48 protein-coding genes (2 of these 48 only partly in view) are annotated in these 57208 nt (G+C 72.7%); 24 read left to right on the top strand and 24 right to left on the bottom strand.

Annotation, left to right across the window (positions count from 1 at the left end):
• Positions 1–1271, bottom strand: the start of a protein-coding gene (locus tag DSC45_RS36820) for an ATP-binding protein (protein WP_162929252.1). Its footprint begins 1465 nt before the window's first position; the window shows 1271 of its 2736 coding nt (coding positions 1–1271); its start codon is at positions 1269–1271; its stop codon lies beyond the left edge, outside the window.
• A 67-nt stretch (positions 1272–1338) separates the two neighbouring features.
• On the opposite strand from DSC45_RS36820, the gene DSC45_RS17230 reads away from it, so the two are divergent.
• A complete protein-coding gene (locus DSC45_RS17230; RefSeq protein ID WP_119291788.1) occupies positions 1339–2556 on the top strand; it encodes a GNAT family N-acetyltransferase in 1218 nt (405 codons plus the stop codon).
• Between the two features lie 90 nt (positions 2557–2646).
• On the opposite strand, the gene DSC45_RS17225 is transcribed toward DSC45_RS17230, so the two are convergent.
• From DSC45_RS17225 to DSC45_RS17210, 4 genes are all read right to left on the bottom strand, one after another.
• Complete coding sequence (locus DSC45_RS17225) at positions 2647–3465, bottom strand: NAD(P)-binding domain-containing protein (RefSeq protein ID WP_119291786.1); 819 nt, start codon at positions 3463–3465, stop codon at positions 2647–2649.
• Between the two features lie 264 nt (positions 3466–3729).
• The gene (locus tag DSC45_RS17220; RefSeq protein WP_119291784.1) at positions 3730–4536 is read right to left on the bottom strand and encodes an SAM-dependent methyltransferase; all 807 of its coding nucleotides are present in this window, start codon (positions 4534–4536) and stop codon (positions 3730–3732) included.
• 87 nt (positions 4537–4623) lie between these two features.
• Positions 4624–4875: a DUF397 domain-containing protein gene (locus DSC45_RS17215; protein ID WP_119291782.1), complete on the bottom strand. Its 252-nt coding sequence runs from the start codon at positions 4873–4875 to the stop codon at positions 4624–4626.
• Positions 4872–5738, bottom strand: coding sequence for a helix-turn-helix domain-containing protein (locus DSC45_RS17210; RefSeq protein WP_119291780.1), 867 nt, complete (start codon positions 5736–5738; stop codon positions 4872–4874). The genes DSC45_RS17215 and DSC45_RS17210 overlap by 4 nt, the downstream gene beginning before the upstream one ends.
• A gap of 371 nt (positions 5739–6109) precedes the next feature.
• Between DSC45_RS17210 and DSC45_RS17205 the strand changes: the two genes are divergently transcribed.
• The 3 genes from DSC45_RS17205 (at position 6110) to DSC45_RS17195 (ending at position 7793) form a co-directional block, all read left to right on the top strand.
• Positions 6110–6514: an ATP-binding protein gene (locus tag DSC45_RS17205; protein WP_240434677.1), complete on the top strand. Its 405-nt coding sequence runs from the start codon at positions 6110–6112 to the stop codon at positions 6512–6514.
• A 111-nt stretch (positions 6515–6625) separates the two neighbouring features.
• Positions 6626–7009 carry a recombinase family protein gene (locus DSC45_RS17200; RefSeq protein WP_240434676.1) on the top strand — a complete coding sequence of 128 codons (384 nt, stop codon included), beginning with the start codon at positions 6626–6628 and terminating at the stop codon, positions 7007–7009.
• A gap of 298 nt (positions 7010–7307) precedes the next feature.
• Entirely contained in the window at positions 7308–7793 is a 486-nt protein-coding gene (locus DSC45_RS17195) for a hypothetical protein (protein WP_119291778.1), read from the top strand.
• Positions 7794–7798: 5 nt separating this feature from the next.
• On the opposite strand, the gene DSC45_RS17190 is transcribed toward DSC45_RS17195, so the two are convergent.
• From DSC45_RS17190 to DSC45_RS17170, 5 genes are all read right to left on the bottom strand, one after another.
• Entirely contained in the window at positions 7799–8812 is a 1014-nt protein-coding gene (locus DSC45_RS17190) for an acyltransferase domain-containing protein (protein ID WP_119291777.1), read from the bottom strand.
• Between the two features lie 52 nt (positions 8813–8864).
• Positions 8865–10679 carry a family 20 glycosylhydrolase gene (locus DSC45_RS17185; RefSeq protein ID WP_119291775.1) on the bottom strand — a complete coding sequence of 605 codons (1815 nt, stop codon included), beginning with the start codon at positions 10677–10679 and terminating at the stop codon, positions 8865–8867.
• A gap of 150 nt (positions 10680–10829) precedes the next feature.
• On the bottom strand, positions 10830–11795 hold the full coding sequence (locus DSC45_RS17180) for a polysaccharide lyase (RefSeq protein ID WP_119291773.1): 966 nt from the start codon (positions 11793–11795) through the stop codon (positions 10830–10832).
• 57 nt (positions 11796–11852) lie between these two features.
• Positions 11853–12947: a dihydrodipicolinate synthase family protein gene (locus DSC45_RS17175; RefSeq protein WP_205571352.1), complete on the bottom strand. Its 1095-nt coding sequence runs from the start codon at positions 12945–12947 to the stop codon at positions 11853–11855.
• The gene (locus DSC45_RS17170) at positions 12947–13981 is read right to left on the bottom strand and encodes an NAD-dependent epimerase/dehydratase family protein (RefSeq protein WP_119291771.1); all 1035 of its coding nucleotides are present in this window, start codon (positions 13979–13981) and stop codon (positions 12947–12949) included. Before DSC45_RS17170 ends, DSC45_RS17175 begins: the two co-directional genes overlap by 1 nt.
• Positions 13982–14105: 124 nt before the next feature.
• Between DSC45_RS17170 and DSC45_RS17165 the strand changes: the two genes are divergently transcribed.
• The 6 genes from DSC45_RS17165 (at position 14106) to DSC45_RS17140 (ending at position 21303) form a co-directional block, all read left to right on the top strand.
• Positions 14106–15269, top strand: a complete 1164-nt coding sequence (locus tag DSC45_RS17165; protein ID WP_119291769.1) for a GntR family transcriptional regulator — start codon at positions 14106–14108, stop codon at positions 15267–15269.
• A gap of 505 nt (positions 15270–15774) precedes the next feature.
• Positions 15775–16800 carry a Gfo/Idh/MocA family protein gene (locus DSC45_RS17160; protein WP_119291767.1) on the top strand — a complete coding sequence of 342 codons (1026 nt, stop codon included), beginning with the start codon at positions 15775–15777 and terminating at the stop codon, positions 16798–16800.
• Positions 16801–16835: 35 nt separating this feature from the next.
• The gene (locus DSC45_RS17155) at positions 16836–17795 is read left to right on the top strand and encodes a sugar phosphate isomerase/epimerase family protein (protein ID WP_119291765.1); all 960 of its coding nucleotides are present in this window, start codon (positions 16836–16838) and stop codon (positions 17793–17795) included.
• A 261-nt stretch (positions 17796–18056) separates the two neighbouring features.
• Positions 18057–19373: an ABC transporter substrate-binding protein gene (locus DSC45_RS17150; RefSeq protein WP_119291763.1), complete on the top strand. Its 1317-nt coding sequence runs from the start codon at positions 18057–18059 to the stop codon at positions 19371–19373.
• Positions 19370–20449 (top strand): carbohydrate ABC transporter permease, encoded by a 1080-nt coding sequence (locus DSC45_RS17145; RefSeq protein WP_119291761.1) that lies wholly within the window; start codon positions 19370–19372, stop codon positions 20447–20449. Before DSC45_RS17150 ends, DSC45_RS17145 begins: the two co-directional genes overlap by 4 nt.
• A complete protein-coding gene (locus DSC45_RS17140) occupies positions 20446–21303 on the top strand; it encodes a carbohydrate ABC transporter permease (protein ID WP_162929250.1) in 858 nt (285 codons plus the stop codon). Before DSC45_RS17145 ends, DSC45_RS17140 begins: the two co-directional genes overlap by 4 nt.
• 163 nt (positions 21304–21466) lie before the next feature.
• Here DSC45_RS17140 and DSC45_RS17135 read toward each other — a convergent pair whose 3' ends face one another.
• Both DSC45_RS17135 and DSC45_RS17130 read right to left on the bottom strand, forming a co-directional pair.
• On the bottom strand, positions 21467–22255 hold the full coding sequence (locus DSC45_RS17135) for a D-Ala-D-Ala carboxypeptidase family metallohydrolase (RefSeq protein WP_119291759.1): 789 nt from the start codon (positions 22253–22255) through the stop codon (positions 21467–21469).
• A gap of 351 nt (positions 22256–22606) precedes the next feature.
• Entirely contained in the window at positions 22607–25204 is a 2598-nt protein-coding gene (locus tag DSC45_RS17130) for an FtsX-like permease family protein (protein ID WP_119291757.1), read from the bottom strand.
• 232 nt (positions 25205–25436) lie between these two features.
• Here DSC45_RS17130 and DSC45_RS17125 point away from each other — a divergent pair, with 232 nt between their 5' ends.
• Together DSC45_RS17125 and DSC45_RS17120 are read left to right on the top strand one after the other, a co-directional pair.
• A complete protein-coding gene (locus DSC45_RS17125; RefSeq protein WP_119291756.1) occupies positions 25437–26633 on the top strand; it encodes a sensor histidine kinase in 1197 nt (398 codons plus the stop codon).
• 74 nt (positions 26634–26707) lie between these two features.
• Complete coding sequence (locus DSC45_RS17120; protein ID WP_119291891.1) at positions 26708–27400, top strand: response regulator; 693 nt, start codon at positions 26708–26710, stop codon at positions 27398–27400.
• Positions 27401–27434: 34 nt separating this feature from the next.
• Here DSC45_RS17120 and DSC45_RS17115 read toward each other — a convergent pair whose 3' ends face one another.
• Positions 27435–29897, bottom strand: coding sequence for a beta-glucosidase (locus tag DSC45_RS17115; RefSeq protein ID WP_119291754.1), 2463 nt, complete (start codon positions 29895–29897; stop codon positions 27435–27437).
• Positions 29898–30051: 154 nt separating this feature from the next.
• Between DSC45_RS17115 and DSC45_RS17110 the strand changes: the two genes are divergently transcribed.
• The gene (locus DSC45_RS17110; protein ID WP_119291753.1) at positions 30052–30666 is read left to right on the top strand and encodes a TetR/AcrR family transcriptional regulator; all 615 of its coding nucleotides are present in this window, start codon (positions 30052–30054) and stop codon (positions 30664–30666) included.
• Positions 30667–30711: 45 nt separating this feature from the next.
• Here DSC45_RS17110 and DSC45_RS17105 read toward each other — a convergent pair whose 3' ends face one another.
• The gene (locus DSC45_RS17105; protein WP_119291889.1) at positions 30712–31479 is read right to left on the bottom strand and encodes a M23 family metallopeptidase; all 768 of its coding nucleotides are present in this window, start codon (positions 31477–31479) and stop codon (positions 30712–30714) included.
• A 316-nt stretch (positions 31480–31795) separates the two neighbouring features.
• Positions 31796–32446, bottom strand: a complete 651-nt coding sequence (locus DSC45_RS17100; protein ID WP_119291751.1) for a phosphotransferase — start codon at positions 32444–32446, stop codon at positions 31796–31798.
• A gap of 169 nt (positions 32447–32615) precedes the next feature.
• Here DSC45_RS17100 and DSC45_RS17095 point away from each other — a divergent pair, with 169 nt between their 5' ends.
• The 6 genes from DSC45_RS17095 to DSC45_RS17070 all read left to right on the top strand — a co-directional run bounded on the left by DSC45_RS17095 (position 32616) and on the right by DSC45_RS17070 (position 41084).
• Entirely contained in the window at positions 32616–35315 is a 2700-nt protein-coding gene (locus tag DSC45_RS17095; protein WP_119291750.1) for a hypothetical protein, read from the top strand.
• A gap of 128 nt (positions 35316–35443) precedes the next feature.
• Positions 35444–35980, top strand: a complete 537-nt coding sequence (locus DSC45_RS17090) for a hypothetical protein (RefSeq protein ID WP_119291748.1) — start codon at positions 35444–35446, stop codon at positions 35978–35980.
• Positions 35977–36702 (top strand): hypothetical protein, encoded by a 726-nt coding sequence (locus DSC45_RS17085; RefSeq protein ID WP_119291746.1) that lies wholly within the window; start codon positions 35977–35979, stop codon positions 36700–36702. Before DSC45_RS17090 ends, DSC45_RS17085 begins: the two co-directional genes overlap by 4 nt.
• Before the next feature lie 159 nt (positions 36703–36861).
• Positions 36862–39522 (top strand): Hsp70 family protein, encoded by a 2661-nt coding sequence (locus DSC45_RS17080; RefSeq protein ID WP_119291744.1) that lies wholly within the window; start codon positions 36862–36864, stop codon positions 39520–39522.
• Positions 39522–39821 (top strand): hypothetical protein, encoded by a 300-nt coding sequence (locus tag DSC45_RS17075; RefSeq protein ID WP_119291742.1) that lies wholly within the window; start codon positions 39522–39524, stop codon positions 39819–39821. The genes DSC45_RS17080 and DSC45_RS17075 overlap by 1 nt, the downstream gene beginning before the upstream one ends.
• Positions 39822–39932: 111 nt before the next feature.
• On the top strand, positions 39933–41084 hold the full coding sequence (locus tag DSC45_RS17070; RefSeq protein WP_119291740.1) for a methyltransferase: 1152 nt from the start codon (positions 39933–39935) through the stop codon (positions 41082–41084).
• Between the two features lie 23 nt (positions 41085–41107).
• On the opposite strand, the gene DSC45_RS17065 is transcribed toward DSC45_RS17070, so the two are convergent.
• The gene (locus DSC45_RS17065; protein ID WP_119291738.1) at positions 41108–41758 is read right to left on the bottom strand and encodes a TetR/AcrR family transcriptional regulator; all 651 of its coding nucleotides are present in this window, start codon (positions 41756–41758) and stop codon (positions 41108–41110) included.
• A gap of 127 nt (positions 41759–41885) precedes the next feature.
• Here DSC45_RS17065 and DSC45_RS17060 point away from each other — a divergent pair, with 127 nt between their 5' ends.
• The gene (locus DSC45_RS17060; RefSeq protein ID WP_119291736.1) at positions 41886–43007 is read left to right on the top strand and encodes a serine hydrolase domain-containing protein; all 1122 of its coding nucleotides are present in this window, start codon (positions 41886–41888) and stop codon (positions 43005–43007) included.
• 22 nt (positions 43008–43029) lie between these two features.
• Here the strand turns inward: DSC45_RS17060 and DSC45_RS17055 are convergent, their stop codons facing one another.
• The 3 genes from DSC45_RS17055 to DSC45_RS17045 all read right to left on the bottom strand — a co-directional run bounded on the left by DSC45_RS17055 (position 43030) and on the right by DSC45_RS17045 (position 46035).
• Positions 43030–44238, bottom strand: coding sequence for a DUF6545 domain-containing protein (locus DSC45_RS17055; protein WP_119291734.1), 1209 nt, complete (start codon positions 44236–44238; stop codon positions 43030–43032).
• A gap of 75 nt (positions 44239–44313) precedes the next feature.
• Positions 44314–45477 (bottom strand): MAB_1171c family putative transporter, encoded by a 1164-nt coding sequence (locus DSC45_RS17050; RefSeq protein ID WP_119291733.1) that lies wholly within the window; start codon positions 45475–45477, stop codon positions 44314–44316.
• A gap of 3 nt (positions 45478–45480) precedes the next feature.
• Complete coding sequence (locus DSC45_RS17045; protein WP_119291731.1) at positions 45481–46035, bottom strand: toxin-antitoxin system, toxin component; 555 nt, start codon at positions 46033–46035, stop codon at positions 45481–45483.
• 246 nt (positions 46036–46281) lie between these two features.
• On the opposite strand from DSC45_RS17045, the gene DSC45_RS17040 reads away from it, so the two are divergent.
• From DSC45_RS17040 to DSC45_RS17030, 3 genes are all read left to right on the top strand, one after another.
• Positions 46282–47313, top strand: coding sequence for a ferric reductase-like transmembrane domain-containing protein (locus DSC45_RS17040; RefSeq protein WP_119291729.1), 1032 nt, complete (start codon positions 46282–46284; stop codon positions 47311–47313).
• Between the two features lie 178 nt (positions 47314–47491).
• Positions 47492–47971: an acetyltransferase gene (locus DSC45_RS17035; RefSeq protein WP_119291727.1), complete on the top strand. Its 480-nt coding sequence runs from the start codon at positions 47492–47494 to the stop codon at positions 47969–47971.
• Complete coding sequence (locus DSC45_RS17030; RefSeq protein ID WP_162929249.1) at positions 47937–49121, top strand: hypothetical protein; 1185 nt, start codon at positions 47937–47939, stop codon at positions 49119–49121. The genes DSC45_RS17035 and DSC45_RS17030 overlap by 35 nt, the downstream gene beginning before the upstream one ends.
• Positions 49122–49187: 66 nt before the next feature.
• Here the strand turns inward: DSC45_RS17030 and DSC45_RS17025 are convergent, their stop codons facing one another.
• A complete protein-coding gene (locus tag DSC45_RS17025; RefSeq protein WP_119291724.1) occupies positions 49188–50132 on the bottom strand; it encodes an aldo/keto reductase in 945 nt (314 codons plus the stop codon).
• An 83-nt stretch (positions 50133–50215) separates the two neighbouring features.
• Between DSC45_RS17025 and DSC45_RS17020 the strand changes: the two genes are divergently transcribed.
• Positions 50216–50824: a TetR/AcrR family transcriptional regulator gene (locus DSC45_RS17020; RefSeq protein ID WP_240434675.1), complete on the top strand. Its 609-nt coding sequence runs from the start codon at positions 50216–50218 to the stop codon at positions 50822–50824.
• Positions 50825–51103: 279 nt separating this feature from the next.
• Here DSC45_RS17020 and DSC45_RS17015 read toward each other — a convergent pair whose 3' ends face one another.
• From DSC45_RS17015 to DSC45_RS17000, 4 genes are all read right to left on the bottom strand, one after another.
• Positions 51104–53239 carry a hypothetical protein gene (locus DSC45_RS17015; protein WP_119291723.1) on the bottom strand — a complete coding sequence of 712 codons (2136 nt, stop codon included), beginning with the start codon at positions 53237–53239 and terminating at the stop codon, positions 51104–51106.
• Positions 53236–54450, bottom strand: a complete 1215-nt coding sequence (locus DSC45_RS17010) for a VWA domain-containing protein (RefSeq protein ID WP_119291721.1) — start codon at positions 54448–54450, stop codon at positions 53236–53238. Before DSC45_RS17010 ends, DSC45_RS17015 begins: the two co-directional genes overlap by 4 nt.
• On the bottom strand, positions 54447–57104 hold the full coding sequence (locus DSC45_RS17005) for a DUF5682 family protein (RefSeq protein WP_119291719.1): 2658 nt from the start codon (positions 57102–57104) through the stop codon (positions 54447–54449). Before DSC45_RS17005 ends, DSC45_RS17010 begins: the two co-directional genes overlap by 4 nt.
• An 89-nt stretch (positions 57105–57193) precedes the next feature.
• Positions 57194–57208, bottom strand: partial view of an ATP-binding protein gene (locus tag DSC45_RS17000; protein ID WP_240434674.1) — the final stretch only. Its footprint extends 1200 nt past the window's final position; only the last 15 of its 1215 coding nucleotides appear in the window; its start codon lies off the right edge, out of view; it ends in the stop codon at positions 57194–57196.

The raw sequence follows: 57208 nt of genomic DNA, 5'->3' as shown, positions 1-57208 counted from the left end.
AGCATGCACGCCTCGGCGATCTCCGTCAGTACGCCGATCCGGTCGGCGCCGAGGTGTACGTCGGGATCCCACAGGTCGAGGACCATGCCGAGCAGGCGGACCTGCTCGGCGTAGGCGTAGGACCTGCGTGCCCGGCCGGCTGCCGCGTACGCGGCCGACAGGGCGAGGCCGCGGTCACCGGCGGCGAGGGCGTGCGCGGCGAGTTCCGCCGGGGCGTCGCGGTCACGCAGGGCCTCGGCGTAGCGCCCGTGCAGGCGGGCACGCTCGCCGGGCAGCAGATCCTCGTACACCGCGTCCCGGATGAGGGCGTGGCGGAACGTGTAGCCGTCGTCGGCGGTGACCAGCAGGCTGCGGTCGACCAGTTCACGCAGCAGGGCGTCGAGATCGGACCCGTCCCGCCCGGCCACCGCGGCCAGCAGGCGGTGGGCGAGGTGGCCGCCCGCCACGGAGGCGAGGCGCAGCAGGTCGTACGCCGCGCCCCGCAGTGACCTCGGGCCGTCGAGGAGCAGGTCGCGCGCGCCGTCAGGGGTTTGCTCGCCGGCGCGGGCGAGTGCCTCGACGAACAGCGGGTTGCCGTCGCTGCGTTCATGGACGCGGCCGACGGATGCGGGCTCCGGTTCGGTGCCGAGAATGGCTGCCAACTGGCGGCCCACGTCGCGGGCGCCGAGCCGGTCGAGGCGCAGCCGGGTGGTGCGCGGTCGGCGGGTGAGCTCGGAGAGGAGCGGTCCGGCCTCGGGAGGGCGGTAGGTGACCATCAGGAGCACACCGGGGCGAGTGAGGTTCCTGGCCAGGAAGCCGAGCAGCTCGCAGGTGGCGGCGTCCGCCCAGTGCAGGTCCTCGATCGTGATGACGAGCGGCCGGCCGGCGGCGACGCGTTCGGTCAGCGTCAGCACCTCCTCGTACAACTGGTGCTTGCCGCCCGCGGAGTCGTCCTCGCTCTCGCCGAGTTCGGGGAACCAACGGGCCAGCCGACGGTAGGGGCCGGGCGTCACGCCGTCGACCCGGATCAGCGCCCGCAGCACCGTCACGATCGGCGCGTACGGCATACCGTCGCGACCCAGCTCCGTGCAGGCGCCACCGACCACGCGCACGCCCGGGTCGAGCGACCGCGTGAATTCGGCGAGCAGCCGCGACTTGCCGATCCCGGCCTCCCCGGCCACCAGCACCACCGCCGGCCCCTCCTCGACGGCGGTGCCCAGAGCCGCCGTGAGCGCCGACAACTCCTCGTCCCGGCCGACGAACACCGGACTGACCACGCGCTGCGCCACCACCGCGCCAGCATATAAATACGGAGATCGCTCGATGCGCCGTGCCTGTTTATCCGGCGACGCTCGCAGCATGACGACGACCTACCCCTTGCGGACCATCGCCGCCCACGAGCTCGACCCATGGGCCCGCATGGTCACCACGACCTACGGCCAGGACTGGCAGCCGGGCGGACTGCGCAACGCCGCCCGCTCACTTGAACCCGATCGCACGATCGCCGCCTACGACGGTCGCGAGATCGTCGGCGGCGCGTCGGTCTACGGCCGCGTCATGACGGTCCCCGGCGGGGTCGCACCCGTCGCCGGCGTGACCCTGGTCGCGGTCCTGCCCACCCACCGGCGCCGCGGCATCCTCACCGCGATGATGCGCAAGCAGCTCACCGACCTGCACGACGCCGGCCGAGAGCCGGTCGCCGCCCTGAACGCCGCCGAAGCCACGATCTACGGCCGTTTCGGGTACGGCGTCGCCAGCCACGTGGCCGAGATCCGGGGCGACAAGCGGTTCATGGCGCTGCGTCCCGGGACCGACCTCGGCGACGGGACGGTCCGCCTGCTCGGCCGGGAGGACGCCAGGCCCCTTCTCGAGAAAGTCTACGAGTGCGTGCGGGGCACCGCGGTCGGCTGGGTCGACCGCACCGAGAAGTTCTGGGAGGCGCGGCTTGCCGAAGGCGAGCGCGACGGAGGTACGGCGCTGCGGTTCGCCGTCCATCTGGAGCGAGGAGGAGAGGCCACCGGCTATGCCGTCTATCGCTCCGAGCCGGGGTCGGTGCGGATCATCGAGGTCGCGGCCGCCTCCAGGCCGTCGTACGCCGCCCTGTGGAGCTTCCTGATCGACCTCGACGCCCACCGGGGCCTCGCGTACGACGGCGCCGTGGACGAGCCGTTGAACCACCTGCTCGCCGATCCGCGCGCGGCTCGCACCACCGTGACCGACAATCTGTGGGTGCGCCTGGTGGACGTCGACCGGGCGCTGACGGCCCGCCGCTACGCGACTCCGCTCGATCTGGTCCTGGAGGTTCAGGACACCTTCTGCCCCTGGAACGCCGGACGTCACCGCCTGTCCGCCGACGGCGACTTCGTCAGCTGCGAACGCACCCGGGCCCCGGCCGACCTGCGCGTGACCTCGGCGGAACTGGGCGCGGCGTATCTGGGCGGCACCACCCTGTCGTCGCTGGCGGCCGCGGGGCGCGTCGAGGAACTGCGGCCGGGCGCGGCCACCGCCGCCTCACTCGCCTTTCGCGGCGAGCGCGCCCCGTTCCACCCTTCGGGCGCGGCCTTTCCCGCCTTCTGACGGCGGCACGGGCACTGCTGTCCGCAGTACGGCAGTGGGCGGAGGCGTAGGCGGAGGCGCGGGCGGGGACGGAGATGAGGGCAGGTCAGGTCAGGCGGGGCTCGACCCGTCGGGTCCGGGGTGGCGGCCCGTGCTCCCGGGTGAGTGGCGGAGGTTGTCGAGGAGGTGGTCCAGGGCGGTGTGCAGAGCCGTGGTGTTGGCCTCGTCGAACCAGGTGGTGCGGATGCGCTCGTTGTTGCCCGCGGGGGTTTCGTGGTCGGAGGCGAGTTGGTGGAGGGTGCGGGTCTCGTCGCCCAGGGCGCGGCCCACGGCTTGGAAGAGCCCGCGGATGTAGCGCTCCGCGTCGGCGGCGGGGATGTCGTGCTCGACGGCCCACGAGGTGAGGGCGGTGAGGTAGGCGTAGTGGGCGGTCAGGGTCCCTGTCAGGGCCGAGAAGACGTCGAACGCCGCCTCGTCCGGGACCGGCAGCGCGCCGCCGAGCTGCTCGAAGAAGGCGTCGACGGCCGGGTGCGCGGGGCACGTCACCGTGACGGAGCGGCGCTCGCGTACGGAAGGCAGGGGGATGGCGCGCACGAGTGGGGCCTCGGTGGCGAGGATGCCGCGCAGGTCGTCGTTCGCGACCCCGGCCATGACGTTGACCACGACCTTGCCCGGGTCCACGCGCAGTCCGTCCAGCGCTTCGTGCCGGTCCTGGCGGCGTACGGCGATGATCACCAACTCGGCCTTGTCCACGACCTGTTGGTTGTCACCGCAGACTTCGATGCCGTCGTGACGCCCGGACAGTTCGGCGGCGGTACGGGCGCCGCGCGGGGAGAGGAACACAGCCGGCGCCGGGCCGTCCGCGGCGCGCAGGCCCTCCACGAGGGCGCGGCCGATCTCGCCCACTCCGATGATGCCGATGCGTTGCATGCTGCCGTTCTCCCCGGGGTGCGGTGACCGTCTGTCGTCGTCCTGCGCAGCTTAGGGCGGGGCACGGCCGGGCGAGGCGGGACAGGGGAGTTGGGGCAGGGGAGTCGGGGCACGGGAGTCGGGGCACGGGAGTCGGGCAGCACACCGCAGAGGTGCGGCGTAAGACGCGCGGTGTCAGACGCGCGGCGTAAGACGCGCCGTGTTCAGACGTGCGGAACGTCCGCGGTGGAGCCACGGACGCCGGCGGATGTCGTGGGACGTCGTTCAGCGCTTGATGGCCACGCCCGCCCACAGGCTGATCTGAGCGTCCGCGAGGTTCGTCCCCTCGGTGTTGCGCCAGCGGTGGCAGCAGATGATGCCGGGTTCGATCAGGTCGAGACCGTCGAAGAAGCGCAGGACGTCGTCGTGCTTGCGGAACTGCACCGGGGAACCGGAGTTGGTGTACGCCTCCGCGACCGCGTTCCACGTCTCGGGGTCGAAGTCCGGCGTGCAGTGGGTCATCGCGAGGGCGCTGCCCGCCGGGAGCGCTTCGAGGAGCCGGGCGACGATGCGGTACGGGTCGTTCGGGTCGGTGACGAAGTGCATGAGCGCGTTGAGGGACAGCGCGATCGGCTGGTCGAAGTCCAGGACCTCCGCGGCCTCCACCTCGTTCATCAGCGCCTCGGGGTCGGTGACGCTGGCCTCGACATAGGCCGTGCGTCCCTGCGACGTGCTGCGCATCAGGCGCTCGGCGTACTTGAGGACCAGCGGGTCGTTGTCGGCGTACACGACGCGGGCCTCGGGCACCACGGACTGGGCGACCTGGTGCAGATTCGGCTCGGTCGGGATGCCGGTGCCGATGTCGAGCCACTGGCGGATGCCGTGCTCCTGCGCCAGCGCACGAGTCGCCCGGTGCATGAACGCCCGGTTCTCGCGGGCGGTCACGTAGAGGCCGGGGTGGGCCTTGGCGGCGACCAGGGCTGCTTCCTTGTCGATCTCGAAGTGGTCCTTGCCGCCGAGGAAGTAGTCGTACATCCGGGCCGAGTGCGCCTTGCTCGTGTCGAGATCCCGGCCAGCCTGCCTGGTGGTCATGTTCTCCCCTTCACCTCTGTGTCATGTCGTTCGGCCCGGGGGCCGGGAACGGGACCGGTGTCGTCGCTCCTTGTGTACCGTGCCGGTTCATCCGGCGGCCAGATGATCGGCCAGGCCTTCTTTGACTCCGCGGACGAACGCGGCGATCTCCTCCGGCTGGTAGATCAGCGCCGGGCCGGCCGGGTCGGTCGACTGCCGTACGGCCACACGGCCGTCCGCGAGGAGTTTCGTCTCGACGCACTGGCCGCCGTTCGGCCCGCTCCAGGGGCGCTCCCAGCCCTGTTCCCCCAGGTCACGCGCGGGCATACCGTTGTAGACGCCCTCGTCGGTGATCGTCATGAGTACTCCTTGCGCATCCGGTTCAAGAGCGCCCTGCTGTCATCGGACGACGTGAGCAGCGCCATGCGGGTGTGCGCCTCGAGATGGGCGACGACATCCGCGCGCTGGTCCAGATAGACGGAGGCGGACAGGAGTTCGCTGTAGACGATGTCGGGCAACTCGGGTTCCTCGAACCGGAAGTACGTGAACGGGGCACACGCCCCGACGTGCGCACCCGCGGCGAACGGCACGATGTCGAGGCTGATGTGCGCGAGTTCGGAGACCTCCAGGAGCCGCTCGATCTGCTCGCGCATCACCTGCGCACTGCCCACCGCCCGGTGCAGGACGGCTTCCTCCATGACCACCCACAGTGTGGGGGCGTCCGGCCGCTCCAGCAGGCTCCGGCGGTGCATCCGCAGTTCGACGCGGCGCTCCAGCTCCTCCTCGCTGCCGTTCGGCAGGCCGCCGCGCAGTACGGCGTGGGCGTAGTCGTGCGTCTGCAGGAGACCGGTGACGTACTGGGGTTCATAGGTACGCAGGGTCTGGGCGCCGGATTCGAGGCTGACGTAGGCGGTGAACCAGCTGGGGACCGCGTCGCGGTACGAGTGCCACCAGCCGGGCTTGTTGGCATGCTCGGCCAGGTCGACGAACTCGTCGATCTCCTGCCGGTCCGCTCCGAAGGTCTCCAGGAGCTTCTCCACATAGAGAGGCTTCAGGGCGACTTCGGCCTTCTCGAGCCGGCGGATCGTCAGGGTCTTGACCCGCAGGGCCCTCGCCGCGTCCTCCAGTGAGACACCGGCGCCCAGGCGCATGTCCTGGAGCCGGCGGCCCAGGATCATCCGCAGGACCGTCGGCGCGCTCGTGCTGGAACGGGCTTCACTCACGCCCAAACCTCCTGAGGGGCCATCAACATCGCCATTCTGACAGTGACTTGATGTTGACGCCATAGTGATACCCGGCTTGCTGAAATTATCAGGGAGTCGGTTGCAGGGTGAGTGCGATCACGCGCATAGTTGCTTTATGAGCGGTCACGTAACAGCTCTGACCCAGGATCCGGCCCGGAGGGGACGCGTGATGCTGATGCCGACATCGGCACCTCGCCGCACGGCGCCTGCCTCGGCGTGCGCCTCTCACCGCTCGAGTTGCAGCCCGCATGCCCGCATCGCGCCCGCTCCCCGGAAGGCACTGGAAGGCGACACCCGTGACTCTGCCCACGCCCTCAGCTCCGCCCCCGCCCCCTGTCTTAGCCGGGCCCGTGCCGCGCAGGGAGTACTGGTTCGGCCTGCCCGCCCTGCGGACCAGCGCGAGATCCGCCCGCGACATCGTGCGCGACCGGCTCCGTGCCTGGCAGGTACCGGGCGACACCTGCTGCGACGCGGTACTCCTCGTCTCCGAACTGACGACGAACGCGGTACTCCACACCGACAGCGGCCACTTCCTGTGCGGACTCACGCTGACCGACGACGAGCGGCGGCTGCGCATCGAGCTCCACGACGACGACCGCACCCCGGTCAACCCGCCCGAGCAGCGCGCCGGACCCGGCGAGGAGGGTGGGCGTGGCCTGTTCCTCGTAGCCCAACTCGCGGACGGCTGGGGCTCGGCGCGCTCGACCCGGGCCGAAGGCAAGGTCGTCTGGGCCGAGTTGGCCGCCTACCCCTGAGTGTCCCGCCGTCGATTTCAGGACACCGACCGCAGTGACCGCACGGCCCCGCCGCGTCTCCTTCGCGCGGCGAGGAACCCCTCCTCCTCGATCCGGCTACCGAAGGCGCCCATGATCCCCCACGGTGAAACCACTTCTCCCCCCGTCGTGCTGTACGTGTGCGCCGACCGCGCCCCACGCGCGCCCGGCACCGCCACGCAGTGCGCCCAGACCGAAGGCCGGACGTTCGCCCAGGAGCGCGGCCTCACGATCGCCGAGGTCGTCACCGACACCTACGGCGAGCCGGATCCGGCTCGGCGCAGCGGATGGCGGCGGGTCCGGCAGCTGGCGCAGACGGGCGACGTCGCCGCGGTGCTGGTCCGCTGGCCCAGCGCCATCGCGCCGGAGTCCGCCCGCGAACTCCGCCACCGCGAGGCCGCCTGGCTCAACGACCACGGCGTGCGGGTGCGGTACACGTGGGGGCCGTTGTCGTCCAAGGGCGCTGAAGCGGGCTGATCCCGGCGAGCTGACTGACGGGAACGGGACGCCACAAGTCGCAGTGATTCGGCTGGAGTTGCCGTGACAGCCCGGCCGTGAGCGTGTGAGCTCCGCCGCCGACGGGCAGATGGCTGCCGTGAGTTGCCTCGGAAGGCTGATACTGCTGGCCGTGGGTGCCGCGCTCCTGTGGGGAGGGTTCCAGTGGTCTCAGGGGCCGTTCGAGGAGCGAGTGCGGTACGAGCGAACTCGGTTGTGTCCTGAGCGGACGGCGAATGCCCCCAGCCCGCAGGACTGTCTTCGGACATCGAGTGGTCGCGTGCTGGAGAAGTCCTCGACGGTGGGGATGCGAAATGTGACGCTGCGCTGGGCTTCGGGTGCGGAGAAGAAGTACACGATCGAGGGCATCGGCGGTTCCTGCTACGAGCGCGCGCGGAACGGCTCGCAGGCGGAGATGGTGACCTGGCGCGGCAAGCTGATGCGGTTCGAGGTGCGGGGCGCGACCTGTCAGGTGACGCCTCAGGAGGACGGTGCCCTGATGCTGACGGTGGCGCCGGGCTGGGCAGGAGCGGGTCTGGTCCTCGCCTGCCTGCTGCTTCCCGCGCCACTCCTCGCGAAGAGTCCCGGCCTGCGGTTCGGCGCGTGGATGGGGCTCGGGGGCCTGGCGTACTTCCCCGTGATCCAGCTCATCACGGGGGAGACGCAGTGGTGGGTCTGGGCGCTGTGCGTGCCGCTGATGCTGATGTGTTCCTTCGCGGTGCTGTTCCCGCCGGACCGGCGTGTGCCGCGGTACGCCGGAATCTGAACCGGTCACGGCAGCCGCGTCCAGCCGGCGGCGCGGTGCCAGTGGTGGCCGGTGTGCAGGTGGGTGAGGACGGCGCGCTGCAGGGTGGTCCGTTGCGGCAGGTGGCCGAGGTCGGTGGTGCCGGACGGGGTGTGGAAGACGAACTGGAGGATGTCGTCGTCGGCGACGGGCAGGTCGCCGTAGCGGGTGAAGCGTTCCTGGAAGTGCAGGATGTTCGACGTCGGGGGCAGGTACGTGGCGAGCTGGCTGTCCAGGAGCCAGGAGTTGCAGGTGGCGAACCGGGGCGGGGGTGTGCCGGGGAAGTGCCGGGCGTGGAAGGCGCGGGCGGCATGCAGTGAGGCGTCGCAGTCGGCCGGGGACAGCGGGCCGTCCTCGGGGATGTGGAGGTCGAGGACGTGCTCGCCGTGCGCGGGGCCGTCGGGGCCGGGAGGCGGACCGCCGGACCGCGCCGTGTCCAGGGTGGTGCGTTCGAACTGCAGGCGCCCGAGGCGGTGCAGCGTGCCGCGGAAGTGCCGCATCGCCCACAGCTGCCGGTCGAATCCGCCGGTGCCGTGCGCGAGGCGGTACGCGGTCATCTTGGCGCCGAGGTCGGCGAACGTGGCCGCGACGGTGTGGTCGGGGACGCCGAGGCGGCGCTGGCCCGCCAGGGCTGTCGGCAGAGCGAGCAGATAGAGGTGGACGTAGAAGTAGCGCCCCGACGCTCCGAGTTCGGCTGGTGCGTCGGGCCAGACCGTGTCGCGCGGCGCGGGTCCGGATGCGTCGAACAGGGTGCGGTGGCAGTGGCTCAGGGCCTCCCACAGGACGGGCGAGCGCTCCGGGTCGGGCAGGGTCGCGAGGACCGGATCGCGGTCCCCGGCCGGTACGGCGAGCAACTCCATGCGGTCGAGGGCCTCTTCGGGTGGTACGGCTTCCGGCGCTGCGCCGTGCCGCCCCGGTTCCGTTCCGTCTCCGGTGGCGTCTCGGCCGGCGAGCGTGGCCAGCCACTTCTCGACGTCCGGGGTCGGGGGTGTGCGCCTCATCGGGGTGCGTCCGTCATCAGCGGGAGGTGAGCCACCGGTGGGGTACGGGTCGTCACCGTGCCGCCGCCCGCAGCAGTTCGTGCCGCAGCGGATCGATGCGGCGCAGGCTGTCCTCGAGGCCGCCGGGGCGTGAGCGCAGCAGCCAGCAGGCGCGCTGTTCGGCGAGGATCGGGTCGAGGCGGCGCAGCAGTCCGCGGGCGGTGCCGGCGTCGATCGCGTCCGCGCCCGGGTCGGACCCGTTCCCGGCCGCCACCCGTGCCCGCAGCACGTCGACCGCGAACTCCGACAGGTCGATCCCGTGCCGCAGTTCGCGTACGGCTACGTCACCGTCGGATGCCGCGGGCTCGCACGCGGCGAGATCGCGGCGGCAGCGGGCGAGCGCGTCCGCGGCCGTGTCCAGCGCGGCGGCCGACGGCAGCTCGGGCAGCGGCAGCGAGGGGTCGGGGAACAGGGCCCGCGCGATGGGGGAGCCGTTCAGGAGCGGCACGCCGAACAGCCGGTACACGCCGCCGAGTTGCTCGAGCGCACGGCCCGCAAGGCCCGCAGGATCGAGCAGGACGTGCTCGTCGAGCACGGATCCGAGGTCGAGGCCCCGATTGGCCTCCAGGCACCAGCTCACCGCACCGCCGAACACGGCCGGGCCGAAGGCGACCGACGGCGCGTCCCACATGCCGTTGTCGCCCCAGGAGGTCAGCAGACAGCCCGACGCGCCATGGGCCAGCCCCGCTTCGGCGGCGTCGAGGATGTTCTCCACGGCGTTGTCGAGGCGGCCGATGACGCTGTTCCAGTTGCCGGCGCCGGGGGCCACCCAGTGTGTGACACCGGCGTCGCCGACGAGCCGGCAGTCGGCGGCGAACCCCTCCTGCAGGCGGTCCAGGTCGGCGCCGCGCTGCTTCCAGGCGGCGGCCTCGGCACTGTCGGCGGCCACCACGTCCGCGGCGTGCTGCGGTGCGTCGTACTGCCAGATGACCGGGATCGCGCCGGCCGGCACCTGGTCGAGGAGTTCGGGGTGGTGGGTGAAGACGTCGGCCCAGAACTGCACCGTGTACCCGGCGTCGAGCCAGGGCTGCAGTACGCGGGAGACGTAGTCGAAGTAGACGGTGCCCAGGCCGACTTGGGCGGCCCGCTCGCGGGACCGGCCGGTGCCGAGCTCGAAGGGTTCGTCGGCGCCGATGTTCAGGCGCCGGGCGCGGACCTGGGCGGTGATCTCGGTGAGCAGGCCCTGGGCGAAGTCGGCGTTGTCCGCCGTCGGGGCGAGCGTGCTCGGCGGGCGGTGGGCGCCGCCGCGCTCGAAACCGTCGGGGTTCTCGGCGCGGTGGGCGTACTCCGGGTGGGCGAGGAAGCGCTCCATGTGCCCGAAGGTGTTCTGGTTCACGACCAGTTCGATGCCGGCGGCGGCGCAGTGTGCGTCGAGCCAATGCAGGTCGTCGGCGGTGAGCGGGGACGCGTCCTGCCAGACCTGCTGATGGTCGCGGAAGGCGTAGGTGTGCTCGGTGTACAGCTCGAACTGGTTGAAGCGGGCGAGGGAGAGGATCTCCACCCAGCGGGCCAGGGTGCGGCGGGTCGGCACGCGGTCGCGACTGATGTCGAGCATGAAGGCGCGGCGCTCGAAGTCGGGGTGGTCGCTGATGTCGTAGCCGACCTCGTGGAAGTCCGGGGAGGCGCGCAGCTGGTCGAGGACGGCCAGGGCGTAGCGCAGACCGGCCGGGTCCCGGTGTTCGACGCTCACTCCGTCCGGCCCGGTGCGCAGGCGGTAACCCTGGGCGGGCAGTGCGGAGTTGACGCTCGCCGTCACCGGTGCGTCGGCGGGGGCGCCGCCGGGGGTGGTGACGAGGGATCGGGGGGCGGGGAACGGGGTGGTGGGCAAGGCGGTTCTCCGTCTACGGGGTGGACCGTGGTGCCGGGAGACGCACGGGGTCGTGGCCTCCCGGCACCTCCGGCCGGGTGGGTGTGCTCAGCCGGATCGGGGCCCTCGGCGGTGGCGTCGGGATCCGTCGGCTCGGTTGGCGCTGTCCGGTCAGGGGCAGCTGTTGTTCAGTTCGCAGATGTCGTCCCGTGAGGTGGACACCTTGATGTCGTCGTACCAGATGTAGCCGTCGTTGGCAGGGGCGAACTCGGAGGTGCCGCCGCCGGCGAAGCTGGAGAAGTACGCCTTGTCGATCTGGTCGTCGTTGGTGACGAACCGCAGTCCGGTCTTCTTGGCCGCGGACTCGCCGTTGTAGAACACCTCGATCTCACCGTCGGGGTTGGCCTCACCACCGGAGACGGTGTTGACCTTGAGGCGCTGGACGACGTTGACCCACTCGCCCTTGGGCCAGTTGATGTCGGCGCCGTCCTTCTGCAGGACGATGTCGTCCCCGTACTCGCCCTCGTGCTCCAGGCTGTAGTAGTACAGGGCCGCCTTGCCGTCGCTCTTGGTCCAGATCGGGCGTGAGGTGAAACCGTTGGTGCCGTCGCACGGCTGCCCGCCGGAACAGGCGTCGCCGCCGGCGAGCCCGATGCCGACCTTGCCCGCGTACTGCGTGGTCCCCCAGCTGAAGTCGTCGCTGAACTTCACCCAGAACGACAGGTAGTACTCACCGGACTTGGGGATGTCGAACGGTGCGAGGGCGCCGGAGTTCTCCGGATCGATCTGGCCCTCGGGGTAGAAGACACGCAGCGATTTGTCGCCACTGTGCGCCGGGGTGTCGCTGTCCACGCGGGTGCGGGTGTCCCAGCCCTGCGGCGAGCCGACGTCCTGCGACAGGTTCCAGCCGTCCTCGGCCCAGTCGGCGATGGAGTACGGGCCGCCGGCGGCCGGGCGCTCGAAGTCGTTCTGCTGTGCTGCGGCGCGCGGCTTCTCGGCGGACGCACGCGGCGCGTCCTGGGCTGCGGAGGGTGGCTCGTCGCTGCGCTCGGCCGTGGCCTGTGGGGCCAGGGTGAGCGTGGCGAGTACGCCGGTCGCGGTGGCGCCCAGGAGCAGCGATTTCGTCTTGGTCCTCATCGTTCCTCGTTCCTTGTGTGGGGATGGTGCGAGGGATGGCGGTTCGGGCAAGTGCCGTCACGGCAGCCAGTGGGGCAGCCCGCTCGTGACGAACGCGTCCTCCTCTCGGAGCCAGGGGAGACCGGTGCCCACGCGCGCGATCTCCTCGGCCTGTCCGGGGGAGAGGTCCTCCGCCGGGTCCAGACACCAGGTGCCGGCCAACAGGCCCTGGCGGCGCAGCACTTCATGCACCCCGGCGATGCAGCCGGCGAAGCCGCCGCGCACGTCGTACACGGCCGCGTTCGCATCGGTGTCCCCGGCGAGCCGGGCCTCGGCGCGCTGCCGGGCATGCGCGTCGCCGGCGCGGGCGGCGTGGACGTCGTCGAGCAGCCGGACCGCGGAGCGGGTCCACACCGCCCAGTGCCCGAGCAGCCCGCCGGCGAAGTGGCGCACGGTCGGGCCCGCGGGTCCGCGTACGTGGTAGGGGGTCAGCAGGTCGGTGACGATGGCGTCGTCGTTGCCGGTGTACAGGGCCACCTCGGCGCCACGGTCGGAGGCGGCGACGCCCTGCACGAGCTCCAGGGTGCGGTACCGGTCGAACGGCGCGGCCTTGACCGCGACGGTCGACTCCTGGTCGGCGAGCCGTCGCCAGTACGAACGGGGCAAGTACCGCCCGCCGACGGCCTCTTGGAGATAGAAGCCGATCACCGGCAGCACCTCGCCGACGGCGGCGCTGCGGTCCAGGAGGGCGTCCAGATCCGCGTCGGGCAGACCGGCGGGCGAGACGAGGACGGCGTCGTAGCCCAGTTCGCGGGCGATACGGGCCTCCGCCACGGCCTGCTGCACGGGGCCGCAGACACCGGCGATCCGGACGAACGGCCGGTCGCCCACGGCTCGGTGCACCTCGTCCGCGGCGAGCTCGAGCACGGTGCGCAGCAGCCCGTGGTCCCGTATCGCGAACTGGGTGGTGTGCACGCCGACGGCGAGGCCTCCGGCGCCGGCCGCCAAGTAGTAACGCGTCAGGGCGCGTTGGCGCCTCTCGTCCAGGGTGCGGTCGGGGTGCAGGGCCAAGGGGTGGGCGGGGATGACGGTGCCGCGCAGCAGGAGCTCGGAGGTGGAGGGGGCGAGAGGCGCGGCTGTACGGGCGCTCACCGAGCCAGGGGTGGCGGGCATCAGAAGCGGCCGTCCCTGCGGTCGAACTTGGTCGGCTTGTCCCAGGTCTCGTTGCCCGCGAGCAGCCAGGCCGCCTGCAGCTCGACGAGGTCGCCGAGGGTGCGGTCCGGATAGCCGAACAGTGCGTGGCAGGCGGTGGCGTCGCTCAACAAGCTGGTGGTGGGCGGCTCGCCGGTGAACTCGGCCTTTACGTCCAGGAGTTCGGCCAGACGTAGCGCGAGGGTCCGGACGCCGGCCGTCTCCGGGCCGGTGAGGTTCAGGACGAACGGAGAGCCGCTGCGCGCGTGTCCGATGCTGCGCAGGACGACCTCGTTGGCGTAGCGCTGCCAGACGACGTTGACGGCGCCGGTGTCCAGGGCGACGGGGCGGCCGGCGAGCAGGGTGCGGGCGAGGTCGGCGAGCACGCCGTAGCGCGGCTCGACCGCGTAGTTGAGCCGGATCAGGGCGACCGGGGTGTCCCGGGTGCGGGCGGCGTGGGTGAGGACGCGCTCGCGGCCGAGACAGGTGACGGCGTAGTCGCCCTCGGGCCGGGGCTCGTCGCTCTCGCGGGAACCGCCGGTGACCGGGGCCGTCATCCCATACACATTGCCGGTGGACAGGGCGACGATCGGGGCGTGCGGCCAGCGGCGGGCGACGTGGTCGGGCAGCACGGTGTTCGTCATCCAGGCCTGCTCGGGAGCGCCTGCCGTGCCGAACTTGGCGCCGACCAGGTGGATCACCGCACCGGCGTCCGGGAGGGACTTCAGGGCGTCCGGATCCGACAGGTCCGCGGCGACGATCTCGACTCCCTGCGCGGCGAGTTGCTCGCCCGCGGCGGCATCCGACCACCGTGACACCGCGAGGACCCGGGTGTCGGTGCGGCCTGCCTCGTCGAGCGCGCGACGGGCCATGGCCGCGATCCCGGAGCCGGTCTTGCCGCCCGCACCGAGTACCAGCACATCGCCCGGCCAGTCACGGGCCTCCGTCACCAGGCCGGGTCCCGGCCGGGCGAGTTCCGCTCGCAGATCGGCGTGCCCGGTCAGCAATTCCGTCATCACTTCTCCCACGCCTCGAATTCATTCCATAAAAGAGAATGAATTCCTGAGTTTCTTGCAACTTCGGCCAGAAAATCATTGCCGAGCGGTTGACGCAAGGGCATGTTTCCAGCAATCTCCAAGCATGAAATCGGCAGAGGAGAAGGATTCATTCCTTCAGGGCCCGAAATACCTGCACGTCGCGAAGCGGCTGCGGGCGAACGTCGAGAACGGCCTGTGGGCCCCCGGAACTCAGCTCCCCGTCGAGCGGGAACTCGCCGACACGCTCGCCGTCAGCGTCAACACTCTGCGGCGTGCGGTCGGTCAACTGGTCGCCGAGGGCATCGTCCAGCGACGTCAGGGCGCCGGCACCTTCGTCGCCCCGGAGCCCGCGCCGCCCGCGGAGCCGGAGAGCGCACCGACGGGCCGCCGGCTCGTGGGCGTACTCGTGCCGTCGACGACGTACTACTATCCGCGCGTCGTCGAGGGCATCCAGCGTGTTCTGCGGGACGCCGGAGTGGGTGTCGTCCTCGCCTCCTCGAAATACGAACTCGACGTGGAACAGGACGAGTTGCAGGCCATGCGCGACAGTGGCGTGCAAGGACTCCTCTTCGTTCCGAACCTGCACCTGATGAGCGACCCGCAGGGATACGTGGACGGGCTGCGCGAACTCCCGCTCCCGTACGTCCTGGTGGAGCGCCGGCCGCCGGCCCCGGAGCCGGACGATCCGACCTCGTGGGTGGGCACCGACCATGCGGGCGGCGTCTGTCTCGCGGTGCGCCACCTGCGCGGACTCGGCCACCGGCGCATCGGCCACCTCGGCAGACTGCGCACCGGCACCGCCGAGCACGTGGCGCGGGGGTTCGACGACGCGGCGGCACTGCTCGGCGTCGACGTGGTGGACGGCGCGGTCGCCCACCGCGAGGTGTGGGGCGCCGCGGAGATCACCGCGTACGTCCGGCACTGCGCCGAGGCGGGCGTCACCGCCGTGTTCTGCCACGGCGACCGGGACGCGGCCGCCCTCGTGGTCGAGGCCCGGCGCCAAGGCCTCGCCGTACCACGCGACTTCGCGGTCGTGGCGTACGACGACGAGGTCGCGGAGGTCGGCGACGTGCCGCTCACCGCGGTCTCGCCGCCGAAGTCCGAGGTGGGCGCACTGGCGGCGCAACTCCTGCTGGGCCTCCTGGACTCGGGCGGCGATGCGCCGAGCCATCGGGTGGAGATCCAGCCCCGGCTCGTGGTCCGCGCCTCGTGCGGCGCGGGACGGGGAGTGGCTTCGTCCTCGCGTACGGCCGCGATTCGGGTCTGACGGTGCGGTCGATGGGGTGGGCCGCCTTGAACGGACGGGCCGGCGGGCCGGGTGGTCCGGGCTGTCCGGGTGGTCCGGCGGGTCGGCGTGAGAGCCCGGCTTTACGCGACGGTCCTTGACGACCGGTTCCACGGGGCGGCCCGGTGACTGCAATCTCCGTCTCCGTCTCCGTCTCCGTCACCATCGCCCCCACCACCCTCAGCGCACCGCCTCCGCCTCTGTCGGACGCTCTGCCGGCACCGCACCCCCTCCGATCGGCGCCCCGTCGATCGGCATCTCCTCGACCGGTCACCCGCCGGTCGGCACCTCTTCCACCCTTCGGCCTTCAGCCGATCGGCACTCCCCGGCCGGCCCTGCACCGGCCCGCACATCCCCGGTCGACTCTGCACCGGCCCCCACTTCTCGGTCGGCGCCCCGCCGGCCCGCACATCCTCGGGCGGCTGCACCGGCCCGCACTTCTTCGGTCGGCCCGCACCGACCCGTACCTCTTCGACAGGAGACATGCATGAGCAGCGCCCCGGTCAACCGCCGGTTCCGCATCGGCCTGATCGGCGCGGGGAGCGTCGGCGCCGCCCACATCCGGGCGGCAGCGGACGCGGACGACTACGAGATCGCCGCGATCTGCGACCCCCGGAGCTCCGCGGCCCGCAAGCTGGCACCCGCCGGGCTGCCCGTCTTCGCCGACCACCGCGCGATGTTCGCGAAAGTGCAGCTGGACGCGGTGGTCGTGGCGGCCCCGCACGCACTGCACACCGCCATGGTCACGGAGGCCGCCGAAGCCGGTCTGCACGTCCTGGTGGAGAAGCCGATGGCGACCACCGTCGAGGACTGCACCAGGATGATCGACGCCTGCGCGAAGGCCGGCACTCTGCTCGCCGTCGCGCACGTGGTCCACTTCGACCCGGTGGCCGAGGAGGCCCGGCGGATCGTCGCCTCGGGTGAGTACGGCCGCCCGGTGCTCGTCACCCACCGCCGTTCCGCCCACTACGACCCGGGCTCGCGACCGTCCTGGTTCTTCGACCGGGAGCTGGCCGGCGGCGGCATCGTCCTCAACGTCGGCACCCACGGACTCGACCGCATCCAGTGGTTCACCGGATCACCGGTCCGCCGCGTCACCGGCGTCGTGCACGGCCGCGAGGGCCTCCAGATCGAGACCGACGCGCTCGCCCTGCTCGAACTCGCCGACGGCACCAGCGCATCCGTCTCCCTGATCAGCCGCGGCGCTCCCTACTACGACGAGACCGAGGTGGTGATGGACTCGGCCACCCTGCGGGTGTCCGGGACCGAAGGCCTCTTCCTGCTCCGCGGCGGCACCTCCACCCGCCTGCGCGGTGCCGACCCCGACCGCCAACAGCACGCATTGCGAGCTCAGTTGGACGGTTTCGTCGCTGCCGTCCGCGGTGAGCCCGGCGCGCATCACGTGGGCGCCGACTACGGCCGGTCGGTGGTCGCCGCCGCGCTGGCCGTGTACGAGTCGGCGGCTGCCGGAGGCGCCCGGATCGACCTGGTCACGGACGGGGTGACCGTATGAATCACCCCCAACCTGGTCACGGACGGGGTGACCGTATGAAGCACCCCGTCAGCCGCCCCACGAACCCCCGCGCGTTCAGCACCCTCGGCTGCCCCGGAGCGGATCTCGACGAGGTGACCCGCCTCGCCGGGGCCGGCCCCACCTCTGGCGTCGAGCTCCGTTGTGCACCAGGGCAGTTGGCCTACCCGGGAATGCCGGACGGAGAGGTCGACGCACTCCGCACCGGCCTGGCCGCGGCGGGCCTGCACCTCGTCTGCCTGGCCTCCTACGTCCAGGTGGCCGCCGACCGCACGGACGTGACCGAGAACCTGGCCGAGCACCTGCGCCTCGCCGCCGGGCTCGGTGCCCCCGCCGTCCGCGTCTTCGGCGGCGGCGCAGACCGGCCGGACGGCCGGCGCGACCGTGCGATCCGGGCCCTGGCCTCGGTCACCGGACTGGCCGGGCAGCTCGGTGTGGACGTACTCCTGGAGACCCACGACGAGTTCCTCACCGGCGCACAGATCGCCGACGTCCTCGAGGCCGTCGGCGCGCCTGAGGCCGGCGCGGTCTGGGACGCGGTCAACCCGTGGCGCGCGGGGGAGGCCCCGGAGCGCACGGCCGCCCTGCTCGCCCCGTGGCTCCGGCACGTACAGCTCAAGGATGTCGGGGCACCCACCGACCTGCGTCCCGTGCTGCCCGGCCAGGGTGTGCTCCCGCTGGCCGACGTGGTCGGGCACCTCCACCGGCTCGGCTACGAGGGCTGGATCAGCCTGGAGTGGGAGCGCGCCTGGTACCCCGAGGCGGCCCCGCTCGATCGGGCGCTCGCCGCCTTCCACCAGGTACTCGACGGCCTCGAGCCACCCGCGGACACCCCGCGCACTGGGTCGTCCCCCGCGGGCGCCGGTCCCACCACGGCCGCCGGCCGACCGGCAGATCCCACCGGTCCGGGCGACCCGATCACCCCGACGCACCCGTCCAGCCCCACCCGTCCGACCGGCCCGACAGCCGGTCCCTGAGATTCGCCGAACTCGCCCGCGAGATACCCAACTCGGCCCCGAGAGCAGCGAACTCACCTCCCGAAGTCCCGAGTCCCCAACTCGCCCCGTAGGGCAGCGAACACACCCCCCCAGGTCCCGAACTTCCCTACGAGAGTCCCCCTTTCGCCCTTGAGATTCCCGACCGTCCTTGAGATTCCCGACCGTCCCTGAGAGTCCCGAAGAGGTTGCCGATGCTCTCCCCGTACTCCGCCCACCCGTCCCGCACCGCCGGCGGCTGTCATGACTAGCCGCCCACCGAGCAGGCGCGGCGTCCTCGCCGCCGGTCTGTGGACCGCCCTCGCCGGCGCCGGTGTGACGTCCTGCGCCGACTCGTCGTCCGGCGGGAACGACCCAGACGGCCCCGTGACCTTCTGGTCCGCGCTGCGCGGCAGCGACACCCTGGTGGCCAAGTGGAACGCCATCCACCCCGACGACCCCATCGCCTACTCGCCGATGACCTCGGGCCTCGCCGGCGGCAACGCCAAGATCTCCAACGCGGCCCGCGCCGGCAACGCCCCGGACATCGTCACCATCGTCGACGCCGACCTGCCGTCCTTCGCCATCGACGGCGTCTGCGCCGACCTCACCGACCTGGTCACCCCGCGCCTGCGCACCCAACTCGGCCCGCAGGCCTGGACGAACGGCAAACTGGACGACCGGGTCTACGGAATCCCCCTGGACCTCGGCCCCATGCTGCTCGCCTACCGCACCGACATCCTCGAGTCCCACCGCATCGAAGTGCCCACCACCTGGGACGAGTTCCGCGAGGCGGCCCGGCAGCTCAAGCGGCAGTCCGGCATCCACCTGACCAGCTTCCATCCCAACGCGTACAACGTGCTGGCCGGGCACACCATGCAGAGCGGCGGACAATGGTTCGCCATCGAGGACGACAGCTGGGTCGTGGACTTCCTCGACTCGCCCACCCGCCGCGTCGCCGACTACTGGCAGGGCCTGATCGACGAGGACCTGCTGCTCGTCGCACCCGGCAGCAGCCAGGAGTGGCTCTCCGCGATGGCCCGCGGCAAGGTGGCGGCCCACCTCGTCGGACCCTGGGGACTCGCGGCCCTGGCCTCATCGGTGCCCGGCACCTCGGGCCGCTGGCGCGTCGCCCCGCTGCCGCAGTGGGACACCGGCCAGCCGGTCCTCGGCACCGACGGCGTCTCCCTGCACGCCATCACCGCCGACAGCCCGCGCAAGGAGCGCGCCATGCGCTTCCTCGACTGGATGTCCACGTCCCCCGAGGCGATCACCGCCCGTCTCTCCGGCGGCCGTTCGAGCCTCTTCCCCGCGGCCGAGGCCCAAGTCGACGCCGCATCAAGGCAGTTCAAGACGGACTTCTACGACGGCCAGGACCTGTACGACCTGGTGACGGAGCAGGCCCGACTGCTGCGCACCGGCTGGACCTGGGGTCCCCGTATGCAAGCCACCGCCACGTCCCTGCACAACGGCCTGGCCCGGCTCTCGTACGGCACGAAGATCACCGAAGCGCTGCGCACGGCTCAGGCCGAGACTCTGCCCGACATGCGCAGCCTGGGCCTGAAGGTGAGGCAGTCATGAGCGCATCCAGCGCATCCAGCGCATCCAGCGCATCCAGCGCATCCAGTGCGTCCGACGCGTCGCGCACCGCCCGCGCATCCCGGACCCCCGACGCATCACGTAAGTCCGCCGCTTCCCGGGCCGCCGGCACTGCGAGCGCTCCCGGCGCCCGCGCCAACCGCCCGCGCCGGCCGCAGCGGCAGGCCGTCGGAGTCCTGCTCGGCCCCTTCACCGTGCTCCTGCTCGCCGTCTTCCTCATCCCGGTGCTCTACGCGATCAGGCTGAGCTTCTTCTCCGAGTCCCACAGCGGCCTCGGCTTCGGAAACGCGCACACCACCTTCGTCGGGCTGCGCAACTACCTGGCCGTGCTCGACGACCCCAGCTTCGTGAGCGGTGTCGTCACCACACTCGTCTACGCACTGGTGTTCATCCCGCTGGTGCTGGCCGGCGCGCTGGTCCTCGCGCTGCTCTTCGACTCGGGCCTGATCCGGGCCCGTCAGCTGAGCCAGACCGTGCTGTTCGTGCCGCACGCCGTGCCCGGCATCATCGCCACCGTCATCTGGCTCTACCTCTACACACCCGGCATCTCGCCCGTACTCGACGTACTGAGCAAGGGCGATATCGAGGTGAACTTCCTCGGCCTGCAGATGCTGATCCCGTCCCTGGTCAACATCGCACTGTGGAGCGGCCTCGGCTACACCGCCGTCATCTTCTTCGCCGCACTGCGCGCCATCCCCCGCGAACTCGTCGAAGCGGCCCAGGTCGACGGCGCCGGCCCGGTTCGCACCGCCCTGACCATCAAGGTGCCCATGATCCGCGGCACGCTCTCCACCGTCGCCATCTTCACCACGATCGCCGCGCTCCAGCTGTTCACCGAGCCGATGCTGCTGAGCCGTGCGACCCCGCTCGTCGGCCCCCGCTACACGCCGAACATGTACATCTTCGACGCCGCCTTCACCCGGAACAATTACGGCCTGGCGTCCGCCGCCTCGGTTCTGCTGCTGATCGTGTGCTGCGCCCTGTCCTACGTCGTGACGCGCGGCACGGCCCGCGCCGGACGCCGTGACACCGCATCGAGGAAGGACCGCCGCTCGTGAGTACCGCCTCCCCCTCAGCACCGCGCCAGTACGGCCGGGTCGTGGCGAACGTCGTGGTCGGCGTCAGTGTGCTGTATGCGCTGCTGCCCCTGCTGTGGCTGCTGCTCGCCTCCACCGTGGACGCCGAGGCCCTCTTCGCCTCGGACTTCTTCGACCTGTCCAACTTCGCGTTCATCGACAACATCCGCGCCCTCCTCGCCCAGGACGACGGCGCGTACCTCACCTGGTACGGCAACAGCCTGCTGTACGCCGTCGGCGGCGCCGCGGTCGGTGCGCTGGTCAGCACCGCCGCCGGGTACGTCTTCGACAAGTTCGAATTCGCGGGCAAGCGGGCGCTGTTCGCCCTCATCCTGATCTCGGTGATGGTGCCGGCCACCGTGCTCGCCCTGCCGCTGTATCTGCTCGCCTCCGACATCGGGCTGGCGAACACGGTGTGGGCGGTCCTGATCCCGGTCCTGTTCAACCCCTTCGGCGTGTACCTGGCGCGGATGTTCTCCGCGTCCTACGTACCGAACGAGGTCCTGGAGGCCGCCCGCGTCGACGGCGCGAACGAACTGCGCAGCTTCTTCTCCGTCGGCCTGCGGATGCTCGCCCCCGGCTACGTGACGATCTTCCTCTTCCAGCTGACCGCGATCTGGAACAACTTCTTCCTGCCGTTGGTGATGCTCAACGACACCTCCCTCTACCCCCTCAGCCTCGGCCTCTACAGCTGGAACTCCACCGCACCCATCAATCCCGACTACTACCCCCTGATGGTCATCGGCTCCCTCCTCGCCCTGCTCCCCCTGGTCATCGCCTTCCTCTTCCTCCAGCGCTACTGGCGCTCGGGCCTCACGGCGGGGAGCGTGAAGTGACGCAGTGAGGGGCGGCGATCGGGCGCTCCCGGCCGTGCGCCACCGGCTCAGGTGGAGGTGATGGAGGGGTACCCCGCTCGGGAGAGCGCCGCGGCGGCACTCGTGAACGGATCGGCGGGGAGGCCGGGTTCGCGAGTGCCGCCGCGGGTCGAGAGGGGGTTGATCACAACCCGCAGGTGGGCGCCGACCAGGACTGGCCGCCGCCGCCCGCGACGTGGGTGTGGTCGTCGTGGCCGGGGTAGCCGGGGCCGAGGATCTCGCCGAAGCCGTGGTTGCGGGCCTGCAGGGCGAGGGCGCAGAAGCCCTGGGAACCGGCCCCCAGGTCGGCGGCGTGACCGTACATGTGGCGGCTGTTGGGGGCGCCGCCCACGTTGTCGTTGCAGGCCTTGCTGCGGAAGCCGCCGTTGACCTGGATCGGCTTGTCGCCCATGGCGTGCCGCATGGCCTGCAGCTTCCACATGGTGACCAGGGCGTTGGACTTCGCGGTGGCCGCGCTGACCTGGCCGCCCGACCAGTCGGAGTTGCAGTTGTTGAGCTCGCCGTAGTCGAAGTTGACCGGTGAGCAGTCGTCGTCCTGCAGCTCGTAGATCTTGGCGAAGGTGGAGTCGCCCGCGACGCCGTCCGCGCCGAGGCCGTACGCCGACTGGAAGCGCTGCACCGCGGCCTTGGTGGCCGGGCCGAACTCGCCGTCCACGGCGATGTCGCCGCCGGACTCCGGATAGCCGGCGACCCGGATCTGCAGCTGCCGCACCGCCTCGCCGGACGAGCCCTCCTGGAGGGCGCCGCTCCAGGTGTAGCAGCCGTCTGCTGCCGCCGAGTTCGAGGCCGCGGGAGCGGCGGCGGGGGTCTGCTCGGGGGACGCGGACGCCGGTACGGCGAAGGCCAGGCCGAAGGTGGCCGCGGCGGACACCAGGAGGGTGGCGGAGCGTCTGGTGGTCGTACGTGAAGTCATGTGGGGGAGACCTTCGCTCGGGTGTGGGGGACGGGCTGCGGTCGGGTGCGCGGGCCGTGGCGCGGTCATCGCCCGGTCCTCGCGGTCAGGCATCGGAGCCTCGCGAGAGGGTCGGGGTTTGTCAATGACGCGCACGTCAACTCAGTACTCGCTGGAGCGAGTTGAGGAGTTGCGTCGGTGACGGCCCGGGGTGGGCGCGACGGACTTCCGGCGGGTCGGCGGCGTGCGCGGTCGTACGTGTGGCGTTTGCGGATGCGGGGCCGCCCCGGCCGGGTACCAGGTGCGGTACTGCCCCGTTCGACCCGCTCGACCTGCTCGACCTGCTCGGCCCGTTCGACCCGTTCGGCCCGCTCAGCCCACGTCCGGCCCCACAGCCCGAAGTACCGGCACACGAGCCGCCGTTCGGCCCGGGAGCACGGCGGCGAGCACGCCGATCGCGGCCGCCGCCGCGCAGAACAACAGCAGCCGTTCCCAGGGCAGTTCGACCGGCGCGCCCTCCTGGCCCGCAACCGCGGCGATCCCGAGCACGGTTCCGGAGACCACCCCGAGTGCGGCGCCGAGGACGGAGATCAGCATCGATTCCAGGCGGAGGATCGCGGCGACCCGGCCGCGTTCGAGGCCGATGGCGCGCAGCAGACCGATCTCACGTACCCGCTCGAAGACCGCCATCGCCATGGTGTTGACCACGCCCAGCGAACCGATCAGGACGGCGACGCTCAGCAGCGCGTACACGATGTCGAGCAGTGGCTCGAACGGCCGCGCGGCCTCCCGCCCCGCCTCCGCGCGGTCCTGGACGAGCAGGGCCGGATTGTCGAGCGTGCGGCGGATGTCGTCGGTGAGCGCCGCGGTGCGGCCCGGCGCGGCGGCCACCAGCAACGAGTCGATACGCGGACCCAGTCCGTCCGGGCCGGCCGCTACCCGCGGCAGGGCGCCGTCCGGCACCAGGGCGGGCCCGACCGCCTCCGGCCCGTCGTAGACCGCGACGACGGGCAGCGCGAACTTCGCGTCCTTGCCCCCGGCGCCCGCCGAACCGGTCCCGTCGACCGCCCCCTCGACCCGCGTCCCCAGCCGCCAGCCGTGCGCCGCCAACTCCTGCCGCGTGACGGCGATCCCGCGGTCGAGCCGGTCGAGGGAGCCCTCGAGGACGGTGAGGCCGGTCGTCCGCTGGACCGTCCGGGGATCGACACCGACGGCCTGGAGATGACCGCCGCCGCGCAGACTCACCAGTGCGGAGACGGCCGGGGTGACGGCCTCCGTGTCCGGCAGGCGCGCGATGCGCTCCGCGGTGCCCTCGCCGATCTCGGCGTAGTCGACGGGCTTGACCTGCAGATCCGACGCCATCGCCTGCCCGGCCTCGCGTTCGGCGGCCCGGCCGAGCGAGGCGGCACCCACCGTCGCCGCACTGACCAGCGCGAGACCGATCATCAAGGTGGCCGCGGTGGCGGCCGTACGGCGCGGATTGCGGCGCGCGTTCAGGACGGCGAGCGTGCCGTGCACGCCCGCGAGGCGGGTCAGCGGCCGGCGGATCAGACGGGTCATGCCGAGGGTGATCACCGGGGTGAGGAGGACGAGCCCCAGCAGCAGTACGGCCCCGGCCACCGTCACCACCCCCGGGTCGTCCGAACCGGACGCCGTCTCGGTGAGCAGCGCGCCGAGTGCGGTGACCGCGGCGCCCACGAGGTTGCGGCGCCGCAGCGAGGCAGGCTCCGGCGGCTCGTCGGTGCGCAGGGCCGCGACCGGCGCCACGGCTGCCGCGCGCCGGGCCGGCACGTACGCGGCGACCAGGGTCGTGACGATGCCCACCGCGAAGGCGGCGGCTGCCGGCAGCGGCGCGGTGAACCGCAGCGGGACGCCCGGCCCGTCCGTGGCGCCGAAGAAGTGCCCGAGCAGCCCGGCCACCCCGAAGCCGAGCAGATGACCGACCGCGGCGGCGACCGCCCCGACCAGCAGGGCCTCGGTCAGGACGAGCCGCAGCACGTACCCGCGGGTCGCGCCCACCACCCGTAGCAGGGCGTGCTCCCGGGCACGCGCCGCACTGAGCATCGTGAACGTGTTGGCGATCAGGAAGGTGGCCACGAGCAGCGCCACGGCACCGAAGCTCAGCAGGATGCCGGTCAGCTTGTCCTGGTCCCCTTGCGCACCCGCGCTGCTCTCCGCGTCGAGCGACTGCCGCGTGACGGCCCGCAGCCCGTCGGGGAGCACCGACTGCACACCCCGGGCGAGCCGCTCCTGTGCGGCGGGGTCCGGTGCCGCGCCCGATCCGCTCGCGGCGAGCGAGTCCCGCGTCGACACGGTGAGATCGGTGTACATGCCGGGCCCCGGCGCGAAGTGCCGCTGCGCGGAGGCGGTGTCGAACAGGGTCAGTGTGCCGCCCGACACCAGATGCGGGTCGTGCGCGGTCACGATGCCGACCAGGCGGGCCGTACGGGCCTGGCCGCCCACCACGATCCGCACCCGGTCGCCGACCCGCTGCCCGGTGCGGGCGGCGGTGTGCTCGTCGAACGCCACCTCACCCGCACTGCGCGGCCCCCGCCCGTCGGCCAGCGGATGACGCGGATCGCGGCCGTCCCGCAGCGGTGCGTAGTTGGCGCCGACCGCCGACTCGCGCGCTCCCACCAGCTCACCGCCGGAACCGACGACGAACGAGGTGCCCTCCGCCGTACCCCGCACCGCCGCCGCTCCCGCCACGGAGCCGACGCGCTCCCGCAGCCGGTCGTCGAGCGGCGGCGGTGCGCCGTCCCCGGAATCCTCGGCGGCCCCGGGGTCCGGCTGGACGGCCACGGCCACATCGGCCCGGGTCCCGTGCTGCGCCTGCGTGAGCGCCGCACGGACGGAATCGGTGTAGAGCAGCGAGCCGGAGGTGCAGGCCACCCCGAGCACGACGGCGAGCGCGGGCAGCAGAAAGCGGAGTCGGTGGGCGGTCAGGGAGCGCACGGCGGTACGGAGCATCGGCAGCTTCCGGGGTCGGAGAGGGGACTCTCGGAGCGAGCACGCACAGGGCGAGCCCCAGGAAGAGGGCTCACGGAGAGCGGACTCACGAAGAGCGGGCAGGGGAATCGTCCGTCGGCAGGCGGGCCCCGCGGATCAGCCGTACTGCCGACCCCGTACGGCCCCGGCCGCCGTCCCGGTCGGCCGAAAGGACGAGGTGGGGCCGCGCGGGCAGCCCGTAACGTGAGGTGGCATGAGCCGTCCGTTCCAGGCCCGCCCCACCCTGCGTCAGGCGCTGTACGCACTCGGGGGAGCCGTCGTCCTCGCCCTGCTGGTCTTCGAGGGAATCCAGACCCACTACCTGCCCACGACCGTGGCCTCCGTGGCCACGGGAGTGCTCTGCGTCGTGGCGCTCCTGGTCCGCCCCGCGCGGCTGCCCGTCGCGGCGACGGTCGCGGTGGGCGCCTCGCTCGCGTTCACCGTCGTCACCATGAACCTCACCCACCGGCCGGAAGCCACTCCGGGCCTGACCGAGGCGTGCGCGCTGCTCCTCGTGGTCACCCGCTGCGCCCGGCACCTGCCGCTGCTGCGGGCGACGGCCCTGGTGGTGTCCGCGGGCTTCGCCGCCGGCTTCCTGCTGCTGCGGACCGAGGCGGCGCAGTGGGTGGACGTGGCCACCTTCGTCGCACCGCTGGTGTTCTTCGGGGACATCCTGGCGCTCGTCCTCGGCCTGTACCTGCGCCAGTCGGACACCCTGCGGGCCCGGCGGCGCACCGCCGACCTGCAGGAGCAACGGCTCGAGTACGCAAGGGAGTTGCACGACTTCGTGGCGCACCACGTGACCGCGATCGTCGCGCAGACCAAGGCCGTACGGTTCGCCACGGCCGGCGGGCACGCGCCGCCGGCCGCGGACCTGGACGCCATGCTGGCCAGCATCGAGGCGTCCGGTTCGGAGGCGATGACCTCGATGCGGAGCATGGTCTCGGTGCTGCGCGAACCGGCCGGGTCCGCCGAGACCCGGCCGGGCGGCACGCTCGCGCCGCTGCGCCCGCTGGTCGCGGACTTCTCCCGGCACGGCCCGACGGCCGAACTCACTCTCGACCCGCGCCTCGCCGACCGCGCGCTCGCCCCGCAGATCACCACCAGCGTGCACCGCCTCGTCCAGGAGTCCCTCACCAACATCCGTAAGCACGGGGTCGCCGTGGGCAAGGTCGTCGTCGACGTACGCCTGAGCCGGGAGCAGCCGGACCGGCTCGAGGCCTTCGTCGCGGACGACGGCCGGGGCGCCGGCCAGAGCTCGTCCCGGGGCGGCGGCTACGGACTGCTCGGCCTCACCGAACGGATCGAGGCGGCCGGCGGCAGCCTCGAAGCCGGCCGCGGCGAGGCGGGCGGCTGGCGGGTGGCGGCCGTACTGCCCCTGGGTGATGCGCGGGTGGAGGCCGGCGCTTGAGCGGTGCGGGGGAGGGCGCCCCGGGCATGCGGCCGGTGTCCGCCGCCCCGCCCGGGCCTGCCACCATGGACGGCATGACGATCCGGGTGCTCATCGCCGACGACCAGGAGATGATCAGGTCCGCGTACCGCATGATCCTCGACTCCCAGCCCGACATCCAGGTCGTCGCGGACGCCGCCGACGGCACCACCGCCGTCGCCCTCGCGCGTGAACTCCGCCCGGACGTCTGCCTGTTGGATATCCGGATGCCCGGACTCGACGGTCTGCAGGCCACCCGGGAACTGGCCGGGCCCGAGGTGCGCGACCCGCTGCACGTGGTGATCGCCACCACCTTCGACCTGGACGAGTACGTCTACCGCGCACTGCGCAACGGCGCCTGCGGATTCCTCCTCAAGGACGGCTCCCCGGCCCTGCTGGCCGAGGCCGTCCGTGCGGCGTCCCAGGGCGCATCCCTGATCTCCCCGTCCGTCACGGTCCGCCTGCTGCAGCACATGACGGGCGGCGGCGCGCACCCCGCCCCGGCCGCCGCGCCCGCCCGGCCCGCCCCGAACCCGCCGCACCCCGCCGACCCGCTCACGGACCGGGAACTCGACGTCGTACGCCGGGTGGCCCGCGGCCGTACCAACGACGAGATCGCCACCGACCTCTACGTCACGCTCTCCACGGTGAAGACCCACCTGGGCAACGTGCAGCGCAAACTGGACGCCCGCAATCGCGTCGAGATCGCCGCCTGGGCGTGGGAGAACGGAGTGTGTGCCGCGCCCTGAACCGGCGCGCGGCACACACTCCCGTCCGAGCCGCTCAGGCGGAGACCGTCTCCGTCAGCCGCCCGTCGGCGCTCGAGCGTCCGGCCGTCAGGACGTACGAACCCGGCTTGTACGCCCAGGAGTTGGCGTCCTCGTCCCACACCTCGAAGGAACGGCGCGGGAGTTCGACGACCACCTCGGCCGTCTCACCCGGACCGGCCGTGACGCCCGCGAACGCGGCGAGCCGGCGGGCCGGACGGGATGCGTCGGGTTCCGAGGGGGCCAGGTACAGCTGGACGACCTCGCGGCCGGTCCTGCTGCCGGTGTTGCGGACGCGGACGGTGGCCGTCGTACCGGTCACTTCGAGCGCCTCGTACGCCCAGTCCGTGTAGCCGAGGCCGTGCCCGAACGGGTACGCGGGCGTGGCGCCGGACCGGTCCCAGGCCCGGTAGCCGATGAACAGGTCCTCGTCGTAGGGGAGTCGGCCGTCGGCGGGGGTCACCTTGGTGACCGGGGCGTCCGCGAGCGAACCCCAGGTGGTGGGCAGCCGCCCGCCCGGCTCCTCGGCGCCGAGCAGGACGTCGGCGAGCGCGTCACCGCCTTCCTGGCCGGGGAACCAGCTGAGCAGTACGGCAGCCACATCGTCCCGCCAGGGCAGCTCCACCGGCGAACCGGAGTTGACGACCACCACGGTGTTCGGGTTGGCGGCGGCCACCGCCTGCACCAACTCGTCCTGGCGGCCCGGGAGTCGGAGGTCGGTGCGGTCGAATCCCTCGGACTCCACGCGCTCGGTGGTGGCGACCACGACGACGGCGACCTCCGCCGTGCGCGCGGCCTCGGCGGCCTCCGCGATCAGTTCGTCGGGGTCGCGCCGCGGTCCGAGGTGCATGAAGCTGAACACCACGGCGGGCAGCGGCGTGGGCACCGACCGGTCGATCGGGTGCATCAGTGAGATCTCGACGGGCTCGCCGGCGGTGAGCGTGGCCGTGCCCCGCTCCGCGGGCGACCCGAAGAACGCCTCGAACGGATCGGACTCGGAGCCCATCGACTGCACACCGTCGTAGAGCACCCGGCCGTCGACGCTCAGGGTGAACGCGCCGAGGCCGCGGGTGCCGAAGCTGTGCTCGCCGCTGTCGCGCGGCGTGAACGTGCCCTTGATCTCGACGCTGTGCAGCGTCTCGTGGGTCACCCCGGCGGGCAGGTCGTCGCCCATCCACTGGACGTGGCCGCTCGGCAGCGGGCCTTCGCCGAGGACGTTGCCCTCGAGGTCGCGGCAGACCGCGTGCAGCTCGAACCCCTTGTCGGCGGCGGCGAGTTCATCACTCGGGTCGGCGCCGACGGCGTACGTCAGGGAGCCCTCGGGCAGCGCGGCGGTCAGTCCGTCGAGCGGGGAGACGACGTGGTCGGGGAAGACGGTGGCGGAGCCGCCGCCGAGCACGCGGGCGTCCCGCGCCGCGGCCCCGATCAGCGCGATCCGGGCACCCGAACTCAACGGAAGAGCACCGGAGTTGTGTACGAGGACGAAGGAGCGGCGGGCGATCTCGCGGGCCAGCGCCTCGCCGTCGACCGCCGCGGGCAGTTCGGTGACGACCGGCTCGGCGCCCGCCAGGATGCCGACCCGGGCGGCCAGCCGCAGGACGTTGCGCACCGCCGTGTCCACCTCGGACTCCTCGACCTCGCCGGCCCGGACGGCTGCGGCGAGCGGTTCGCCGTAGACCGTCCTGGGACCGGGCATGGCCGCGTCCAGGCCGCCCTTGATACTGCCGACCGTCGAGCGGGCGGCCATCCAGTCGGAGACGTTGAATCCGTCGAAGCCCCACTCGCCGCGCAGGACCTCGTTCACCAGGTAGCGGTGCTCGGTCATCGTGGTGCCGTTGACCTGGTTGTAGGCGGTCATGATGCCCCACGGGTGGGCGTTCGCCACGATGGCCTCGAAGGGTGCCAAGTACAGCTCGCGCAGGGCCCGTTCGGAGAGCAGGTTGTCCACCGTGAAGCGGTCGGTCTCGGCGTCGTTGGCCACGAAGTGCTTGACCGTGGTGCCGACTCCGCCGGACTGGACGCCCTGCACATAGCCGCTGCCGACGACCCCGGTCAGGTACGGGTCTTCGCTGTACGCCTCGAAATGCCGGCCACCGAGCGGTGAGCGGTGCAGGTTCACGGTCGGCGCGAGCAGTACATGCACACCCTTGCGGCGGGCCTCCTGGGCGAGCAGTGTGCCGGCCCGGCGGGCCAGGTCCTGGTCCCAGGTGGCGGCGATCGCGGTCGGTGAGGGCAGGGCGATCGACGGGTCGGCTGCGGTCCAGCGCACTCCGCGCACGCCGATCGGGCCGTCGGACATCACCAGGGACTCCAGGCCGATCTCCGGGATCGCCGGCAGTGACCACATGTCCTGACCGCCGAGCAGCCGGGCCTTGGTGTCGAGGTCGAGCTTGCCGAGCGCCGCCTCGACCGCCGCCTCACGGGCCGCGTCCGCGGCCGCGTTCCCGCTCCTGCTGTCGCCGTCCGCCTGGTACGCCATTGCCGGCACCTCCTGATACGGGGTCTGAGTGCCTCCATCCTGCACCCGTTACCTGGCGATCGGTAGGTTTCGTTATATTGGCGTTATATTCGAGCCCTCGAGGCGTCCTCGGCCTGTCGTACGGTGACGGGATGAGCAGCCGTACGGTGACCGCATGAGCGGCAGCAGAACCGCCAGGAGCGAGGAACGCCGCGCCGGCATCCTGCGCGCCGCCCTCGAAGTCATCGCCGAACGCGGCTACCGCGGCGCCAGCCTGGCGGCCGTCGCCGAACGGGTCGGCCTCACCCAGCAGGGGCTGCTGCACCACTTCCCCACCAAGGAGGCGCTGCTCGTCGCCGTCCTCGAGGAACGCGACCAGTGGGACGCCGTCCCCAGCAGCGAATGGCGCCTCGACCTGCTCGGCTCCCTGGTGGAGTACAACGCCATGCGCCCCGGCATCGTGCAGACCTTCTCGGCCCTGCTCGGCGAATCGGTGACCGAGGGCCACCCGGCCCGCGACTTCTTCACCCACCGCTACGACGGCGTGCGGGCCTCCATGGCCCGGGTGCTGCGCGCCGAGTACGGCGACCGGCTGCCCGGCGGGCTGACTCCCGAACGGGCGGCGCCGCTCATGGTGGCGGTGATGGACGGACTGCAGTACCAGTGGCTGCTCGACCCGGACACCGTGGACATGCCGAAGGCTTTCCGCGACTTCCTCGGCCTGCTGGAAGGCGGGGCGCCGGACAGCGGGCCTGCGCAGAGCGGGGCCCCCGGGGGTGGGGACGCGTAACGCGGCGGTCCGTGGTGGCCCTTCGGCACGTCCAGGTCCGGCGCTTCAGAGGAGGCGTACGCCGCGGCGGGCGAGATAGGCGACCGGGTCCACATCGGATCCGTAGCCGCGCTGCGAACGGATCTCCAGGTGCAGATGCGGGCCCGTGGCCCGACCGGTGCTGCCGCTGTCCGCGATACGCGCACCGGCCTTGATCGTCGCGCCGTAGCGGGTGCGGACGCGGCTGAGGTGGCCGTAGACCGCGTAGTGCCCGCCCGCCATGCGGACGGTGACCGCGTTGCCGTAGTCGCCGGACCATCCGGCGAGGACCACGGTGCCGCCGCCCGCCGCGTAGACCGGGGTGCCGGTGGGGACGGCCAGGTCGATGCCCGTGTGGTGGCCCGCGACCCAGTTGCCCTTGATGCCGTAGCGCGCGGAGACGCGGTACTGGCGCCGCAACGGCTTCGCGAACACACCGGGCAGACCGGCACGCTGCGCGTTCGCTCCGTCGTCCGGCAGCCGGGAGTCGGCCGCCTCCAGCGCGTCCTCGAAGTCCTCGTCGTAGCCGACGAAGCACGGTTCGCCGGACTCGGCGGCTGCGCCGGACTCGGTGTGGATGTGGGTGTGGGCGTGGCCGGGTGCCTGCGCCCGGGTGCTTCGGGTGGCGGCGACGGCGCTGGGCGCCGCGGCTATGGACAGGGCCCCGCCGACCAGTGCCGCGGTCACGCCGAGAGCGCCGCGCCGGGTGGTGACCGGCTCCTGCGGGTGTACGTCCGGGTGGTGTGCCGGGCGGACCGACTGACGCTCCGCCGAGTCTTCCGTGGATGAGTTCATGTCCGTCAGGACACCCGCGTCGGCGGCCGATTGCATGCCCGGATGGGCCGATCGGAGGGTGTTCCGGGGCCGTACGGGGCCGGTTGGGGACCCGTATTTCTGCCCGAACGGCGGTCGAACGGCGCACGCATCAGCAGGTGGGAGGGCTGCCCGGGCCGTGGCCACTCGAACAGGAGGAGCCGCAGCGGGATATCGGCGCCGGTTTGAGCCGATCCGGCGTCAGCGGGGCCTGTACGGGCGAGTGCTGTGCGGTGCGGTGCCTTCGGGGGTTCGTGTCGGGTGGTGGGATCGCACCTGGCGTCCGGTGCCGGCGGTCTCAGGCGTGGCGGCGGCGCAGTGCGCGGACGCGGGCGGTCTCGGCCGCCGTGAGGTTGGGGTCCTCGAGCCGGCGCTCCGAGGCGGCGGCCAGGCCGGTCCGCGGGTCGACGCCACAGGTGCCGGCCATGGCGCGCAGCAGCGCGCGGATCATCAGCCGCTCGTGCGGCGGCAGCACCAGGCCGCGCAGGATGACGACGGTCATGGCCACGTCGACCTCGGGGCGGCCGAGGCGGCAGTTGGTCCAGTCGACGATCCTGGGGCCGGCTTCCGTGAGGATGACGTTCTCCGGGTGCAGATCGAGGTGCAGTACCCGCTCGCCGCCGCCGCTCCCCTCGAGCCGGCGGAGTCCGCCCGGATCGGTGAGTGCGTGCAGGTCCCTGTGCAGGCGGCCCAGCATCGCGCCGTACGTCAGAGCTCTCCACGGTCTGCTGTGCAGCGCCTCGCTCATGGTCGGCCCGTACAGCCGCTCCATGACCAGGTCGGCGCCGTCCACCTCGTGCACCAGCGGCACCGGACAGCCCTGCCCGGCCAGCCGCCGAAGCAGCTGCCCCTCGCCGGCTGCCGAGCGCCCGTCCCGGTAGCGGCGCAGGACGCGGTGCGCGTCCAGGGCGTACACATCGGCTTCGCGCCCCTGCCCGATCAGCTCCAACGCTCACTCCCCGGTGGCTGCCGTTTCCCACCCTCGAGCATGGACCACGGCCTGCCGCAGTGCGGGTAGTGGGTGGATCGCCCCGCATCGGGGCAACGTAGCGGTGCCGGCGCTGGCATGCTGAGGCGTACGCGGGGTGGGGCTCATGTCCTGACGGGGGGTTCGGCGGATGACGCAGGATGCGGCGCGGCTACTGGACGATTCCGCGCCCGGCTGGGAGGGGCGGCCGCCCGATCGGCTCAAGTTGCGGCGAGCGCTGCGCGGTTGGGCTCGTGACCCGGACACCGACGGTTTCCCTGTCTGCTGGGAGCGACTGCACTCGGCCCTCGGCTCCGGTCTCTACGGCCAACTCGCGGCAGTACTGAGGGACTTGCTCTCCACCCAGGTGAGTGGGGAGTTCTGCCGCCGGCTTCTGGAGGTCGTGCCGGGGGCGTCGGCGGAGGATCGGCAGGGGCACGAGGAGCTGCTCGTCGTGCTGCGGCCCATGCTCGGGACGCACGGACTGGAGGACCACCCGGCGGCGACGCGTGCGACGAGCTCGACGGGTGGGACGGGTGCGACGGGTGTGACGGGCGGGGTCGAGGCGGTGCCTGCGCCCCGCGGTGGAGTCTCGCGCCGGGGTTCCGTGTCCCGGGTAGTGGCCCCTGGGGGGCGCCGGGAGGCGGGTGATGCCCCCGCCGGACCGTCGCGGTCCGCCCGTACGGGCGGCTATGCGCCGTCGCCGGACCGGGCGGCTCTGGACGACGTGTTCGCGGGTGCGGCACGGCAGTTGGGGGAGCGCAGGGGCGGTGCACTGCTCGTCGCCCGGCGGGCGGTGGAGGGGTTGGCCCACGGCGACCGGGAGGCCGTGGCGCAGGCGCTGCGTGTGGTCCGGGACGACCCCGAGCTCGGGGACAGCGGCGTCGGCAAGGCCGTCCGCCTGGTCGCGGCCGCCGTCGATCCCGGCCACCCGGGGGCCGACACCTGGGCCGTCGAGGGGGCCCGGGAACTTCTGCGGCGGTACGGGCAGCGGTGGCCCGACTACTCGCCGGTCGGGGTGCGTCCGCTGCTCGGGGCGGCTGCTCGTACCGACCCCGGGTTGTTCGGGGAGCTGATGGCGGCGGGGGAGCACGCGGACTGGCAGGACTGGCCGGGGCCCGCCGGTGTCCACGGGCTGTGGACCGCCGTGGCGCGCGGACACCTGAAGGCCGCTCTGGGCGCCGCTTCCGAGGGGGACACTGCGCGGGCCGGGGGTCTGATCGAGGAGGCGGAGGCGGTGTTCGCGCGGCTGCGGGGTGATGACGGGGCGGCGGCGTGGACTGGTCCCGCGGCAGCCGCCGGTGCCGAGGACCCGGCAGCGGATGACGGGGCGCCCGGGCCGTCCGGGGCATCCGAGGCATCCGGGGCATCCGGGTCGTCCGCCCCTTCCCGGCCTTCGGGGGCTTCCGAGCCGTCCGAGGTGGAGCAGCTCGAGCGCTTCGCCGTGCGGTTGCGGGCGCACCTGGCGGAGCAGCTCGCGGGCGAGGCGTACGGCCACCTCGAGCAGGCAGGCGAGACGCGCCCCTGGAGCGCCGAAGCTGTGCGGCTGTGGGCAGGGGCTCCGGGCGGGCACCACCATCACCTGGCGGTCGCGCATCACGCCCGCGCCTACGAACTGGAGGCCGGCGACCGGGCAGGCGACGAGGCGCTCGACGAGTGGCGTGCGGCGCTGCGGCACTGGGCGGAGGTGTACCGGGACGACGCGTTCTGGACCGAGTTGCACCGCGTACTGGAGCGGGCGGCCGGCTCCCCGGTGGCGCGGGACACCGTCGACGCCGTACGCAACCGACTGCCCCGGGACCTCCTCGCCCCGCATCTCACGCTCGCCGTGCGGGCGCAGGCGAGAGATCCGCGCCGCGCCCGCGACCATCTGGCACTCGTCGTCACCTCGGGGTTCCCCGAGCCCGAAGTCGACGCCGTACGACGGGCATTCGCCGCCGATGCCGTGCGTGCCGCCGAGGAGGCGGTGCTGCGCCACGAATACGACACCGCCTCCGCGGCACTGGCGCCCCCGCTGGACGCGGACCCCGCGAACCCCGAACTCCTGCGCGCCCGACTGATCGTGCTGCGGCACCGGACCGAGCAGGAGTGGTTCGCCCGAGGGCCCGGCGATGTTCTGTCGTCGCTGGTGTCCCGGATGGGTGATCTCGCGCAGCGGCTCGGTCCGCAACCGGGCCGGCACGGCCGCGAACTCCTTGCGGAGCTGGCCCGGTTCGAGTTCTGGCGGGCCATGGAACTGCAGGCGCGTTACGCCCGTGCCCCGCACCGGCTCGAGGTCGCCGATCGCGCCGTCGAAGCCGCCGACCGCGCGAACGCCCTCGACCCCGCGCTGCGCAGGACTCCCAAGTACGGGATTCTCGACGACCTGTCGACGGGCGTACTGGCCCGGTCCGCACGCGCGGCGGCGGCCCTGGGACTGCCGGATACGGAGGTGCGCGACCGCATCCGACGGGCCCAGGAGGCAGGCACGCCGGACGTCACGGCGTGCTGCGCGCTTGTCGCCGCACTGCTCGACCTGGACCGGCGGACGCCTGGTGCTGCCGGTTCGCCGGGCCGACGGGTGGAGGACGAACTCGCCCTGGTCCGGCGGGTGGAGGACGAACTCGCGTCGGCCTGGCGCTTGTTGGTGCAGGCCCGCGATGCTGTACAGGGTGGGCCGGGGCCGCCGGGCACGCCTCTCGGCCCCGATGCGGTGAACGGGCCTGCCTGGTCGGGCCGGTCGGAGGAGGACCGGGGGAACCGTGCCGAAGTGGCCCGGCTCGGAGGCGTTCTGTGGGCCCGCTTCGTCACCCGCTCACTGCCGATGCCGCAGCCGGTACCACCGGAATGGACTCCCCACGGGGAGAGTTGACCCCCACGCCGGAACCCGCACCCGCACCTGAACGTGAACCCGCACCCGCACCCGAACGTGAACCCGCACCCGCAAGCACCAGACCGACCCCGCAGCCCCCGGGTTCCGAGTACCGAGGAGTGGAGGACATGCTGTCGCCCGACGAGCACGACAATCCCTGGCAGTGGCAGGACGGCCACAACCCGTACCTCCGCACGCCGTTGCAGATCCTGGGCCTCGCCGCGGGCACGCCTGGGCGCTCTGCCGTACGTTCCGCCGCCCGGCGCAGACGTCTGCGAGCCGAACGCGGCGGCGACCGCTTCCCCTTGTTCGGCCGCCCGGTCGAGGCGGTGGAGGTGAACACGGCCGAGCAGGAACTCATCACCCCCACGGGCCGCCTCCTCGCCGAACTCCGCACCCACCGCCCGCCGGCCGCGTCACGCGAGGCCGATCTTGCCCACCGACTCACGGAACTCACCGCAGAGTTCGAGCACATCGGTCGTACCGCGGAAGCCGGCGCGGACGGTGCCGAGGTTCCCGGCACGGGGCGCGCGACGGAACCGGGCGGGGGCGCTTCGACCGCCCCCGCCGCCGAGGCATGCGTACTCGCCCGCCCCGAGGCCCTGCTCGGCTGGCTCCCGGTCCGACCGGCTCCGGCCGCGCGAAGGACCGGTGAGAGCCGATGAGTTCACCTCGTGACGGCGGCCCGGCGCGGGCACGCTCGCGCCCGCTGCGCGTACGCACCCGCCTCGTCCCGCCCCGGCCGCCGCGCATCACCGAACGGGAGCGCCCCCTGCCGCAGGACGAACCGCCGCTGCCCCAGCGCCTCGTACACCAGCTCCTGGCCGCCGCGGGGCGGGAACGCGAGGCGGCACGCGAGCAGGCCAGGGCACGGTCAGGCGCGGAGCGCGAGCGGTACGCGCGGCTCGCCGCGGATGTGGCCGCCGCCCTCCACGAACTGCGCGGCTGCCTCGCCGCGGACGGCACGCCGGAGGCCGGTTCCGTACCCCTGCGGGCCGTGACCCGCCGTTTCGCGGCGGCGCTCGCGCAGGCCGGTGTCCAGGTGGACGACCCGCGGGGCAGTCCTTACGCCGACGTGGCCAGGCGGGTCGACGTGGGCTACGCCCCACCCGCCTCCGACACCACCGACCTCATCGTGAGCCGCACCGTACGACCGGGAGTACTCCTCCACGACGGCACCCGAGTACACCGGGCCCAGGTCCTCCTCGAAGCCCGACCCCACGACCCGGCCCCCGAACCCCCGCACGCGTCTCCGGACCTCCCGCATTCCCCTCCCGACGTCCCGCGCGCGTCCCCCGAGCCCCCGCACCCGCCTGCCGAGCCGCCGCGCTCGGAAGTCGAGGCCCGCCCGGATCCCAAAGCCCGTCCGGCGATTGAGGACACCTGAGACGTGCACGGAGAAGAATCCGACGCTCGGACGCACACGTAGAAGAATCCGACGCCCCGGACGCACCCCCGTCGACGACCCGACACGTCCGAAAGCCCCCGGCACCGGCACACACCCCCAAGGCGCCCCCGCCAGACCCCGTCGAAAGGAGACCGACCGATGAGCAGCCTCGTCGTCGGGATCGACCTGGGTACCACCAACAGCTGCGTGGCCGTCCCCGCCCAGGCCGCCGTGCCCGACAAGGAGCGCCTGATCGCGGAAGGAAGACTGCGCCCGGTCGGCGACGCACTGGTCGTCGTACCTCCGGACGGATCGCCGACCGTGCCGTCCGCCGTATGGGTCGGCCCGGACGGTGACGTACAGGTCGGACTGCTCGCCAAGCACCGGGCGCGGATGCAGGGCGCGCCGCCCGCGATGTTCTTCAAGCGGAGCATGGGCACGGACCAGCGATTCACCGCGGGGCACGCCGAGTTGACGCCGGTCGAGGCTTCCACCGCGGTGCTCCGGCACCTGCGCGCGATCGCCGAGGACGTGCTCGGCGTCCCCGTCGAACGGGCCGTGGTCACCGTCCCCGCGTTCTTCGAGACCCGCTCGAAGAACGACACCACCAGAGCCGGCGACGCGGCCGGCCTCGAGGTCGTCGAAACCCTCATCGAACCTGTCGCGGCCGCCCTCGCCCACGGCGGAGACCAGGCGTCCGGTGCCGCGTCCGGAGCGGACGCCGCGCACGACGGCCCCCGCACCCTCCTCGTCTACGACCTGGGCGGCGGCACCTTCGACACCTCGGTGGTCACCCGGGACCCGGACGAGGGCTTCGAGCACCGCGCGTTCGGCGGCGACCGCTACCTCGGCGGCTACGACTTCGACCGAGCGGTCGTCTCCTGGATGAACGACCGGCTGCCCGCCTACGACCTCGCCTACGACCCCGACTCGCCCGCCGACGCCCGCAGTTACGCCTCACTCCTCTTCCTCGCCGAGGGCTGCAAGCAGGAGCTGTCACGGATGCCGGTCACCGAGATCGTCAGCCAGTACTGCGAGGACCGCAACGGCATCCCGATGAACCTCCATCTGCCCATGCAGCGCGGCGAGTTCGAGTCCGTCGTACGGCCGCATCTGCAGGCGGCTGCCGACCACTGCGAGCGCACCCTGCGGCAGGCCGGCCTCACACCCGCCGACGTGGACGAGATCGTCATGGTCGGCGGCTCCTCCCGGATCCCCCTCGCCGCCACACTGCTGCGTGAACGCTTCGGCCGCGAGCCGGTGTTGCTCCACCCGGACCTCGCCATCGCGGCTGGCGCGGCGCTGAAGGCCGCCGAGGCCACCGAACGCGGCACCTACCTCGAACTCGACCGGCCGGAGGCCGACGGCGAGATCGCCGACATCTCGGGACGCGTCCTGCCCGGGGAGCTGCTCCCCGACCCCGCCGGAGCGGCCGTACTGCTCGTCTCGGACGACGGCGTGCACCGGGTGGAGGAGACGGCGGGGCCGAACGGTTCGTTCCTCTTCCCGGACGTGCCGCTGACGCCCGGCGCCGAGAACGGCTTCACCGTACGGCTGATGCGGGACGGCCGCGCGATCGAGGCGCGCCGCGTGACGGTGACCGCGGCCACCGCCTCCGCGCCGGTCACCGGCGACGTCCTCGCGCACGACTTCTCCGTCGAACTGGCCGAGGGACTGCACCGCATCGTCGACTCGGGCGTACGCCTGCCGCATCGCACCGGCTTCCGCCTGCAGACCGCCACCCAGGGCTCGTACCTCTCCATCCGGCTCTACGAAGGGCTGATGCACATCGGATCCGTGGAGATCGCCGACGTACCGCGCAGCCTGCCGGTGGGCACCGATGTGGAGGTGTCGGTGACGTTCGAGGCGGGCTGGACGATCGAGGCCGAGGTGGCGATCCCGGCGATCGGCGCGGCCGCGACCGCCGTCATCGACATCCCGTTGCGTCGCATCCCGGCCTGGGACGACCTGCGCCGCGCGCACCGGGACGCCAAACAGGCATGGGCGGAACTGCACGACGGTCCCGGCCCGGGGACACCGAACGACAGCCCAGCGGCGGATGCCGGACCCGAGTCCGGCCGCCGGTCCGCCGACGGCGTGACCGCCCTCAACCGCCTGCTCGGCGAGACCGACGCGCTCCTCACCGAGGGCCAGGACCGAGCGAAGACCCACTACAAGATCATGGAGACCGAGACCCTGCTGCAGGGCCTGGCGCAGCAGCAGATGTGGGACCGGTCCCTCGACCCCTCACCGGCCGACTTCGAGACCGCACTTGCCGAGGCCAGGACCCTGGTCGCCGAACTCGCCCGCACCGACCCCGCCCGCGCCGAGAGCCACCGCTCGGAACTCGTCGACCTGGAGGCCGCGGCCCGTACCGCCCGCGCCGACCGGAACCGCTACGCCTGGCACCAGGCCTGCACCCGTCTCGACAGCCTGCGCCACGGAGCCCGCACGGACCTCGGCGGACCCGAGTCGGCCCGAAGCGCCGACAGCTTCACGGCGGACGAGATCGCCGGCTCGCTGCTCGCGGAACTCGAGCAGTTGCGCCGGTCGGTGCAGGAGGCCGACGAGGACTCCGGCCGGCGTCACCGCGCCGAGGCGGACGCCTTCACGGACCGCATCGGCGATGCGGTCGGCGACGTGGTGCAGCAGGCCGCCCGCGAGGACGACACGGACACCCGCCGCCGCCTGATCGGCATCTACAAGGAACGGATCGAGCCCCTGCACGCCCAGATCGGCCACTGGTTGCGCGGCCTGCGGCAGGCGGAGGGCGTCCAGGTCGTCCTGCCGCGCACCACTCCGCCGGGGCAGGGCAACTGATGCTGAGCTGCCCCCACTGCCGCAGCGCCCTGCCGGGACTGCCCGCCCGCTGCTACGCCTGCCGGGGCGACCTCGGCGCACTCCGGGACCTGCGCACCCTCGCGGACCGGCACTTCAACCAGGCGGTACGGGCGGCCCGTATCCGTGACTGGGGGACCGCCCGCGAACACCTCGCGGTCACCCTCCTCCTGAACCCCACCGACACGGAGGCCCGGTCCCTGCTGGCCAAGGTCCGCCACCACAACCGCTCCGCCCCTCGTCGGAGCGGTTCTCGACGGCGCCCGGGTTTTGGCCGCTGACCGATGCGTGTGCGAACCTCCGGACAGGTGTCGGGGCCCCGGACGAGCCGAGCCCGCTTCTCGTCGAAGCGCTCTTCGTGCCCCAGCAGGTTCGATCACGAGGAGCAAGTCGTGTCCGCGATCCACTGGGACGAAGGCCCCACCCGCCGTTCCGCCCATTGGCAGTCCGAGAGCGGCGCGGCCCCGCCGAAGCGCGTCGTCGTCGCCGACGACCGGACGAAGGCCGACCACGCCTACCGTCAGGCCTGCGAAGGGACGGCCCTGCTCTGGCAGGGCGACTTCCACAACGCCCGGCAACTGCTCCAGGCGATGAGCCGCCGCATCGACCGCAAACGGTCCCGTTCCGGCACCTTGCCGAGCGACGCCTCCCCGAGCGAGGCCTTCCACCTGCACCGACGTGCCGTGAGCCACCGCGTCCGCGTGCTCGGCAAGCTTCTGGTGCTGCTCGACGAGGACTACGTGCTGGGGCTGCGCCGGGCCCCCGACGTCCGCCAGGCCTGCCTCGAGGCCTACGGCCCGGCGCAGGGTCCCACGGTGGTCTCCCTCCGCGAGCTGCAGGGAGTCATCGGCGCCCACCAGTGGCGCACGAAAGGCGTCGACGTACCCGCGCTCGGCGCACACATCCACCCCCACTACGGAGTGTTCGCACCCGTCCGTGGCGAGTACGTCGACCTGGTCGCCCAGGCACCCCTGCCGGCCACGATCCGCGACAGCCCGACCGGAAGCACGGCCTTCGACCTCGGTACGGGCACCGGGGTCCTCGCCGCTGTCCTCGCCGAGCGGGGCGTGGACCGTGTCGTGGCCACGGACATCAGCCCGCGCGCCCTGACCTGCGCCAGGGAGAACATCCACCGGCTGGCACTGACCGACCGCATCGACGTCACGGGCCCCTGCCTGTTCCCCGAGGGCCGCGCCGACCTCGTCGTGTGCAACCCGCCCTGGCTGCCCGGCCGTCCGGCCACCTCCGTCGAGCAGGGCGTCTACGACGCGGACAACTCCATGCTCCACGGCTTCCTCGCCGAACTGTCGGCCCACCTCCGGCCGGGCGGCGAGGGCTGGCTCGTCCTGTCCGACCTGGCAGAGCACCTCGGCCTCAGAACACGCGCCCACCTGCTCGAAGCCATCGCGGCGGCCCACCTCCAGATCGAGGACAAGCTCGACACCCGACCCCGCCACCCCCGCGCCACCGACCCCACCGACCCTCTCCACGCAGCCAGAAGCGCGGAGACGACATCGCTGTGGCGCTTGGTGGCGAGCGGGTGACAGTGATGTAGGGGGTCGCTGATTCAGATCGTGGCCTCGATCTGGGCGAGTTGGGCCGCGAGGATTGCGTGGAAGTCCGTTTCGCGGTCGGCTCCGAGGGGGCGGAGGTCGCGGGCGAAGTGGGCCAGGGCGGGGAATTGGTCGGGGTCGGCGCCGAGGACCGCGACGCGGAAGAGTTCCATGCCCTGGTCGTACTCCTCGGGGGTGATGGTGCTGATCCCGGCCTCGGAGGTGATCAGTGCGGTGAGCAGCACCACGATGCGGTGGTAGTGCGCCGGGATCTTCTCGTCGGGCAGGCCGGACGTGCGCAGGGCCTGCAGCACCTCTTCCATGACCAGGCGGGAGCCGGTGCCGCCGGAGGCGTAGCGCCCCCAGACGGTGGCGAGTTGGGGATGCCGGCCGAAGGCGTCCCGTACGCGCAGGGCGAGGCCGGTGATGCGCTGCTTCCAGTCGCCCTCCGGTCGGTAGCCGTCGACGGCGGCGAGCAGGATCCGGTCGGCGACCGCGCGCAGGAGTTCGGTCTTGCTGCGGAAGTGGCGGTAGAGGCTGGAGGAGTCGGTGCCGAGCGTCGCGGCGAGTCTGCGCACGCTGAACGAATCGGCGTCGCCCGTGCGCAGCAGCTCGGCTGCCGCGTCCAGGATCTCTTCGGTCGACCAGCGCCTTCGGCCTGCCATTTCGTCCCTCTCACCGGGTCTGCGGACGGCCTCAGCCTAACTTATGCACTTGGTGTTGCACGCGGTGCGTGCATAATGGGTTCGTGAGTGGGCCGAGTGCCCGTGTCATGACGAGAGGACCCCTGTCGTGAGCAGTCAACTGGACTCCGCAGTGCTGGAAGCCGCCCTCGAGAACGTCCACCGAGCCGGGATACCGGGCCTGTTCGCCGAGGTGCGTGACGGCGACCGGATCTGGCGGGGCGCCGCCGGTGTCGCCGACGTCGAGGCCGGCCGCCCCGTCACCGCCGACATGCGGCACCGCGTCGGCAGTGTCACCAAGACCTTCACCTCCGCGGCCGTGCTGCAGCAGGCCGAGAGCGGGCGGATCGACCTGGACGCGCCGATCGGCCGCTACCTCCCGAAGCTGGTGCCCGGCGAACGCGGCGAGACGATCACCGTCCGGATGCTGATCAACCACACCAGCGGGCTGGCCGAGTACCTCTCGTACGCCTATCCGTCCCTCAAAGCGTTCCCGGACGTCGCGAACACCTCGGCGCAGAGCATGGACGACCACCGGCACACCCGGTTCGAGGCCGTCGAGCTGATCGAACTCGGCGTCACGGCGCCTCCCGAGAGCGCCCCCGGCGACACCCCGGGCCTGTACTCCAACACCAACTACCTGCTCCTCGGCGAACTCCTGGCCCACGTCACCGGCACCACCGCCGCGGACTGCATCACCCGCAACGTCATCGAGCGTGCGGGACTGCGTGACACCGGCTACCCCAACGGTCCGCACGTCGAGGGCCCGCACTCGCGGCTCTACGAGGCGTGGTTCGGCACGATCGACCCGCCGCGCGACTACAGCGTCTTCGACATGTCCTTCGCGGGACTGCCGGCGGCCGCACTGATCTCCACCGTCGCCGACCTCAACCGCTTCTACCGCCTGCTCCTCGCCGGCGAGATCGTCAGCGCGGCGTCCCTGGAGCAGATGCAGCGCACCGTCCCCGTCGTGTCCCAGGAGAGCCGGACCATCGACTACGGACTGGGCCTGTACCCGACGGACGCCCCGGGCCAGGCCACCTTCTGGGGTCACGGCGGCACGGTCTGGGGCGGCGGCACCCTGTCCATGACCCGCGCCGACGGCGGCCGGCAGCTGTCCGTCGCGATGAACCTGCAGCGCTGGAACGCACTCGACGCGACGGGCCGGCCCCGGCCCCACCCGATCGACGCGGCTCTGGACGCCTTCTACGAGTCAGCGCTGTACGGCTGACCGGTCGCGGTCGCGGCGCCGGTCAGCGCGGCGTCCCGGACCGGCCGGTCGCCCGCTCCGCCGCCGTCCGCTCAGCCGCCTCCGCCCGCGCCCGGGCGACGATCGGCGACGACAGCGCTCTGGCCAGCTCGGCCATCCGGGCCGTGCTGGCGAGCGAGGTGAGCCGGCCGACCTCGGCGGGTGGGTCGGCCTCGTGCGGGGCGGTCACCCGTATCCGTGCGGCGGTGAGCATCGCCGCCTCCGCCACGGCCTCCGGCCGCTGCACCGCGGGGCCGACGCCGGCGGCCCGCGCCTCGGCGTGTGCGGTGCGGCGGACCTCCTGGTCGAAGTACGGCGCGCAGGCGATCACCCCGTCACCGATGAGGACCTCCTGCTGGGCGAGGCGCACGGTGGGCGGGTCCCACCAGCGGACCACCGCCGTGATCGGCGCGCCCAGACCGTCCAACTCCGCGCAGAGCGGCCTGAGTTGACGGCAACGTTGCCATGCCAGGAACGTCTCGCCGATCGCCGGACCGATACGCGGCAGCGCGAACCCGGTGCCCACACAGATCCCCGCGAGCAGTGCCATCGGAGGCGCGAAGGCCGTGGACAGCCAGTCCCAGTCGTGCCCGCTCCAACGGGCCGCCAGCGCCGAGAACTTGGCGGCCAGGAAGACCACGTCGAAGGCGAACCCTCCGACGATCAGGATGAGTCCGACCCGGGCAGGGCCACGCAACTTCCGTATCCACCTGAGACCGACCACGGTCAGCGTGGTGCTCGCCACCGAGTGCCCGATCAGATACAGCAGGATCGTCTCGCGCATGAACGGCGTATTGGCGTAGTACGTGTCCAGGTCGCGGACCCGCTCCACGGGCACATCGGCGAGCGCGAACAGCACCACGATGCCGACGATGACCAGGGCGTACGCACCCACCACCCACTGGACTCTGCGGCGCAGCCGTTCGGGCCTGCCGCCCTGCCAGTACAGCATCAGGACCAGGTACGAGGCGCTGAGCGCCGACATCCCGCTGTAGACCAGCGGACCGGAGAAGTTGCTGATGCCCGTCGCGTCGTTCACCGCACGGACGGTCGGCGGGGCCGCCAGGAAGCAGGCGATCGCGCCGGCCATCAACATCGTGACGCCGGCCGTGACCAGCGGATCGCGCCATTCGCCGTGCAGCGTGGCGAACTTGAGGCCGCAGGCGAGCAGCAGTACGGCCGTCGGTATGTAGAAGACCAGCCCGTTCTCCATGTCAGGGCCTCGGAGCAGGGGCGGTCGCCCGTGCGTCGGGGGAGCGGCTTCCGCGGGCGCGGGTGTGGGTGGAGCTCACAATCGGGCTCTTTCCGTGGGGGTGTTGCGGAATTCCGCCACGACGGGCGACGTGTGCAGGGCGCGAGCGACGCCGATCAGGGCATCGCGCGCGGACGGTGGAGGTGCGGCGGGAGCGGAGGCAGGCAGGGGTGGAGTGCGTTCGACGGCCCGTGCCGCGGCCGCGATCATCGCCGCCTGCCCGATCACCTCGGCCTGCGCCGGACCGTGCCCGTACGCGCTCGCCCTGTCCTGTGCGCGGGTGCGGACCGCGTCGTTCAAGTAGGGCCGCAGCAGGGCGAGTCCGTCCTCGATGCCGGCCTCGCGGCGGACGAGATGGACACGAGGTGTGGAGTACCAGGGGATCGCGGCGGCCAGCGGACGGTCGGCCGCGGCGCTCAACTCGCGCCACAGCGGAGCGAGTCGGCGCCAGGTGTGCAGGGTGCGCCACGTCGCCTCCAGGCGCGGCGCCACCAGCGGCAGCAAGATCCCGGAGGTCACACAGACCGCGGCGAGGCCGACAAAGCCGGGCGCCACGACCGAACTGAGCGCGTCCCAGTCCCGGCCGGACCAACGGGCCGCCACAGCAGCCAGCTTCAGGCCGCTGAAGCTCAGATTCAGCAGCCACCCCACGGTCATCGTGTACAGGCCGGCCCGCAGCCACCCCTGCACCTGCCCGGCCCAGCGCCGGCACAGCACCGTCGACGCCACGGCCGCGGTCATGTGCCCGAGCAGATAGAGCAGCACCATCTGCCCGATCCAGGGCGTACGCGCGTAGTAGGTGTCGAAGTCGGTACGCCGCTCGACGGGTGCGTCACCGAGTGCGAACAGGACGACGAGCGCCGTGACCAGCGCCGCGTAACCGAGCGCCCACCGCCTCGAGACGCGGCGCACGTGATCCTCGGGGCCGCCGCGCCACTGCAGGATGAGCAGGAGGCACGCCGCGCTGTACCCGCTGATGATCACGTACACCAGCGGGCCCGAGAGGTTCGCGATGCCCGTCGCCCCGTTGACGAAGCTGATCGTGGTGGGCGCACCGAAGAGGAAGCTCGCGCCCGCGAGGGCCAGCACCAGGCACACCGAACGGACCAGCGGGTCACGCCACTTGAGGAGCGCGGGCAGCTTGACGGCGAGCGCCGCCCACAGGGCGAGTACGGGCAGGTAGTAGCCCCACGTGCGCACGGATCAGACCTGCGGCCGGCCGTCGCCGAGCGAGGCGCTGATCCGTCCGCCGATCCCCGACCGGTCGTACGGTGCTGCGTCGGTCGCCTCCTGCAAGCGGCTCCGGAACTGCGCCGCCGCGTGCAGCGCGAACGTTTCCGCGTCCTGCTCGCTCGCCTCGTCGAACGCGGTGCGCGCCGCCACCTGCCGTACGGCACTGTGCAGTTCGGAACGGTCGCTGAGGGCCTGTGCCGCGCCGCTCGCGGCCTCGTCGTGATGACCGCAGTCGCCCTTGAGGATGTGCCAGATCTCGTGGCAGATGATGGCCAGTTGGTGGAACGGAGTGGCTCGCGCGTCCACCACGATCACGTCGCGATCCGGCATGTCGAGCCAGAGTCCGGTGGCCGTCCGGTGCGGGAACTCCTCCTCGAGCAACACGATCTGGCGGCCTCTGAGTTCGGACGCGGCGGCCAGGAGCGCCGCGAACAGCTGCTCCGGTGCTGCGGGCGCCGGCAGGTCAAGGCGGGCCCCGAGTCGGGCGATGAGGTCCTTGACCTCCCGCGGCCTGCGCCTGCGCACCGTACTTCCCCCTTCGGTGGGTACCGGAGCGCGCGGCGGCGCCCGCCCGGTACTCCTCGCTCCGGTCCCGGCGCACTATGCCAAACGCGGCCTGTATAGACCACACTTGAAAGATTCGGTGGCGCGAGCCCGGGGAGAGAGGCGAGAATTCCGCCTTTGCGGAACGACGGGTGGCCGGGTTGCCGTGCGCCACCCTGGCCGGTTTGCATAAGCAGCAACTCCCGCCACCTGAGCCACACTTGCCGCATGCCGCCGGACGAGACGCTGCCACCGGGCGAGACCACGCCGCCACCGGACGACACGATCGACGACACCACACCTGCCGCAAGCACGACGACCGCACCTCCGGCGCGCGCCCCCGGTGGCCGCGTCACCCTCCGGGCCGATCTCCGGGCTGCGCTGCCCGACGCGGCGGCCGCTTTCGGTGTGACCGCCGCCGTCTTCGCGTTCCTCTACGCGCGGATGGAGTCCGGGGCCTCGTCGACGGTCACGGTCATGCCCTTCATGGACGACCCGACGACGTACTGGATGTACCTGCTCAGCCAGGCGTTCGGCTGGTCGGGCCTGCTGTGGGCATGGGGCACGGTCATGCTCGGGCTGCTGCTCCCGGGCAGGCACGTGGCGCGGCTGCCCGTGTCCCGGGCGACCCTGGAGCGCTGGCACCGCACCACCAGCCTCACCACGATGGCCCTGATGCTCGCCCACGGCCTGATGTTCATGGCCGAACTCGTGCGCTACGAGAACCAGTTGAGCTGGCTCGCCCGTCTGTGGACCGGCTTCGCGGACTCCTTCGTACCCGGCTGGTACGACTCCGGCACCGGCCAGGTCGCCATCCCGATCGGCCAGGCGGCCCTCTACCTCGCCGTCCCGCTCGGCCTCCTCTTCTACGTCCGCCACCGCATCGGTCCCCGCACCTGGCGCCGACTGCACCGCTTCGTCATCCTCGTCTACGTCCTGAGCGTCTGGCACACACTCCTGTACGGCACGAACGTCTGGTTCGGCGAATGGCCCCGCACCGTCCTGTGGCTGCTCCAGATACCCGTCGCCGTGCTGCTCCTGCTGCGCCTGCTCACACCCGTACGGCGGACCGAACGGCTGGGCGGCGTCAGCGATCCCGGCGCCTCACGAACGGCGTGGGTCCTGCGGGCCGGCGGCCGACTCCTGGTCGCCGCGGTGGTCGTCGCCCTCCTCGCCGTCGTGTTCTCGGGACGTGACGGAGGCCGCGAACGCCCCGCCGAGCCACCGCACATGAGCCCGCATCCGCAGGAGACGGAGTGAGCACGTAGCAGCCCGGCCGCGGGTATCCCGACGTATCGCGGGCATCCCGGCGGATCGGGCACAGTGGTGGACCGGGCACAGTGGTGGTGCTGCCCCGGGTCGGGTGCGGGAGTCAGCATGGAGGGGATCACCCCGGGCCCGCCGAGGTGATCACCGGTCGCGATGGGAAGGATTCGGGATGAACGGCGTCGAACTCCGGCCCTGCGCCGGAGCGGGCGAATGGCCCCGCCTCGTCGAGGTCTGGCGGAGCGCGGTCGAGGCGACCCACGACTTCCTGGCCGCAGGTGACATCACCTACTACGAGCAGCGCATCATCTCCGACTATCTCCCCCAACTCGACGTCACCGTAGCGGTGTCGGGCGACGGTGCGCGGATCGTCGGCTTCTCCGGTCTGGCGGACGGCAAGCTGGAGATGCTCTTCGTCGATGCGCGGCAGCGTGGCGGGGGAGTGGGCAGCGCGCTGCTGCGTGACGCACTGGCGAAGATCCCCGGCCTGCTCGTCGACGTGAACGAACAGAACCCGCAGGCAGTCGAGTTCTACCGCCGCAAGGGCTTCCGTACCATCGGCCGCAGCGCCACCGACGGCGACGGCCGCCCGTTCCCGTTGCTGCATCTTGCGGCCGGTGACAGCGGGGAAGGCGACCGGGATGGCCGGTGAGGCGGAGGAGCGGGGTGGACGGCAGGAGCCGGAACTCCCCGGCAGCGCGGGATGGCTGCGGGATCAACTGCGCGCCATAGAACGTCAGTTGGAGCCGGGGTCGCCGACCGGAACGCTCCGTGAATGGACCGACCCCGTACGGATGGTCCACCCCGAACCCCTCGGCCACCGCTATCTCTTCCTCGTCGCCATCGGCGGCGAGGAGCGCCCCGCGGGCCTGGGCCTCGACGACGCGGTGGACACCTTCACAGCCGCAGGGTGGTCGGCGCACACCTCGCACGGTGACTGGAAGGGCGGCGAGATCTGGGGCACGGCCGGGCACGGCGATCTCCGGGTGAGGATCTACTCAGGCAGCGGCCCGGGAATCCTCACGCTCACCGGTTGGACGCCGGTCCTGTTCACCGAACGCGACCTGCGGCAGCCCCACTTCACACTCAGCACGGTCGGGGGCGTGCTCTGCGCGGAGTGCTACGGCTGGGGCGCGTGCATGGACTGCGAGGGCAGCGGCCGCGGTGGCACCGGTGGCTACGGCCGTTGCTGGTGCTGGGGCGGTCAGGGCGGACCCGGCGCCTGTATCGGATGCGGCGGGTCCGGGGAGATCACCTCCGACGCGGCGCTGTGGAAACGCAAGCAGTACGGCCTGTCCGAGCCCGACGGCCCCGACGCGTTCCGCGAGCCGCCGCTCGAGGAGGGCCACGACTCCAATCTCGGCGCCTTCGCCGATGTCGCCCACCGGACGTGCGCATGCGGAGAGTTCCGCTGTCATTGGCGCAACGCCCTCGAGACGTCGGACGATCGGCTCCTCTCCCGCTTCACCGGCCGGTGCCAGGGCTGTGGCGCAGAGCGCGCGTACGCCTTCGCGCTGCCGTACCGTCGCCTGCCCGCACCGGCTCCGCCGCCCTCACCGCCCGGCTGTCCGCGATGCGCGGGTGTGCCGATCCCGCTGACCGGCGGCCTCCACTTCCCCGGGGCGGCGATGCTGCGCGCACAGGACCTCGGCCTCGTGGCACCCCGCCCCGGTGGCTGCCAGGTCCTGCCCGACGCCCCGAACTGGCGCTGCCCCGGCTGCGGTCACGACTGGCGGGACCCCGACGGGCGCCGCCACGCCCGCGTGGTCGACGCGATCCTCGGCGACCTTCCCGCCAGTTGATACGAACGCGTCGCCCCCCAGCCCGCAGGGCCCCGACCCCGGTCCCCCGTACAGGCCCGTACCCGATCAGCCGAGGGGGACGTCCGCCGAGCGCGAGGGGATGGCGTCCAGCGCGGCGAGGGTCTCCTCGTCGAAGGTGATCGCGCCTGCCGCGACGTTCGCCCGCAGGTGGTCGGCGTCCGCCGTGCCGGGGATGAGCAGTACGTTCGGGGCGTGCCGCAGCAGCCAGGCCAGTGCCACCTGCGAAGGGGTGGCGCCGAGGGACCGTGCCGCGTCGAGCACGGCCGGCTCCTCGGTTGCCTTGGGCAGCCCGGGGAACGCGCCGCCGAGCGGGAAGTACGGCACCCACGCGATGCCTTCGCTGCGGCAGAGGTCGAGCAGATCCTCGTCGTCGCGTGCCACGACACTGTAGGCGTTCTGGACGCAGGTGATACCGGCCGGGATCGCCCGGCGCAGCCCGTCGAGTGTCACACTGCTCAGCCCGATCGCGCCGATCTTGCCCTCCTTGCGCAGGGCGATCATCACGTCGAGCTGGTCGTCGAGGTCGACTACCTGGTCCCCCTCGGCCCGCAGGCCGGGGCCGGTGTCCAGGCGGCGCAGGTTCACGAGGGGGATCCGGTCGGTGCCCAGGCTCGCGAGATTGTCCTCGACGCCGGCCCTGAGCTCGTCGGGCCGCTGCGCGGGCCGGAGCGGCAGCGGGCCGCCCGTGTCCGGGGTGGCGCCGACCTTGCTGGCGACCAGGACGTCGTCCTGGTCGCGGACCGCCTCACCGATGACTTCGTTGACGAAGCCGTCGCCGTAGAACTGGGCGGTGTCGAGGTGGTCGACGCCGAGTTCGAGCGCGCGGCGGACCAGTGCGAGGGCGGCGCCGCGGTCGCCGCGCAACCGCTCGAGCTGCATCGCTCCGTATCCGACGCGGGAGACGATGCGTCCGGCGAGCGGACCGGAGCCTCCGGGGCGGGGAACGCCTGAGGCTGTGACCTCGGGGGAGGGGGTGCTGCTGGGAGTCATGAAGGGCCTGCTCTCGTGCGATGATGGGAAAGCGGAGGATCCTCCGTCTAGTCGACCCTAGCACTACCGGAGGTGCCTCCGTTTTGACTTCTGGACCGGCACGCCGTCCCGACGGCCCCCACGGCGCCGACCGCCCGGCGCGGGCCGACGCGCGACGCAATCGCGAGAAGCTCGTCACGGTGGCCCGGGCGGCCTTCGCCGGCGCGGACGTCGGCGTGTCTCTGGAGGGCATCGCCCGCGAGGCCGGAGTCGGCATCGGAACGCTCTATCGCCACTTCCCGACCCGGGAAGCGCTCGTCGAGGCCGTCTACGCAGCCGAACTGGACGAGGTCGCCACGAGCGCCCCCGCCCTGCTCGCCACCTCCCCGCCGGAGGTCGCGCTCCGTGCGTGGATGGACGGCTACGCCGAGTTCGTGGCCAAGAAGCACGGGATGGCCGACGCCCTCCGTGCCGCCTCGGCCGCGGGGAGGATCGCCATGTCGACGACGCGGGAGCGGGTCACCGCCGCGATCGGGACGATCCTCGCCGCCGGTGCGGAGTCGGGTTCACTCCGCGCGGACGTCGAGCCCGCGGAAGTCACCACGCTGCTGGCGGGCGTCCTCCTGGTCGCACCTGCCGACAACACGCCCGAGCAGACCGGCCGCCTGCTCGACCTCGTCCTCGACGCCTTGCGCCCCCGGTCGCACGACTGAACTCCGAGCCCGATCGGGGCTGTTGGCAAGCCAAGGCCGCGAACGGGGCGGGCGTCGTACGGCGGCCCCGGGAAGTCGCAGCACAGGATCGCGCCGATCGCGTACCGCTCACGGCCCGAGGTCCGCTCGCCGAGCAGACGGGCAGCACGAGCAGGACGAGCCCGGACACGAAGACGCCCTGCGCCGCGGCGATCGGCAGCGTCGCCCGACACCCTCGTTCGGCAGGATCTGCTGCGGCTTCTCGCCCGGGTTCTGGACGCTGCCGCCGTGGTTCCGCTCCTAGGGCTCGGGGCGCTCCGCGGTCCCCGCACCGGCAAGGACCGGAGCCGACTGCCGCCCGGTGGGCGGAGGTTGTGTGTCGTGCAGGTCGAGGGATGTCGCCAGGTGGATGACGGCGGACAGCCAAGGACCGGTGGCCGCGCAGGCGTCCTCGCGGTCCAGGGCCCGGAGGAGGTCGTGCAGGAGACGGGAAGCGGTGTGCAGGCCCGTACGGTGCAGCCGTGCCGCGCTGTCGGACAGTGCGCGCCGGGCGGAGCCGGGCAGTCGGCACAGACCGTGGTGCGCCGCGGCGGACAGCGCGACGAGCGCCTCGTCGAGTGCGGACCGCAGTGGGTCGACGGGGCGCGGGGGCGCAGTGGCCAACGCGGTGTCGCCGCTGCCGGAGGCCAGGTCGGGGACCACCACCCCCGAGGACGTCAGGACCGCGAGTGGGTCGAGCACGGCGTCACCGCGCAGGTGGTTCAGCATGCCGCTGACGGCGATGACCCCCGGGGCCGCGAGCGCGGCGGACAGCGAGTCCAGGCCGCCCGGGCACAGGGGGTTGTACTCGGACCGTACGAAGAGCTCGTTGCCGGCCGGGTCGCGCAGGATCGCCTCGAGTTGCTGCCGGGCCGGGTCGTAGCCGATCGATTCCACCCGGTCCACCGCGACCACCCGTACCGACTCCGCCTCGACGCGCGGCCGGATCAGGCGCGGTGGACGGTCGCCGGCCGCGCGCAGGTGGGCAGCGGTGTCCGTCAGCAGCAGGGTGTCCGGGAGGGTGGTCCAGGCCGTGCCCACCGGGGTGATGCCGGTGGCTGCTGTCCGGCCGCGGGAGAGGGTGACCGTGCGGTCGGCTGCGCGGGAGGTGCGCTCGCTGACCACGTTCGCCACGGCCAGGGCGCGCAGCGGGGAACCGAGCAGCCGGCGTGCCGCGAGGTCGTGGCCGTTGAGCTCCTGGCCCTCGGCCGGCTCCCAGCGTTTGCGCAGGACGAGGGCCACTCCGGCGTCCGCGTGGGCGAAGTAGGTCTCGGCGGTACGGTCCCGGGCGGTGCCGCCGATACGGCAGCCGAGCGCGATCAGGCGGACTCGGCGCAGCGGTGTCACCGGCACTTCGCCGGTGCCGAGTACGGCGGCCGGGTCGGTGGCAGAGGCGCGGTGCCGGGCGTGCAGTTCGGCGAGGAGCAGGGCGAAGCGTTCCGCCGAGTAACGGCTGCCGCGCGTCGCGTACGCGTCGAGCTGCTCGCCCAGATCGGCCACCGCGCCCGCGGGCCAGTGCAGTCCGGCGGCGACCAGCGCGTCCTGCGCACCGTGGAGCGAACCGGCGAACACGGGGCCCGCCTGCTGCACGCCGTTGAGCAGGAGGTCGTCGACCAGGGCGAGGGTGGTGCCGAGGACCGAGCCGGGGTCGTCGGGAGGTTGGGGCGCAGGGATGCGGGAGGTGGTGTCGCCGGCAGGGGTGGTCGTGGTCGGGGCGGGGCCCACCGACACCTGGAGCAGACCCTGTGCGGCATCGTCGCCGGGCCCGGGCGGCCGTTCGGCGTCGAGGGTGCGGAACGCCCAGACGGCGAGGGTGACCACCTCGCCCCGCACGGTGCCGGCCGCGTCCGTGTAGGCGTACCCCAGCTCGTCCGGTACCGGGAAGCCGACCGTGCAGGCGGGCAACTCGGCGCGGGGAACGGGGTCTTCAGAGGTCGGCCGGTGCAGTCGGGCCGTATAGCCGCGCCGCCGGGCCCGGCGCGCAGCGGCCAGCGCCGCCCGGCCGAAGGCCGCCTCGAGCGCGTCGTCGCCGAAGGTGCCGGGGGACCAGCCGGTGCAGGGGGCGTCCGTGCCCGCGTCCCCGGGCCCGTCGTCGCCCGCCGAGGTGTCCGCCGTCGTGCGGCCGTACGCCCGGTACGCCAGGACGATGCCGATGACGTGGCGGCAGGTGCCGGGCGCCGGGCAGCCGCACACCGCCCCGTCCAGGCCCGCACCGGACGGCAGCGACGCCGCGGTGCCGTCCGGGAAGGTGCCGAGGACGGTGCCGTCCGCGTCGGTGGTGACGGTGGGGCCCGTGCCGGCCGCCAGGTCCTTCTCGGCGCGTTTGACCAGACCCCGGTTGGCCAGTTTGGCGAGGACGTCGGGGGTGAGGGCCAGCAGGTCCGGGCGGTGCGTCAACTCCGGCCTCCCCTGCCGACCTTCTCCGCCACGAACTCCGCGAGCCGGCTCGGCGTCATCGCCCCCACCTGTGCACCGGCCTCGGCGAGCCGCCCGGCCAACTCCCGGTCGTACGCCGGCTCGGCGTCCTCGTCGAGCGACGCGAGACCGAGGACGACGGTGCCCTGCTCGGTGAGTCCGCGCACGGTGCGCACCAGGCGGTACGGGTCGCCGCCCTCGCAGAAGTCGGTGATCAGGGCGACGATCGTCCGGCGCGGATTCTCCACCAGCTCCGCGCCGTGGGCGAGAGCGCGGGCGATGTCGGTGCCGCCGCCGAGCTGGACACGCATCAGGAGCTCCACCGGATCGCTCACCTCGGACGTCAGGTCCACCACCTCCGTGTCGAAGGTGATCAGATGCGTCTTCAGGCCCGGCAGCCCCCACAGGCAGGACGCGGTCACCGCGGAGTGGAGGACGGATCCGGCCATCGAGCCCGACTGGTCGACGAGGAGCACCAGTTGCCACCGTTCGAGGTGGCGGCCGGCACGTGCGTGGAAGTGCGGGCGCTGGATCAGCACGCGGCGTTCCCGCGGCTGATAGTGGGCGAGGTTGGCCCGGATCGTGGCCCTGAAGTCGAAGTCGCGGGCCAGCGGGGCCCGGCTGGGGCGCCTGGTGCGGGAGCCGGTGAACGCGCGGCGCACCTCGGGCCGAAGGCGTTCCGTCAGCTGCCGGACGACGGTCTCGACGATGCGCCGGGCCGCGGCGAGTACCTGCGGGTTCATCAGATGCTTCGTACGCAGCACCGCGCGCAGCAACGTCTGGCTGGGCTCGACCCGGGACAGCACGTCCGGGTCGGTGACGATCTCCTGGATCCCGTACTGCTCCACGGCGTCGCGCTCCATGCGCTCCACGGTGTCCTTGGGGAACAGCCGGTGGACGTCGTCGAGCCAGTCCACCGCCGTCAGGACCGAAGGGCCGGTGCCGCCCGCGCGCGACTCGCTGCGGCCACGGCGTACGCCGCGACGGCGCAGGTCCTCGTCCCGCCCGTACAGCCAGTCGAGCGCGGCGTCCCGCTCGGCGGCCGGCCCTCTCAGCCCGCCCGTGCTGCGCTCGGCCGGGGAGCCGAGTACGAGCCGCCAGCGCTCGAGTCCCGGTTCGGTGGAGGGCACGGGGGCCGGGGTCGGGTTCTGCTCGGGCGGCGGGTTCGGTGCGGGGGGCGGGTGCCCGGTCATCGGTGGGTCTCCGTTCCCAGGCCGTGCCGGGTGAGGAGTCGGGTCACGCTCTCCTCCAGGGCCTTGGCGCGGGCGAGTTGCAGGGGATCGGCGGTGGTCCGCAGCAGGGAGCGGGCCGAGCCGTGCAGGCCTCGGCGTTCGAGGAGCCGCTCCGCGATGCGCTCCCGATCGCGTGGCGGGAAGAAGGCGAACGCCTGCCGCAGGGCGGGCAACCCCACGAGGAACTCGTCCTCCGTCATCGCCGACACGATGGCGTCGACGGCATCCAGGAGAGCGTCGTCCCCGTGCGTCACCTCCTCACGGGCCAGCGCGAACAGCCCGGCGAGCCAGTCGCCGAGCAGATCCGCGCCCGCGGGCGGCCGGACCGCCGTCGTCCCGCCGGGGCGGTCCGGTGGAGCCGCTGTCGTGTCGCGGGCCCCCTCCGTGTCCCCGGGGCGGGAGGTCGCTGTCGTGTAGTGGGTCCTGTTCGTGTCCTTGGGGCGGGAGGTCGCTGTCGTGTCGTGGGTCCTGTTCGTGTCCTTGGGGCGGGAAGTCGCCGCCGTGTCCCGGGGCCCGTCCGCCTCAGGCGACTGCCCGATTGTCCCCGCCCCCTCAGGCCGGTCGCCGGCCCGAGGTGCCTCGGAAGCGCCGGTACGAGTCGGCGCCCCGGTGTCTCCGAGCGCCCACTGGAGGCCGAAGGCGGCGCCGCGCAGGTGGGCCGGGGCGCGGGGGTCGCGGCTGATGCGGCCGGCGGCGCGGACGGCGGATTCGCGGGTGACCGTGGGCAGTTCGGGGGCGTGCAGCAGCGCGTCGCGGGCCGCGGCGAGTGCGCGCAGCCGGGCGAAGTCCACGCCGGTGCCGCCGTGCAGCCCTTCCGCCAGCCAGAACACCCGGTCCGTAGCGGCCCCGACCACGCCGCCGAGCAGCCGGCCGCGTGCCAGACCGAAGACCCGGTCGTGCCGCCACAGCGCGAGCGCCGTCGCGAGTACGTCACCCAGCGCGCCCAACTCCGGTATGCCTTCGACCTGTTGGGCGAGCGAGTCCAGGAGGTCGGTGCAGAACGGCCCGGCCCCGCACAGCGCCGCGTCGAACAGCACCCGGGACAGCGGCCCGGCGTCCGCGCCGGCAGCGCGGGCCCGCTCGCCGAGGGCCACCGGCGCGGCCTCCTCGAGCCGCGCCCCGTACGCACCCGCCTCGATGAGCGCGGCCTCCCGGCCGTGCGCCGCCTCCGGCTCCCAGCTCTCGGTGAACGACGCGTCCGTCCCGTCCCGGGGTCCCGACACCCGGGCGAATCCGGGGATGCCGAGGATCCGCAGGCGGTGCAGTACGCGGCTGCGCTCCAGGTCGCCCGGAACGGTGAGGTCGAGGTCAAGGTCCGCGGCGGGCGCTGGTCCGGAGCCGGTCGGGGCTCCGGACGGGTTCGGGATATTGAGGCGGGCGCACTGCTCGGCCACGTCGTGCACCAGCGGGGGCAGCGGAGTGTCGGGGTGCAGCCGGCCCACGGCCGTACCGCAGCCCGCCGCGACCATCTCCGCGACGATCGGATGCGCGCCGGGCCCGAGCGGACGGCGGGTGGTCCAGGGCAGTGGCTGCTCCAGAGCATCGCCGATCAGAGCGCCGGCCAGGCCGTCGAGGACGTCGATACGGGTCTCGCAGGGGTGGCCCCGCAGCAGCGCGAGACCCTGCGACAGGCTGCGTGCCGCGATCAGGTCCGCGGTGGACGTCACGATGCCGCGTGAGCGGAGCCGTCCGGCGACCGAACGCAGCAGGCCCTGTGCGGCGGCCTCGGGACCCGACTCCCACAGCTCCTGGTAGTAGCCGGGCGACGGCATCCCGGACTGATAGCCCCCGAAGGCGTCCAACTGCCCGAAGGAGTAAGGCACCAGGTAACTCCCGCCGACCGCACCCGCAACCGGAGCCGGTACCCCGGGCCACCCGGGGGCCGCGGCGTCCGGGCCTTCGGGGGGAGAGGCACCGCTCCCGGGGGAGTGGACGATGACGGTGGCGTCACCACCGCCCGCACAGCGGCCCGCACCCTCCACCGCATCCCGCAGCGCAGGCCGGTGAAAGCCCCCGGTCACCACAAGGACCGGCCGGTCGCCGGCCTCCGTCACCGCGGCCCGTACCCATGACGCCATGTACGCCTCGCGGGCCTGGTCGCCGGGGTCCGCCGCCGCGTCCCCGCGCACCACGTCGAAGTAGGCCGCGAGCCGGTCGGAGAGATCGCCCGGATCGGTGACCTCGAACAGGCCGTCCCAGAGCGCGTCCACCGAGTCGACCGCGAAGTGCGCACAGAGCCGCCGGGTGGCCTCCGCGTGCCGGGCCTCCGCGTCGGCGTACCGGTTGGTGTACTGCACGCCGTGGTCCGCGAACGCCGGATGCCAGGCCGGCAGGTCGATGAACCGCACCTCGGCGCCCCGCGCCCGGCCCTCCCGCAGCGCCACCCACTCGGGCGAGTACGCGCACAACGGCGCCCAGGAGGTGGCGATCCGCGACGCGTCGCGGTAGTGGCTGAACACCGCGACGGGCAGCCGGTGTTCGAGCAGCAGCTCGTCGAGCCGGTCGTTCATGTCCGCCGGGCCCTCCACCAGGACGTACGCGGGCCGCAGCGTCTCGATCGCGTGCGCGACCAGGCGCGCGCACGCGGGTGAGTGATGGCGTACGCCGAGGAACACGGCGCCTCGTCCGGCACCGGACCCGGCCCCCTCCGCGTACCGCCCCGCCCCCGGCGACGCAGCCGCCCCCGCAGTCGTATACGCAGTCATCAGTCGCCCAGGAG

It is taken from the genome of Streptomyces sp. YIM 130001 (assembly GCF_003574445.1).
In the GTDB taxonomy this organism is placed as follows: domain Bacteria; phylum Actinomycetota; class Actinomycetes; order Streptomycetales; family Streptomycetaceae; genus Streptomyces.
Note: the sequence above shows the minus strand (reverse complement) of the source record. Positions and strands in the feature narration are given on the sequence as shown.

What these genes read in the sequence shown, in the direction of transcription:
- DSC45_RS17145 (WP_119291761.1), top strand. Translation starts at nt 19,370, where the DNA reads ATGAGCGCATCCAGCGCATCCAGCGCATCCAGCGCATCCAGCGCATCC.
- DSC45_RS17135 (WP_119291759.1), bottom strand. Translation starts at nt 22,255, where the DNA reads ATGACTTCACGTACGACCACCAGACGCTCCGCCACCCTCCTGGTGTCC.
- DSC45_RS17130 (WP_119291757.1), bottom strand. Translation starts at nt 25,204, where the DNA reads ATGCTCCGTACCGCCGTGCGCTCCCTGACCGCCCACCGACTCCGCTTT.
- DSC45_RS17080 (WP_119291744.1), top strand. Translation starts at nt 36,862, where the DNA reads ATGAGCAGCCTCGTCGTCGGGATCGACCTGGGTACCACCAACAGCTGC.
- DSC45_RS17200 (WP_240434676.1), top strand. Translation starts at nt 6,626, where the DNA reads ATGATCCCCCACGGTGAAACCACTTCTCCCCCCGTCGTGCTGTACGTG.
- DSC45_RS17085 (WP_119291746.1), top strand. Translation starts at nt 35,977, where the DNA reads ATGAGTTCACCTCGTGACGGCGGCCCGGCGCGGGCACGCTCGCGCCCG.
- DSC45_RS17175 (WP_205571352.1), bottom strand. Translation starts at nt 12,947, where the DNA reads ATGCCCGCCACCCCTGGCTCGGTGAGCGCCCGTACAGCCGCGCCTCTC.
- DSC45_RS17160 (WP_119291767.1), top strand. Translation starts at nt 15,775, where the DNA reads ATGAGCAGCGCCCCGGTCAACCGCCGGTTCCGCATCGGCCTGATCGGC.
- DSC45_RS17025 (WP_119291724.1), bottom strand. Translation starts at nt 50,132, where the DNA reads ATGACTCCCAGCAGCACCCCCTCCCCCGAGGTCACAGCCTCAGGCGTT.
- DSC45_RS17065 (WP_119291738.1), bottom strand. Translation starts at nt 41,758, where the DNA reads ATGGCAGGCCGAAGGCGCTGGTCGACCGAAGAGATCCTGGACGCGGCA.
- DSC45_RS17010 (WP_119291721.1), bottom strand. Translation starts at nt 54,450, where the DNA reads ATGACCGGGCACCCGCCCCCCGCACCGAACCCGCCGCCCGAGCAGAAC.
- DSC45_RS17120 (WP_119291891.1), top strand. Translation starts at nt 26,708, where the DNA reads ATGACGATCCGGGTGCTCATCGCCGACGACCAGGAGATGATCAGGTCC.
- DSC45_RS17110 (WP_119291753.1), top strand. Translation starts at nt 30,052, where the DNA reads ATGAGCGGCAGCAGAACCGCCAGGAGCGAGGAACGCCGCGCCGGCATC.
- DSC45_RS17125 (WP_119291756.1), top strand. Translation starts at nt 25,437, where the DNA reads ATGAGCCGTCCGTTCCAGGCCCGCCCCACCCTGCGTCAGGCGCTGTAC.
- DSC45_RS17220 (WP_119291784.1), bottom strand. Translation starts at nt 4,536, where the DNA reads ATGACCACCAGGCAGGCTGGCCGGGATCTCGACACGAGCAAGGCGCAC.
- DSC45_RS17225 (WP_119291786.1), bottom strand. Translation starts at nt 3,465, where the DNA reads ATGCAACGCATCGGCATCATCGGAGTGGGCGAGATCGGCCGCGCCCTC.
- DSC45_RS17155 (WP_119291765.1), top strand. Translation starts at nt 16,836, where the DNA reads ATGAAGCACCCCGTCAGCCGCCCCACGAACCCCCGCGCGTTCAGCACC.
- DSC45_RS17115 (WP_119291754.1), bottom strand. Translation starts at nt 29,897, where the DNA reads ATGGCGTACCAGGCGGACGGCGACAGCAGGAGCGGGAACGCGGCCGCG.
- DSC45_RS17170 (WP_119291771.1), bottom strand. Translation starts at nt 13,981, where the DNA reads ATGACGGAATTGCTGACCGGGCACGCCGATCTGCGAGCGGAACTCGCC.
- DSC45_RS17105 (WP_119291889.1), bottom strand. Translation starts at nt 31,479, where the DNA reads ATGAACTCATCCACGGAAGACTCGGCGGAGCGTCAGTCGGTCCGCCCG.
- DSC45_RS17040 (WP_119291729.1), top strand. Translation starts at nt 46,282, where the DNA reads ATGCCGCCGGACGAGACGCTGCCACCGGGCGAGACCACGCCGCCACCG.
- DSC45_RS17090 (WP_119291748.1), top strand. Translation starts at nt 35,444, where the DNA reads ATGCTGTCGCCCGACGAGCACGACAATCCCTGGCAGTGGCAGGACGGC.
- DSC45_RS17180 (WP_119291773.1), bottom strand. Translation starts at nt 11,795, where the DNA reads ATGAGGACCAAGACGAAATCGCTGCTCCTGGGCGCCACCGCGACCGGC.
- DSC45_RS17165 (WP_119291769.1), top strand. Translation starts at nt 14,106, where the DNA reads ATGAAATCGGCAGAGGAGAAGGATTCATTCCTTCAGGGCCCGAAATAC.
- DSC45_RS17230 (WP_119291788.1), top strand. Translation starts at nt 1,339, where the DNA reads ATGACGACGACCTACCCCTTGCGGACCATCGCCGCCCACGAGCTCGAC.
- DSC45_RS17055 (WP_119291734.1), bottom strand. Translation starts at nt 44,238, where the DNA reads ATGGAGAACGGGCTGGTCTTCTACATACCGACGGCCGTACTGCTGCTC.
- DSC45_RS17075 (WP_119291742.1), top strand. Translation starts at nt 39,522, where the DNA reads ATGCTGAGCTGCCCCCACTGCCGCAGCGCCCTGCCGGGACTGCCCGCC.
- DSC45_RS17150 (WP_119291763.1), top strand. Translation starts at nt 18,057, where the DNA reads ATGACTAGCCGCCCACCGAGCAGGCGCGGCGTCCTCGCCGCCGGTCTG.
- DSC45_RS17035 (WP_119291727.1), top strand. Translation starts at nt 47,492, where the DNA reads ATGAACGGCGTCGAACTCCGGCCCTGCGCCGGAGCGGGCGAATGGCCC.
- DSC45_RS17215 (WP_119291782.1), bottom strand. Translation starts at nt 4,875, where the DNA reads ATGACGATCACCGACGAGGGCGTCTACAACGGTATGCCCGCGCGTGAC.
- DSC45_RS17190 (WP_119291777.1), bottom strand. Translation starts at nt 8,812, where the DNA reads ATGAGGCGCACACCCCCGACCCCGGACGTCGAGAAGTGGCTGGCCACG.
- DSC45_RS17095 (WP_119291750.1), top strand. Translation starts at nt 32,616, where the DNA reads ATGACGCAGGATGCGGCGCGGCTACTGGACGATTCCGCGCCCGGCTGG.